Raw genomic sequence first — 57272 nt, 5'->3', positions numbered from 1 at the left:
GTGCAGCCGCTCGGCGTGGTCGGTGGTCATCGCGCGGGACTCCATCCACCCCTGGGGCACGACGGCGCGCTTGGGGCTGCCGGCCCGGCCGCGCGGGCCTTCCACGGCCTCTCCGGGGTAGGGGGAGTCCAGATCGAGCTCGGCGAGCTTCGCGTCGAGGTCGGCCAGCGACTCCATGGTGGCCAGGCGGTGGCGCATCTCGCCGCCGACGGGGTACCCCTTGAAGTACCAGGCCACGTGCTTGCGCAGGTCGCGCAGGGCGCGGCCTTCGTCCTCGAAGAACTCGACCAGCAGTTCCGCGTGCCGGCGCAGGATCCTCGCAATGTCCCCCATCGAGGGGCGGATGCGGTCGGGTCGACCGGCGAAGGCCGCGGCGAGGTCGGCGAACAGCCAGGGCCGTCCCTGGCAGCCGCGGCCGACGACGACGCCGTCGCAGCCGGTCTGCTCCATCATCGTCAGTGCGTCCTCGGCGGACCAGATGTCGCCGTTGCCGAGCACCGGGATGTCGGTCACCAGCTCCTTGAGATCGGAGATCGCGTCCCAGCGGGCGGTCCCGGAGTAATGCTGGACGACGGTGCGGCCGTGCAGGGCGATCGCGGCCGCCCCGACCTCCTGGGCGATGAGCCCGGCGTCGCGGTACGTGACGTGCTCGTCGTCGATGCCGATGCGGGTCTTCACGGTCACGGGCACGTCGGGCCCGGCGGCCTCGACGGCGCCGCGGACGATCTGGGTGAACAGCTCCGTCTTCCACGGCAGCACGCCTCCCCCGCCGCGCCGGGTCACCTTGGGCACCGGGCAGCCGAAGTTGAGGTCGATGTGGTCGACGAGGTCGCGCTCGCGCAGCATCTCGACCGCCCGGCGGACCGTGGCGGGGTCCACGCCGTACAGCTGCACCGAGCGCGGCGTCTCCCGCTCGCCCATGGTCACCAGGCGCCACGACTCCGGGTGATCCTCCACCAGGGCGCGGGTGGTGACCATCTCCGAGACGTACAGTCCCCCGTCGTGCTCGCTGTGCAGGGCCCCGAACTCGCGGCACAGCAGGCGGAAGGCCATGTTGGTGATCCCGGCCATCGGCGCGAGCACCACCGGGGTGTCGATCGTGTGCGGTCCGATCGTCAGGGCGCGGCGGGTCGGGCCATCGGCAGGCACGGTCGATGGCGTCGCAGCGGGCACGGTCACGGCATGCCCGCTCCCGGAATGCAAGGCGTCGAGGGTGGTCATCGGACTGATTGTCCCACCTGGCCGTGCCGGCGGGGAGGGTGGATGGGGGTGATGTGCATCGAACCGGGCTGGGGAGGGTCCGGGATGCGGGGGCGGCGAGGACAGTGGCGGAGGCCGACGGCAGGGGCCGCAGAGCTCTGGTTTCCGCTCTCAGCAGAGGACGCGGCGGCGAGGAGGAGTCCGGCGTAGCCTCGGGCCATGGACGGGCATCTGGAACCTCTGCTGCGCGAGCTGGTCGGCGCCGCGCTCCGCGAGGAGCGCACGCGTCAGGGCCGCACGCTCGCGCAGGTGGCCGATGCCGCCGGCATCAGCATGCAGCACCTGTCCGACGTGGAGCGGGGGCGCAAGGACCCCTCCTCCGAGATGCTCGCCGCGATCACCGGCGCCCTTGCCCTCACGGTTCCCGATCTGCTGCTGCGAGTGGCCGACGGCGCCGCGGTCACCGGCCTCGCCGCGGCGGAGCCGGTGCGGCTCGAGCTCTCCTCGCTCTCCGGTCCGGGGCGCCGGCAGATCCGGTTCGACGGCGACGGCCGGACCGCCGGCGCCGGCCTCACCGTGCTGTCGGCCGCCTGATCAGCACCTCGTCGGCCAGTCCGTAGGCGACGGTCGCCTCCGCGTCGAGCACCTGCTCTCGTTCCAGATCCCGGCGCACCTGGTCCAGGGAGCGTCCGGAATGCTCGGCGATCAGCGCCTCGAGCGCGCGGCGTATCCGTTCGACCTCCTCGGTCGCCAGGATCAGGTCCGGCACGGCGCCGCGCCCCTGCGCCTCCAGCGGGTGCAGCACGACCCGCGTGTGCGGCAGCACCCAGCGCAGCCCCGGCGTCCCGGCGGCCAGCAGCACCACCGGCGCCGCGACCACCTGGCCGACGCAGGTCACTGCCACCCGGCTGCGCACGTAGGTCAGGGTGTCGTAGATGGCCAGCACCGCCTGCGCCTCACCGCCGCTGGAGTTGAGATAGAGGTGGATCGGTGCGTCGGCCGAGTCGTTCTCCAGATGGAGAATCTGGGCGATGACCGTGTTGGCGACGCCGTCGTCGATGGGGGTGCCCACGTAGATGATCCGGTCCGAGAGCAGGCGCGAGTACACATCGGCGCTGCGCTCGACGCCGGCACCGGTGCGCTCGACGACGCTGGGGATGGTGTAGCTGCTCATCGCGCGCCTCCGTGGGCCGGACCCTGATACGTGGAGGGGACGGCGCTGGTCAGGCCGAGCGACGGGGCGGTGCGGGCCGGGACTCCCATCGGCAGCACGTCCTCGAGGGAGGTGACGATGCGGTCGCAGAACCCGTAGTCGACGGCGCCGGCGGCATCCCACATGCGGTCCCGCTCGGAGTCCGCCGCGATGGTCTCCTCGCTCTGTCCGGTGCGCTCCGCCGTGATGGCGATCAGCAGATCGCGGCCGCGCCGCAGATCCTCGGCCTGCAGTTCGATGTCCGCCGCGCTGCCGGCGAACCCGGCGGACCCCTGGTGCATGAGCACCCTGCCGTGGGGCAGGATCAGGCGTTTGCCGGGGGTGCCGTGGGTCAGGAGGTACTGCCCGGCGCTGTAGGCCATCCCCAGCGCGACGGTGCGCACGTCGCACGGGACGAGGTCGATGAGATCGCCGATGGCGAGCATGGCGGGGACCAGTCCGCCCGGGGAGTTGATGAGCAGGGTGATGTCGCGCTGCGGGTCCTCGGCGGCCAGCAGCAGCAGCTGTGCGCTGAGCCGGGCGCCGTTGTCCTGATCCAGCTCACGGTCCAGCAGCAGGATCCGGTGGTGGAGGAGGCGGGTCGCGGTGAGGTCGCCCAGCCCCTGGGGCGGGGCCGGATCGGGGGTGGTCTCGAGTCGTGGAGGGGCTGCGATGGGTGTCATGGGACCAGCCTGATCCCGCCGGCGGCGGCACGAGGATGGATCCGTCGTGCGCTGATCAGCGCACAGCAGAGGGTCCGCCGCTGACGAGAGAGCGTCGGGCAGCGTCGGCCTCAGCCGCCGACGAGGCGGCGCCGGGCGGCGGCGTCCACCAGCACGGTCACGTTGTCGCTGATCTGCTCGGCGGTGCCGACGCCGGCCGGCAGCGCCTGCACGGCCGGATCGGTGATCGTCTCCCCGAGCAGTTCGGGGATGCCGCGCACCCCGATATGCGGGCGCTCGAAGAACGCCTCGGTCGCCGGCTGCAGCGTCGGCAGCCCGATCTCGCCCTGGGCCGCTGCGAGCAGTTCGACGGCGTCGGCCAGGGCGCTCTGGCGTGTGCGCCAGTCCCGCGCCCTCAGCACCTCGTGCACGGCGATGCGGAGAGCTCCTCCACCCGGGAGCCCCGCGGCCGAGCGGGCGAGCCACTTCCCGTACGGCGGCCAGCGCCGGTGGAGCAGATGCGCGAGGTGGAGCATGGTGCGCACGTGGCGAGCGGCGATCACCGACGACCCGTCCTCGTCGCCCCGCAGGCCCGCGCGGCCGACGTCGGGGAACTCCTGGCCCAGACGCGACCAGTCGGCGGCCACGGCGTAGATCCAGAGATCGCGCGGATACCAGGCCAGGGTCTCGCGGATCCGGGAGATGGCGCCGGTGCCGTCGTGGAAGACGGGCCCGGCGGTGACCTCGAGGACGCACTGTCCGGTCAGCGAGAGCCAGTCGACGACGGTGAGTCCTCGCGCCGGGTCGAGACCGAGCCGGGAGCGCGCGAAGTCGGCGGCCGAGGCCACCTCGACCCGGTGACGGACCTGCGGGTCCCAGGTCGTCGCGAAACGGGTCGGATGTCCGCGCCAGGTCCTGGGCAGCTCGCGCTCGAGCAGGGCGTCGATCGGATCGGCCCGGTCGCCCTCGACCAGCAGTGTCAGACGAAGACCCCAGTCGTGGTCGCGGGACTGGGCATCATCGAAGCCCAGCACGTCGGAGCCCGAGCCGAGCCGGGCGGCGGCGTACCCCAGCTGAGGAGCATGACGGGTCAGCAGCGGTTGGACGAGATCCTCGAAGTACGCCTGCGAGAGCTCCGCACCGCCGCCGGCTGTCATGGGTCGCGGGGAACGCCGGGCGCCCTCAGGCGCCGATCAGCCGCGCGGCGAGGTAGGACTCCACCTGATCCAGCGCCACGCGCTCCTGGGACATGGAATCCCGCTCGCGGATCGTGACGGCCTGATCGGTGGCGGTCTCGAAGTCGACGGTGAGGCAGAACGGGGTGCCGATCTCGTCCTGGCGACGGTACCGGCGACCGATCGCCTGCGTGACGTCCATCTCGACGTTCCAGTGCTTGCGCAGCTGGTCGGCGAGCTGGGTGGCACGCGGGACGAGGTCCTCGCTCTTGGACAGGGGCAGCACGGCGGCCTTGATCGGAGCCAGGCGCGGGTCGAGCTTGAGCACGGTGCGCTTGTCGACACCGCCCTTGGAGTTCGGGGCCTCGTCCTCGGCGTAGGCGTCGGCGAGGAAGGCCATCATCGAGCGGGTCAGACCGAAGGAGGGCTCGATGACGTAGGGCGTGTAGCGCTCGTTCGACGCCTGGTCGAAGTACTGCAGCTTGGTGCCCGAGCCCTCGGTGTGGCTGGCGAGGTCGAAATCGGTGCGGTTGGCGATGCCCATGAGCTCGCCCCATTCGCTGCCGGAGAAGCCGAAGCGGTACTCGATGTCGATCGTGCCCGCGCTGTAATGGGCCCGCTCGTCCTCGGGGACGTCGAATCGGCGCAGGTTGTCCTCGGAGATCCCGAGGTCGGTGAACCAGTTCCAGCAGTCCTCGACCCAGGTCTCGAAATGCTGGTCGGCCTCCGCGGGCGGCGTGAAGAACTCGATCTCCATCTGCTCGAACTCGCGGGTGCGGAAGATGAAGTTGCCGGGGGTGATCTCGTTGCGGAATGCCTTGCCGACCTGCCCGATCCCGAAGGGCGGCTTCTGGCGGGTGGCGCCCACGACGTTGAGGAAGTTCACGAAGATGCCCTGGGCCGTCTCCGGCCGCAGGAAGTGCAGCCCGGCCTCGCTCTGGACGGGGCCGAGGTAGGTCTTGACCAGCCCGGAGAACTGCTGGGGCTCGGTGAACTCCCCGCGGGTGCCGCAGTTGGGGCAGGGCACCTCGGCGAGGCCGCCCTCGGGCGCCCGCCCCTTCTTCGCCTCGAAGGCCTCGAGCAGATGGTCCTCGCGGAACCGGTTGTGGCAGCTCTTGCACTCCACCAGCGGATCGGTGAACGTCTTGACGTGACCGGAGGCCTCCCACACGCGCTTGGGCAGGATGATCGAGGAGTCCAGGCCCACCATGTCCGCCCGCGACTGGACGAACGTGCGCCACCACTGGCGCTTGATGTTCTCCTTGATCTCCACGCCGAGCGGACCGTAGTCCCACGCGGAGCGGGTACCGCCGTAGATCTCTCCCGCCGGGAACACGAAGCCGCGCTTCTTCGCGAGTGCGATGACGTTGTCCAGCGTGCTGGCGGGGGCCTTGGCCACGGGGAGACTCCTGGTGACGGGTGAGATGGTCCGCCCCAGGATAGCCAGGTCGCGGCGTGGCCGCGCGCGGGAGGCCCTGGGGCGGCCTCGGCCGACCTGCACCGGGCCCGGTCCCGGTGTGATCGTGGGCACGAACGGGGCCGCAGGGCGTGGCGCGACTTGCCTCCCGCCCCGCCGCTGGTGAGAATGATTGTCATGTTGCACAGCTCCGCCCTGCGTCCGTCCCGCCGCTCCGTCCTCGCCCTCGCCGGCCTCGGTGCGGGCGCCGGGGCTCTCGCGGCCTGCGGGGCCGGCGGCGAAGGGTCCACGGCGCCGGTGGTGGTGGCCGGGTGCTACCCCATGGAGTACCTCCTCGACCGGATCGGCGGCGAAGAGATCGACATCGTCCAGCTGGCCAAGCCCGGGGCCGATGCACACGGCATCGAGCTCTCCCCCAAGCAGGTCATCGAGATCCAGGAGGCGGCCCTCGTCGTCCAGATCCCCGGGCTGCAGACCGCACTGGACGATGCGATCAGCTCCCATGGCGACGAGAACGTGCTGGACGTCTCCACGGTCGTCTCGATGCTCTCGGCCGACGAGGGCCACGAGCACGAGCACGAGCATGAGGGGAGCGAGCACGACGAGGCAGCGGGCTCGGGCTCGAGCGACGAGGGCGGCGCCGAGGCGGGCGGTGACGGCCATGACCACGGCATCGCCGGGGACGACCCCCACCTCTGGCACGACCCCGCACGGATGGCCGACATCGCGGACGCCCTCGCCCAGCGTCTCGGGCAGATCGTTCCGGAGGCCGCCGAGACGTTCACCGCCAACGCCGAGACGGTCCGCACCGAGCTCGAGGATCTCGATGCGGAGCTCGCGGAGAGCTTCGGTGCCGCCGACGGCGAACGCACCTTCGTGACCAGCCACACGGCCTTCTCCTATCTCGCCGATCGCTACGATCTCACCCAGGTGGGGATCACGGGTATCGATCCGGAGACCGAGCCCTCGCCGCAGCGGCTGCTGGAGCTCGAGGGGGTCATCGCCGAGGCCGGCGTGACCACGATCTTCTTCGAGACCACGGCGAGCCCGAAGGTCGCGCAGACCCTTGCCGACAACGTCGGCGTCGAGGCGGAGGAGCTCGACAACCTCGCCACGCAGCTCTCCGAGGACGCCGACTATCCTCAGGTCATGCGCGAGAACAGCCGCAAGCTCGTCGAGAGCTGGTCATGACGGCCGCCACGGACTCGCCGGCACCCGCCGGCGCTCTGGACCCGGTGGTCGAGGTCCGGGGCGCGCGGGTCGCTCTCGGCGGCAACCGCGTCCTCCACGACGTCGACCTCCGCCTCGACCGGGGTGAACTGGTCGCGCTGCTGGGTGCCAACGGCTCCGGGAAGTCGACGCTGCTGCGCGCCGTGCTCGGGGTGCTGCCGCTGGAGGCCGGCACCGTGCGCCTGTTCGGGCAGTCCGTGCGCAAGCGGGCCTCGCATGATCGTCTCGGGTACGTCCCGCAGGACAATCCGGCGGCCGGCTCCATCCCGGCCACGGCGCGCGAGACCGTCGCCACGGGCCTGCTCGGATCGCGCTCGTGGTTCCTCCGTCGCCGCGATCCGCGCATCGAGCGGGCGCTGGAGGCGGTCGGTCTGGTCGACCTCGTCGACCGGCCGATCACCCGCATGTCCGGCGGTCAGCGCCGCCGCGTGATGATCGCCCGCGCCCTGGTGCGCGACCCCGAGGTGCTGGTCCTGGACGAGCCCTTCGCCGGCATCGACGTCGGTACGCAGGATCTGATCGCGGGCCTGTTCCGGGAGCTCTCCGCCCGCGGCACCAGCATCCTGGTGGTCCTGCACGAGACCGGTGCCCTGGAGGACCAGCTGACCCGCGCCGTCGTGCTCGACCACGGGCGCGTGGTCCATGACGGGCCCGAGGCGCAGCGCCCCGAGCTGGACCCCGGTCACGACCACACCGGCCCGATCGACCGGATCGACGAGTGCCTCGGACAGGAGATCCACCCCGCATGATCTCTCCGCTCGACATCCTTACCTACGACGTGCTGCGGTACCCGCTGATCATCGCGGTGCTGATCGGTCTGACCGCCCCGGTGGTGGGTACCTTCCTGGTCCAGAAGCGTCTGTCGCTGCTGGGCGATGGCCTGGGCCATGTGGCTCTGACCGGTGTCGCCGTCGGCTGGCTGGTCGGCGCGTGGGTCGCCGCCACCCCCGCCGATCTGCTGGCGATCCCCGGCGCGCTGGCCGCCTCCGTGATCGGGGCGCTGGCCATCGAGTACGTGCGGGAGTTCGGCCACACCAGTCGCGACGTCGCCCTGGCGATCCTGTTCTACGGGGGCATCGCCGGCGGTGTGGTGATCATCCAGCTCGCCGGTGGCACGTCACAGAACCTCATGGGCTACCTGTTCGGGTCCCTGTCGACCGTGACCCTGCCCGACGTCACCATCGCCGTGGCGCTGGCCGTGGTGGTCCTGGCCATCGGGCTGGGTCTGAACGGTCTGCTCTCCGCGGTCACCAGCGACGAGGAGTTCGCCCGCGCATCCGGTCTGCCGGTGCGGCTGGTGAACATTCTGGTCGCGGTCATGGCCGCTCTCACCGTGACGCTGTCGATGCGCATCGTGGGCGCCCTGATGGTCTCGGCACTGATGATCGTGCCCGTCGCGGCGGCACAGAACCTGGTGGTGGGCTTTGCCCGCACCATGCGCACCGCCATGGTGATCGCCGTCGCGTGCGCTCTGGGCGGCCTGCTGATCACCGTGAACGTGGATCTCCCGCCGGGCGGGGTGATCGTGCTGCTGACCATCGCGGTCTACGCGGTCGGCCTCGTCATCGCCGGGGCCCGCGGTACCGCCCGCTCACGGCGGAATCGCGACCTCACCGCCGCGCCGCCGGAGCCCGAGGCGATGGACGCAGCGCGCGGATGAGTCCGTCCGATCACGTCGGGATGGAGGTCCCGAACCGGATCAGGGACAATGGAGGGATGCAACGGAACACCCGCCAGCGTGCCGCGATCCTCGAGACGCTCTCGCGACAGGATGACTTCCGCAGCGCCCAGCAGATCCACGAGCAGATGAAGGCCGACGGGGAGACCGTCGGCCTGGCGACCGTGTACCGCAATCTGCAGGCGCTGAGCAAGGCCGGCAGCCTCGACGTGCTCGTCGCCGATGACGGCGAGGCGCTGTACCGCCAGTGCGCCGACAGCGGCCACCATCACCATCTGGTGTGCCGCGAATGCGGGCGCACCGTCGAGTTCCTCGCTCCCGAGCTCGAGGCCGCCATGACCTCGATCGCCGGCAGGAACGGCTTCACCGACCTCGACCACACGCTGGAGGTCTTCGGGCTGTGCACCGAGCACGCTCCCGCGGACCGGGCCGTCTCCGGATGAGGGCGACCTGATGATGGCGCAGACCTCATGACGCAGCGGGCCCGATGACCCCGATGACGGAGCCGAGCAGATGATGGAGTGGATCGGATCGCTGCCGCTGCTGCCGGCGATCGCTCTGCTCTATCTGGTGATCCTTCTGCGCGCCGGCGGCACCTATGCCCTCGGCCGCGGTGCGAACCGGCTCGCGGACCGCGGTCGCGTCGCTGATCTGCTGCGCCGTCCGCGCGTGGTCCGCGCCATCGGCATCGTCAACCGCCGCGGCGCACCCGTCGTGGCGATCAGCTTCCTGACCGTCGGCTTCCAGACGGCCGCCAATGCCGCCGCCGGGCTCACCGGGATGCCGCTGCGTCGCTACCTGCCCGCACTGGCCATCGGCGGGCTCGCATGGGCGGTGGTCTACGCGACCGTCGGCCTCACCGCGCTGTTCCTGTGGGTCGAGCTGTTCCTGCGCAGCCCCGGGGTCGCCGCCGTGGTGCTGCTCGCGCTCGCGGCCGGCGTCCTCGTCCTGGTACGTCGCGCGCGCGGGCGCCGGGCAGCCGATCCCGCAGAGGTGGGCGCAGACCCCGACGAGGCGGCGGTCGATACGGGCGAGGGCTCCGACGGGATGCGCTGAGGGGACCGATGGGATGCGCTGAGCAGCGGGCGAAGTCAGGACCGAGCCGGCGCGGATCCCGTCGACGTGCCATCGCCCGCCGGGGGCTCGTCGGCCGCGAGCGCATCGATCGCTCCCCCGTAGCGGCGGTCGCGGCGCGCGTACTCCGTGATCGCCCGCCACAGGACCCGGCGGTCGATGTCGGGCCACAGCTCCGGGACGAACACGAGTTCCGCGTAGGCCGACTGCCACAGCAGGAAGTTCGAGGTGCGCTGCTCCCCGCTGGTGCGCAGGAACAGGTCCACGTCGGGCATCCCGGGGTCGATCAGATGCTTGGTGAGGGTCTTCTCGGTGATCCCGCGCCCGCTGAGCCGGCCGGCGCGTGCCTCTTCGGCGACGGCGCGCACGGCGTCGACGATCTCGGCGCGGCCCCCGTAGTTCACGCACATGTACAGCGTCATCCGGGTGTTCTCGCGCGTGAGCTGCTCGGCCTCCTGGAGTTCCCGGATCACGCTGCCCCACAGCCGCTGCGCGCGGCCGATCCACACGATCCGCACGCCCCAGGAGTTCAAGGTGTCCCGCTGGCGGCGCAGCACCGAGCGCGAGAAGCCCATCAGGAAGCGGACCTCGTCGGGGGACCGCTTCCAGTTCTCCGTGGAGAAGGCATAGGCGGACAGGTGCGTGACGCCGATCTGGAGAGCGCCGGCGACGACGTCCAGCAGTGCGGCCTCGCCGGCCTCGTGACCGGCGGTGCGCGGCAGTCCGCGCTGGTTGGCCCAGCGGCCGTTGCCATCCATCACCACTGCGACGTGGGCGGGGATGGTGGGTGCGGGCAGATCGGGGGGCTGCGCGCCGCTGGGGTGCTCGAACGGCTGCTCGCCTCCGCGCTCGGATGCGCCGGGCATAAGGTCTCCTCCAGGGTCTCTCGCGCGGACGCGCTCAGCGCTCGACGTAGCTCAGGGAGCGCACCGAACGCTCCAGGTGCCAGGTCACGGTGTCGCTGATCAGGCGACCGGCCTCGTGGGCCACCGTGTCCTCGGCCGGGACGACATTCTCCCAGTCCCCCGCCAGCAGGAAGATCATGTGCTCGATCGCCGACTGCCGCACCGCGATCGCCCCGGGACGGCGGCACCCGGTGCAGACCAGCCCGCCCGCGCGGACGTCCAGGGCGTGATGCGGGCCGGGAGCGCCGCAGGAGGCGCACATCCGCAGCTCGGGGGCCCACCCGGAGACGGCGAGGGTGCGCAGGAGGAAGGAGTCCAGCACCAGGGGCGGTGCGACCCGGCCCTCCCCCATCGCGCGCAGCGCGCCGACCAGCATCAGGAAACCGCGCTGGCTGGGATCGACGACCTCGTCGGTGAGCCGGTCGGTGGTCTCGAGCATGGCGCTGGCGGCGGTGAAGCGGCCGTAGTCCGCGCTGATCGCCACGGCGAACGGTTCGATGGTCACGACCTGGGTGACGGTGTGCAGATTCTTGCCCGCGTGCAGCTGGAGGTCGACGAGGCTGAACGGCTCCAGACGGGCACCGAAGCGGCTGCCGGTGCGGCGCACGCCCTTGGCGACCGCACGCACCTTGCCGTGGCGCCTGGTCAGCAGCGTGATGATGCGATCGGCCTCGCCCAAGGGGTGGGTGCGCAGGACGATCGCATCGTCTCGATAGAGCTTCTGCTGCATGGTGCCTCGAGCCTACGACCAGGGGCTCACGGACGGGCGCACCTGCGAGCGGTGTCGGCCAGGAGGTCCATCACGTCAGTGCTCAGGGCGACCCGCGCGATCGGTGGTCCCGGGCCATGGTGGGCGCCGAGGGCCCCGGCCCGCCGCACCGAATGGTCGGGACGTGTCGCCGTCAGCGCCCGACGACGGCATGATGGCCGCACGCGATGGGCGCCCGTCCGGGCAGCCGGAGACGAGACGAGGAGGGATTCGCCGTGGGCATCCTCGGAATGCTGCGCCGTGACCGCAGGACCACCAGCACGGCACGTCAGGCGCTGAAGGAGGCCCGCAGAGGTCCTCGCGCCGAGAGCGAGCCGGCCGCCGCGGACGCGAGCGGTGGAGCGCTCCAGCGCCTGGTCGAGACGTTCCGCGACATCGGACTGGACGGCAAGCTCAGCTACTCCTCGGCGCAGGACATCGCCCGGTGGGCGCAGCGCGGCCGGGGGCGGAAGCGCCCGGAGGTCGCGATCCGCCGCATCGTGCGTCGCCATCGCCGCGGCGTGACCGTGGCGGGCTTCCTCACCGGTCTCGGCGGCATCTTCACGCTCCCCATCCTGCTGCCGACCAACGTGGTCGAGTTCTACGTCCAGTCCACCCGCATGGTCGGCGCCATCGCCGTGGTGCGCGGGTACGACGTCGACGACGAGGACGTCCGGGTCCGCGTCCTGGCAGCGCTGATGGGCGAGGAATCCGGGGACGTGCTCAAGAACGTCGGGCTCGGTCCGGTCGCCGGAGTCGCCACGCGCACCGTCGCCAAGCGCCTGCCGACCAGTCCTCAGTCCGCCGTCGCCGGCGCCATCGGCGGGCGGATCCTGCGCAAGTTCGGCCTGCGCTCGGTGCGTCTGTTCGGCAAGGCGATCCCCGGCCTCGGCGGCGTGCTGGGGGCCATCGGGGACCGTGCTCAGCTGGCACGGATCGCGAAGGCGGCCAGGGAGAGCTTCCCGCCGGCCGCATGATGCGGGTCTTCGTCTCGATCCGGCCCTCACCGGATGCCCTGGACCATCTCGCCTCCGCACTGGACGAGGTGCGGTCGCGGACGGGACTCTCCTTGCGCTGGGGAGACGCCGCCCAGTGGCATCTGACTCTCGCCTTCCGTCCCGACCTGCCCGACGGGGCGGTCGATGAGGCCCTGGCCTCGCTCGCCGAGGTGGCCGCGCGGCACGAGCCGATGGATCTGCAGCTCTCCGGGGCGGGGACGTTCAGCAGCCGCACGCTGTGGATCGGGGTCGGCGGGGAGGTCGATCGTCTCGGCGCCCTTTTGAGCGAACAGCTGTTGGGCGAGGAGGATCGTGAGCGCCGGCGGGCCCACCTCACGGTCGCACGGGTCTCCGCCCGGGCACCGCGAGCGCGCCGCCGTCGTTCGCGCTGGGACCCGCCGCAGCCGGATCCGACGCAGGTGATGCTCGCCGACGCCGTCCATGCGCTCTCCGTCTACCGCGGGCCGATGTGGCGGACCGACGAGATCGAGCTGGTCACCTCCCGCCTCGGGCAGGGCCGTTCCGGTGGTCCGCTGCACGAGGTGCTGGGCGCCGTCCCGCTGGGAGGGTGAGGCCGGCCCACGGACGATGACCGGATCGGGACCGGAGTTCTCGCGATGCCGCGTGCAGAGTCGCCCTGGTGTTCTCGATGCCCTGTTCAGCTCGTCCGGATCGTGGAGCTCACCGTGACGTGGGGCTGCACGAGGGAGACGTCCTCCGCGGGCTCCGTCCAGCCACCGGCGAGAGACGGCTCGAAGATCGTCTCGCGCACCGTCAGCTCGGCGCCGGCGGCGAGCGAGAACTCGATGGTGATCGTCTGCCCCGCGCGCACCCCGACGATGCGGACCTCACCCAGGCCGCCGTCGGCACGGACGGGGGTCCCGTCGACCGTGACGTCGGTCAGCGTCCCCTCCTCCGGCACGAGCAGGAACTCGGAGGCGTCCCGTGGCGCGGTGATGGTCAGCTCCGCGTCCGTCCTCCCGTCGGCCGTGTCGGCCCGCAGGTCGTACGTCAGCGGCTCCAGCTCGGTGGTCGCGGTCGTCCCGTCCAGCTGCTCACCCCAGTCGGTGGTGCCGGTGGCCTCCCAGGTCGTCTGCCCGCTCGCCCCGTCCACATGTGCGGTGACGCGCTCCTGGATCGGCTCCGGGGAGGCGAGGGTGACGGCGGAGGCTCCGAGGGTCAGCCCGATCGCGAGCACCGCCGGGAGGACGGGGATCAGCACGCGGTGCGGGCGCCGAGCTCGGTGGCGCGCCCGCACCCGGCGACCCAGGAACAGTGGCGCGGCGGCCGCCACGGTCAGGATCGTGGTCCCGGCCAGCCCACCGGCCGAGGAGGCGATGCCGAACTCCATCAGCGCCGAGATCTGCGCGCCGAGCGTCCAGCCGACGACCACCAGCGCCACCGCCCGCACCACCAGTCCCACAGCGGGCGGGAGGAGCACCGCGGCCAGCGCCCCGATCGCGGCGACTGCGGCCGGCAGGATCATGGCCATCCCGAGACCGGGAAGGAGCAGGCCGAGAGAGGTCAGCAGAAGCAGCATCGTGATCGCCGCGCCATGGAGGAGTGCCTGGCGCGTGATGAGGATCCGTGCCAGCACCCACGCGCCCGCCACCACGGCCGCAGCGGCCATCAGCTCGGCGACGAAGAACAGCTCGGCGCGGACGGGCTCGCACGTCGTCTGCGAGAGCATCTCGGGGCTCGCTGCGGCGGCCGCCTCCCACAGCAGCGCCCCGGCTCCGGCGCCGAACATCACCGCCACCAGGCCCGCGAGCACGCCGCCCAGGACGCCGGGAAGGGTGAGCTCGCCGCGCCGGCGCCGCACCAGCACGGCCGCCAGCAGCGCCATGGGGGCGAGGACGCTGATGACGCCCACCGCGGCCGGTGGCAGGGCGATGATCCCCCACGGAGCGGTGGTCTGGACCGGTTGCTCCCCGGCCCGTTCCTCGAGCGCGCCGAGATCCCGCTGCGCCAGGTCCCGGGTCAGCGCCAGGGTCATGTCGCCGTAGTGTTGGAGGGTGCCCCGGTCCAGATGGGCGGCGTCGTCCTGGGGGCTGTGATACGCCCACGAGTCGTCCGTGATCGCCATGTCCATGCCCCACCAGCCCGCCTCGCGGTACACGGTGAAGTCGGTGTCGTTGGGGATGAACTCGAACAGGGCGCCGGTGAGGGACTCGAACTCGGGATGCGGCATGGCGCCGTACACCGGGTGCATGGGCCCGTTCGATCGCGTCACCGTGGGGCGACCGGAGACGCCGCGGGCTTCGTGGTTCAGGACCACGACAGGCTCGGTGAGGTCGCCGGCGTGCGCGTCGACGAAGGCCTGCGAGCCGAGCAGGCCGGGCTCCTCGCCGTCGACCAGGAGGATCACGAGGTCGTTGCGCTGCGCCTCGGGTCCCAGGGCGCGGACGGTCTCGAGGATCACGGCGAGCCCGACCCCGGCATCGGCCGCCCCCGGCGCATTGGGCACCGAATCGATGTGCGTTCCCAGCACGATGGTGCCCGTGGGATCGGTGCCGGGTCGGGTCGCGACCAGGTTGCGGGTGTAGCCCGCCGAGCCGAAGCCGGCGCCCGTGTCGGTATCGGCACCGGGGACCGTCCGGGCGCCGATCGACTCCTGCGTGGTGGTCTCGAAGCCGAGCTCGGCCAGACGGTCCGAGAGCAGGGCGTGGGCCTCGGCATCGGCATCGGAGCCGACGGGCCGAGGCTCCGCGACCGCGGGCGCGGCGGCCTCGCTCGCCCGCGCAGCGCTGAAGACGTCCGAACTCGCATCGGCGCCGACCGGGGTGCTCACGCCCCGGGAGGAGAATCCGATCGTGGCGGCGGCCAGGAGCACCACGAGCAGTGCGAGGCCCTGCCATCGGCCGAGCAGCGTGCCGCCTCCCTCGCCGTGCGCATGACCCGGTGCTCCGGCCTGAGTGTCGCCATGCTGAGGGTCGGTGTGAGCGCCGGGCTCGGGTGCGGAGCTCGTACTGTGCGGAAGCGGGGCCTCGTCCTCCGAGTGCGTCGTCATGGCACCTGTCTACCCGGACCCCCACGGCCCTGTCTGTCGTTCTCCCGAACGAGATGTGACCTGCGCGCCCGCGAAGTGGACCGGCCGGGCCCGGCCGGGCACAGTGGAGTCGTGAAGACACCTGGTTACTCCGCCGGCCCCGCACCGTCCGGACCCGCTCCGGCCGACGGCACATCGAGTGGCCGGGCGCAGGCCGGTCCGGCCCCGGCGGGCACCGCCGGCACTGCGGCGGACGGTACGGTCGCTGCGGGCCCGCCGGTGGTGCCCATCCTGTTCATCCTAGGCTCGTGCTTCTCGGTCCAGTTCGGGGCGGCCCTGGCGACCCATCTCTTCCCCGCGCTCGGCTCCTGGGGGACCACGGCGCTGCGTCTGGGCCTGGCGGCCGTGCTGCTGATGGTGATCGTCCGCCCGAAGTTCCACCGCTTCACCCGGCAGCAGTGGATCGCGGTGGCGGCCTTCGGAGTCATCGTCGGCGCCATGAACGGCAGCTTCTACAGCGCGATCGACCGCATCCCTCTGGGCACGGCGGTCGCGATCGAGTTCCTCGGACCGCTGACGGTCTCGGCGGTGCTCTCGACGCGTCGCACCGATCTGCTGTGGGTGGCGCTCGCCCTCGCCGGAGTCAGCCTGTTCGGTCTCGAATCCTTCACCGGCGCGGGGGCCCTGGACGGGATCGGGGTGCTGTTCGCTCTGTTCGCGGCCGCCTGCTGGGGCCTGTACGTGCTCGCCAGCGCCAGGGTGGGCAAGCTGGTGCCCGGCCAGGGTGGGCTCGCGGTCGCCATGGCGATCGGGGCGCTGGTGGTGCTGCCCCTCGGCGCCCCGGGAGCGCTGATCGGACTCATGGACCCGCAGCTCCTCGCTCTGGCCGCCGGCACCGCCGTGCTGGGGTCCGTGCTGCCCTACAGCCTCGAACTCGCTGCTCTCCGGCGCCTTCCCCGCCACGTGTTCGGGATCCTGCTCAGCCTCGGACCGGTGGTCGCGCTGATCGCGGGCGTGGTGATGATCGGGCAGGAGGCCACCTTGCTGCGGGTCGCCGCGGCGGTCTTCGTCGTCGGCGCGAGCATCGGCGTCACCGTGACCAGCCACCGGGCGGCGCACCAGGCACGCAGTGGCTCCGAGTCCGAGGCGCCGGGCGCGGCTGACGGCGATCCAGCGGCGGACTGGGAGCTGCCGGCGCCCACCCAGTCCACCCTCACCGGCGAGATGCCCGTGATTCCTGACCCGGACGCCCGGGTCGACGACACGCCGACGGCGACCCGAGCGCTGGGCGAGGACGGCCGCTCCGGCTCCGAGACGCTCTGAGCCTGCGGCGCGCTCAGCCCGGAAGGCGTTCAGAGCCGCGCGCGGTGCTCGCGGTTCAGGGCGGAGATGATCGCCTCGAGGGATGCCCGGGTGATGGATCCGTCGATGCCGACGCCCCAGAAGATCCGGTCCCCGATCTCGCACTCGATGTACGACGCCGCCAGGGAGTCGTCGCCCTCGGTCAGGGCGTGCTCGGCGTAGTCGAGGATCCGCACATCGATCTTGCGCTCGGCCAGGGCCTTGACGAAGGCGTCGAGCGGACCGTTGCCGATCCCGGTGATCTCGTGCTCCTGCCCGTCGATGACGAGCTGGACGGTGATGCGGTCGGCGCCCTCGCCGGTGGATTCCTGGGTCATGCTGCGCACGCTGAAGCGGCCCCACCGGCGGGCCTCCTCGTGGGAGGGCAGGTACTCGTCGGTGAACGCGTCCCAGAGCTGCTCGGCGGAGACCTCACCGCCGTCCGAGTCGGTCTTGTCCTGGACGATGCCGGAGAACTCGATCTGCAGGCGTCGCGGGAGGTCGAGGCCGTGCTCGGTGCGCAGGAGGTAGGCCATCCCGCCCTTGCCGGACTGCGAGTTCACGCGGATGACCGCTTCGTAGGAGCGTCCCAGGTCCTTGGGGTCGACCGGCAGGTACGGGACCCGCCAGACGGCGTCGGCGACGTCCTTCCCGGCAGCCTCAGCGTCGCTCTGCATCCGCTCCAGGCCCTTCTTGATGGCGTCCTGGTGGGAGCCGGAGAACGCCGTGAAGACGAGGTCGCCGCCGTAGGGGCTGCGCTCGGGCACCGGCATCTGGTTGCAGTGCTCGACCGTGCGGCGCACCTCGTCGAGATCGGAGAAGTCGATCTGCGGGTCGATCCCCTGGGTGAACAGGTTCAGGCCGAGGGTCACCAGATCGACGTTGCCGGTGCGCTCGCCGTTGCCGAACAGGCAGCCCTCGATGCGGTCGGCCCCGGCGAGGTAGCCCAGCTCGGCGGCGGCGACCCCGGTGCCGCGGTCGTTGTGGGGATGCAGGGACAGCACGAGGGAATCCCGGCGGTCGAGGTGGCGGTGCATCCACTCGATCGAATCGGCGTAGACGTTCGGGGTGGCCATCTCCACGGTCGCCGGCAGATTGATGATCATCTTGTCGCTCGGCGTCGGCTTCACGACGTCGATCACCGCATTGCACACGCGCAGGGCGTAGTCGAGCTCGGTGCCCGTGTAGGACTCCGGGGAGTACTGATAGGTGATCGCCGTCTCCGGGATCGTCTCGGCGTACTTGGTGCACAGCAGCGCGCCCTGGACGGCGATGTCCAGGACCGCGTCCTCGTCGGCCCGGAAGACGACGTCGCGCTGGACGACGGAGGTCGAGTTGTACAGGTGCACGACCGCCCGCTTCGCGCCCGCGATCGCCTGGTACGTGCGCTCGATGAGGTGCTCGCGGCACTGGGTGAGGACCTGGATGGACACATCTTCGGGGATCCGGTCCTCCTCGATGAGGGTGCGCACGAAGTCGAAGTCGGTGCGGGAGGCGGCCGGGAACCCGACCTCGATCTCCTTGTATCCCATCGCGACCAGGAGCTCGAACATGCGCAGCTTGCGCTCGGAGTTCATGGGGTCGATGAGGGCCTGGTTCCCGTCGCGCAGGTCGACGGCGCACCAGCGGGGGGCGCGGGTGACGCGCCGGGTCGGCCAGGTGCGGTCCGGCAGCTCGACGCGGATCTGCTCGTGGAAGGGCAGATACCGGTGGGTGGGCATGCCCGAGGGCTGCTGCGGTGTATCGCCCGTGGAGCCGAGGACGGGAGCCGACGGATCGCCGACGGCGGCGATCTCCGGCGCGGACGGCGCAGCGGACGAGGTGGCGGCGGACGAGGTGGTGGTCTCGTTCATGAGGGAATCCTTCTCGCTGGGGTACCGGTCGCCGGACAGCACGTCAGCCGCGGCGGGGTCCCGGCGTTCAGGTCCCGACGCGGCGGCTAAGCAGCAGAAGCGATCCACTCACGCTGGTCACGGTAGCACCGCGCGAGCGGGCGTCGATCGACGCTCGCGATCCGAGACAGCGCACGTCAGAAGCCCAGGCGACCAAGCTGCTTGGGATCGCGCTGCCAGTCCTTGGCGATCTTCACCCGCAGGTCCAGGTGCACCTTGCGCCCCAGCAGCTCGTTGATCTCCGTGCGGGCACGGGAGCCGACGTCCTTGAGCCGGGACCCGCCCCTGCCGATGATGATGCCCTTCTGGCTGTCGCGCTCGACGAACAGCGTCGCACGCACCACCAGGCGTCCCTCGCCCGGTGCGACCTCTGCGAAGGGGTCCCCGTCGGGGTCTGTCTCGACGACCTCCTCGACCACCACGGCGATCGAGTGCGGGAGCTCGTCGCGCACGCCCTCGAGCGCCGCCTCCCGGATCAGTTCGGAGATGCGGTCATCGCGGGTCTCCTCGGTGAGCTGGTCGTCGGGGTAGAGCTGCGGGCTCTCGGGTAGGTGCGTGGCGACCACGTCCAGGAGCACGTCGACCTGCTCGCCGGTGACGGCGGAGATCGGCACGATCTCGTCGAAGTCGATGAGCTGGTCCACGGCCATGAGGTGCTCGGCCAGCCGGTCGCGGGCCACAAGATCCGTCTTGGTCACGATCGCGATCAGGCGGGGGCCGCGCCGGCCGCTGCGCATCTCGGCAAGATCCTGGGCGATGAACCGGTCACCGGGACCGATCTTCTGGTCCGCGGGCAGGCAGAAGCCCACCACATCGACCTCGCTGAGGGTCTCGCGCACCAGGTCGTTCAGACGCTCCCCCAGCAGCGTGCGGGGCCGGTGCATACCGGGGGTGTCGACCAGGATGATCTGGGAGTCCGGCCCGGTGACGATGCCGCGGATCGCACGCCGGGTGGTCTGGGGCTTGGTGGAGGTGATCGCGACCTTCTCCCCCACCAGAGCGTTGGTCAGGGTGGACTTGCCGACGTTGGGCCGGCCCACCAGGGCGACGAAGCCCGCGCGATGGACGGGGGATTCCTGCTCGGTGTTCATGCTCGGGCTCTGTTCGTCATTGCTGTCCTGGTGATCAGTCATCCTCGTCCTCCTGGTCGGTCTCGGCCGCTGGGTCCTCGGGCGGCTGCGCCCGCGAGACGATCACGGTGGAGAGTCTGCGGCGTCGCCCTGCGGTCTGCTCCGCTTCCAGGGCGAGTCCGTAGGCCTCGGCGCGGGACCCGACGATGGGCACGTGGCCGGTCACCTTGCCCAGCAGCCCGCCGACGCTGTCGATGTCGTCGTCCTCGATCTCGCGGTCGAAGAGCTCGCCGACCTCCGAGAGCCCGGCCCGTGCGGGCACACGGTAGCGGCCGTCCCCGAGGTCCTCGATCTCGGGTTCGGCAGGGTCGTGCTCGTCGGCGATCTCGCCCACGATCTCCTCGAGGATGTCCTCGATGGTGACGATGCCGGAGACGCCGCCGTACTCGTCGACCACCACGGTGATGTGGACGTGGCTGGTCTGCATCTGCCGCAGCACCTCGTCGGCCGCGACGAACTCGGGCACGAACCGGGCGGGACGCATGATCTCCGCGACAGGACGGTCCGGGCTCGGATCCCACGGTGAATGGATCGCCTTGAGCACGTCTTTGACGTAGAGCATGCCGCGCAGATCGTCGGCGCTCTCGCCGATCACCGGGATGCGGGAGAAGCCCGAGCGCACGAACAGGCGGACAGCCTCCTGCGCCGGGGCGTCCTCGGCGATCGCCACCATGTCGGTCCGGGGGACCATCAGCTCCCGCACCATGGTGCCGCGCAGGTCGAAGACTCCCTGGATCATGTCCCGCTCGCCGTCGGCGACGTGCTCGTCCTCCAGGGCGCGGTCGACGGTGCGACGGGCGTTCTCGGCACCGTCCTCGCCGCCTTCCTGCCCACCGGACCACGCTGCGCGGTTCTGCCCGACCCGCGCCAGCGCGCCGGCGGGCAGCCACAGCAGCCCGCGGGCCGCGGCCACCAGCAGGCGGTTGGCGATGAGGACCGACTCGGGTCGGCGGCGGCCGATGGCTCGCGGGGAGATCGCGAGGACCGTCAGCAGCAGCGTCCCGGCGATCACCACGGTGACCAGGGCGGGCAGTGCCCATCCCGCTGCGCCGGGGACGTCCAGGGCGGTGTAGGCGATGCCCGCCACCGAGACGACGGCGAGGGTCTCTGCCAGCACGCGACCGAGCGCGACCGAGGCGAGGGTGCGTGCGGCATCGGCGTGCTGGGCCAGGACACGGTCCCGGACCGGGGCCGGCCGGTCCCCGACGGCCTTCTCCAGGGTCCCGCGGGAGACGACCAGATGCGCGGAGTCGACGGCGCCGAGCAGGGCAGCGATCACGAGTGCCGCCAGCGCCAGCGGGGTCAGGATGAGGAGGGCACCGGTCAGCATGTGCGTGATCCGTCCCGCGGGATGGGACGCGGCGCGGGGTCGGCGGTCACCTCTCGCGCCGGGACGCGAGGAACGTCAGCAGCAGCTTGCGCTGGAGGTCGAACATGACGCGGCGCTCGTCCTCCTCCATGTGGTCGTATCCCAGCAGGTGGAGGATGGAGTGACAGGTCAGCAGCATCATCTCCTCGACGGCGCTGTGGCCGGCCGCGGCGGCCTGCTTCGCCGCGACGCTGGGGCACAGGACGACGTCGCCGAGCAGACCCTCCGGCGCCGGATGCTCGGGAGTGCCCGGAGTCAGCTCGTCCATGGGGAAGCTCAGCACATCGGTGGGCCCGGGCTCGTCCATCCACTGCACGTGGAGCTTCTCCATCGCCTCCTCGTCGACGAAGAGGATCGACATCTCGGTGGCCGGATTCAGGTGCATCGTCTCGAACACGAAGCGGGCGAGTTCGACGAACTCGCGCTCGTCGACGCTGGTGGTGGTCTCGTTGCGGATCTCGATGGTCATGATCCATTGCCCTTCGTGGCGCGGCGTCGGGATTCGCGGTTGCCGCCGGGGCCGACCTCCCAGCGTCCGTAGGCCTCGACGATGTCGGTGACGAGCCGATGGCGGACCACGTCGCGCGGGGACAGCCGGCAGAACGAGATGTCGCCGACGCCGGAGAGGACCTGCTCGACCACTCGCAGTCCGCTCTTCTGGGAGCCGGGCAGGTCGACCTGGGTGACGTCGCCGGTGACGACCATGGTGGAGTTGAAGCCGAGGCGGGTCAGGAACATCTTCATCTGCTCGGGCGTGGTGTTCTGCGCTTCGTCGAGGATGACGAAGGCGTCGTTCAGGGTGCGCCCGCGCATGTAGGCCAGCGGTGCGACCTCGATGGTCCCGGCGGCCATCAGCCGCGGAATCGACTCGGGATCGAGCATGTCGTGCAGCGCGTCGTAGAGCGGCCGCAGGTAGGGATCGATCTTCTCGTTCAGCGAGCCCGGGAGGAATCCCAGCCGCTCCCCCGCCTCCACCGCGGGCCGCGTGAGGATGATCCGGTTGACCTCCTTGTTCAGCAGCTGCTGAACCGCCATGGCGACGGCGAGGTAGGTCTTGCCGGTGCCGGCGGGGCCGATGCCGAAGGTGATGGTCGAGGTTTCGATCGCCTCGATGTACTTCTGCTGTCCGAGGGTCTTGGGGCGGATGCTGCGCCCGCGGGAGGAGAGGATCGTGCGTGAGAGCACCTGTTCGAGCTGCTCGCCCTGGGCACGCTCGTCGCCGTACAGGTTCGCCGCGCGCTGGACGGCCTCGGCGGTGACGGCCTGACCGCTGCCGGCGAGTCCGATGAGACTGCGCATGATGTGCTCGCTGCGGCGCAGGGCGTCCTCGGTGCCGCGCAGGGTGACCTGGTGGCCGCGCACGTGGACATCGGTGTCGGGGACGGCGTCCTCGAGGGCGGCCAGGGCCTGATCGTTCTCGCCGAGCACCTGGAACGGGCTGAGGTGATCGGGGATCGCCAGCCTCCGTTCATGCACCTCGGGGGTGCGGCCCGGGGGCGGGTTCACAGCATCAGTCAAAGTCGGTCACATCTCTTCTTCTGCGAGCGATCCGCCCGCGAGGACGTGCGCGTGCACATGGAATACGGTCTGCCCGGCGCTGGCGCCGGTGTTGAAGATCAGACGGAAATCGCCATCGCCCAGGTCCGAGGCGACCTTCGAGGCGACGGAGGCGGTGCGGGCGAGCAGTTCGGGCTGTTCGGCCAGCTCCCGAACGTCGCGCCGGTGCCGGCGCGGGACCACGAGAACGTGCAGGGGCGCCTTCGGATGCAGATCCCGGAAGGCGATCACCTGATCGTCCTCGTACACGCGGTCCGAGGGGATCTCCTCGGCCACGATCTTGCAGAAGATGCAGTCGGGGTCGCGGTCGTCGGCGGCGGTGTTTCCCATGTCCGAAGTCTACGGGAGCGGTACCGGCCGGGAGCGAGTCATCGCACACGCGGCGCGTACCAGCTGGCCATACCCCGGCCGATGTATGAGAACGTTCAATCATCATGACAAAGCTCGGAATCATCATCGCCAGTGCCCGCCCCAACCGTGTCGGGGAGCACGTCGCCCAGTGGGTCGCCGAGACCGTCGGCGACCGCTTCGACGTGGACCTCATCGACCTGCGCGAGGTCGCACTCCCCGCCTTCGACGAGCCCGCCGCCCCTCGGGCCGGTGGGGACAAGACGACCGCTCACGGCCGCAGCTGGGCGCAGCGCATCGCCGCGCTGGATGCCACCGTCATTCTCACCCCGCAGTACAACGGCTCCTACCCCGGCGCCCTGAAGAACGCGATCGACTTCCTCTACGCCGAGTGGAACGACCTGCCCACCCTGCTGGTCGGTTACGGCTGGCGGGATGCGAACGAGGTGCTGCCGGTGCTGGAGGCGCTGATGACGCGCGTCGGCGCAGACGTGGTGGACACCATCGGGCTGGGCTTCGGCGAGGACCTCTCGGCCGGGGGCGAGCTGTCGGTCCGCGAGGAGAAGGTCGCTCAGCTGCACGAGGCCGCCGAGGCCCTGGCCGCCGAGGTTCCCGCGCACGCGGGCTGATCAAGGCTCCCGCGCGAGTTCTCGCGCACCCTGGCTGGTCGACTCCCGCCGCAGGGTCAGCCCCAGCGCCCCACCAGGCTGCTGAGAACCGCGAGTGCCGCGGGACCGGCGGTCGAGGAGCGCAGCACCTCGGGACCGAGCAGGACGGAGCGGGCGCCCGCCGCATGCAGGGCGTCCAGCTCCTCCGGGGAGATGCCGCCCTCGGGCCCGACCACCACCATGATCTCCTCGGTGCCGTCCTCGCTCGCCCGGCGCAGCTGATCGGCGAGGCCCATCAGGCCCACCGATTCCTGCTCATGCAGGACCAGCACCAGCGAGCCGCCCTCGGTGCGCGACCTGACGTCGGCGACGAGCTCCTTGGTCGTCACCGGCTCGTCGACTACGGGGATCCCCGCACGGCGGCACTGCTTCACGGCCGCTCGCACGGTCCCGGCCCAGCGCTGCCTCCCCTTGCGCAGCTTCTCCCCGCGCCAGACGGAGACGGAGCGCTGCGCGATCCACGGCACGATCCGATCCGCGCCCAGCTCGGTCGCGGACTCGATCGCCTGCTCATCGCGGCCACCGGTGGCCAGTGCCTGGACGAGGCTGAGCAGGGGAAGCCGCTGCACCGCAGGCGTCGGATCGGCCAGCAGCTCCAGCTCCAGGGCGTCCTTGTGCGCGACGGTCACCTCGGCGAGGACCTGCCGGCCGGGGGCGTCGGTGAGCAGCACCTGCTCGCCCACGCCGATGCGGGCCACCTTTGCCGCGTGCCGGCCCTCGTCGCCGTCGAGCGTGAGCGCCTCACCCGCGCGGGCGGCGGCGAGGGCATCATCGAGGATCAGGAAGCCGGGCGGGGTCGTCGGCATGGGCGCTCACCTCTCCCGTCGGCGCCGGCTCAGAACTCGCGCAGGCGGTCGCGGAGCTTGGCGAAGGGGCCGTGGCCGCGGCGGCGGGTGCTCTCGTCTCCCCGCATCGCGGCGAACTGCTCGAGCAGCTCCCTCTCCTCGTCGCTCAGCGAGGTCGGCACGGAGACGTCCAGGACGACGCGGATGTCCCCGCGGCGCTCACGGCGCAGCGGAGTCACCCCGAGGCCCTTGAGGGTGATCTCCTCGCCGGGCTGGGAGCCGGGCTTGACGTCGATCTCCTCGGTGCCGTCGAAGGTCTCCAGCGGGATCGTCGCACCCAGGGCGGCAGAAGTCATGGGCACGGACATGGTCACCACGAGGTCGTCGCCGTCGCGCTCGAACATCTCGTGCTCGTTGACCGCGAGCTCGACGAACAGGTCGCCGGCAGGACCGCCGGCCTCACCGGTCTCGCCCTCGCCGCGCAGCTGGATGCGGGTGCCGTTCTCGACGCCGGAGGGGATGCGCACGGTCACGCTGCGCTCAGCGGGCGTGCGTCCGTGGCCCGAGCAGGCGGTGCACGGGGATTCGATGACGTCGCCGTGGCCCTCGCAGGTCGGGCACGGTGCCATGGTCACCATCTGGCCCAGCAACGACTGGGCGACGCGCTGGACGTGGCCGCTGCCGTTGCAGGCGGTGCAGCGGGTGGGGCTGGTGCCGGGCTCGCAGCAGGAGCCGTCGCAGCGCTCACAGCGCACTGCGGTGCGGAAGGTGACCTCCTCCTCGGTGCCGAAGACGACGTCGCGCAGGTCGATCTTGACCCGGCGCAGGACATCGCCGCCGCGGCGCTGACGGGGCACCGGACCCTGGCCGCGGCCGCGCATGCCGGCGGCGCCGGCGAACATGTCGAAGATGTCGTTGAAGTCGAATCCGGCGCCACCGCCGCCGGGGAACCCGCCACCCATGCCCGGGCCGCCGCCCATGTCGTACTGGCGGCGCTTGTCGGGGTTCGAGAGCGTCTCGTAGGCCTGGGAGACCTTCTTGAACCGCTCGGAGGCCTCGGGATCGGGGTTCACGTCCGGGTGGAGGGTGCGGGCGAGCTTCCGGTACGCCTTCTTGATCTCCTCGGTGGAGGCGTCGCGGGAGACGCCGAGGAGCTCGTAGTAGTCATCGTTCACGGTGAAGGATCCTTACCGGGGAGTCGGGGCGTCCGGGGGCCGCGGCGTGCGGCGAGCGGGCGCGGGGCGGTGGGTGCTTGCGGTCGGGAACGCGGTGCGAGGCGTGCGCGCACGCGCGGGTCATTCGAGATAGCGGGAGACGTACCGGGCGATGGCCTGGACGGTGGAGATGCCGCTGACGTAGTCCATACGACTGGGGCCGAGGATCGCCAGGTGCGAGCCGGCACCGTACCCGGCGCCAACCACAGCCGCCTGCTGGAGGACCTGGTCCTCCAGCTCCGAGCCGATGCGCACCTCGACGGACCCCGGCGAGGCGTGCATCTCGGTGAACAGCCGCAGCAGCACCAGCTGCTCCTCGAGAACGTCCAGCAACGGCTCCACATCCCGCGCGAAGTCCTCGGCGGAGCGGGCGATGTTGGCGGTCCCGGCGAGCATGATGCGGTCCTCGGCGCGGGTGGCGGCGAGGGCCGACAGCGCCTCGGTCACCTCCGCGACGGAGGCCTTGTCCGCGTGCGGGGTGACCTCCAGCAGGTCTGCCACGGGCCGCTCGAGATCGGTGACCTCGCGGCCGGCGATATAGCGGTTCAGCTGGTCGCGCAGATCCACGTAGAACTCGGCAGGCCGGGCGGCCAGCACCGGGACCGTGCGCTGATCGACGCGGCCGGACTCGGTGATCAGCACGATCAGCAGCAGGGACTCGGCGACCTTGACCAGCTCGACATGACGGATCCGGGCCTGGCGGCGCGCCGGGTACTGGACCATCGCCACCTGCTGGGTGAGCTGAGCCATCAGCCGCACCGTGCGACCGAGCAGCTCCTCGACGTCGCCGGCGTCCTCGAGCAGGGTCTGGATGGCCCGGCGCTCAGGGGCCGAGAGCGGTTTGACCGTCGCCACGTGGTCGACGAAGGCGCGGTAGCCCTTGTCCGTGGGAACCCGGCCGGCCGAGGTGTGGGGCTGATGGATCAGCCCCTCCTCCTCCAGCACCGACATGTCGTTGCGCACGGTGGCGGCGGAGACCTCGAGCTCGTGCCGCTCCAGGAGGGACTTGGAGCCCACGGGCTCACGCGTGGAGACGTAGTCCTCGACGATCGCGCCGAGGATCTGCAGCTTCCGGGCGTCCGTGTCCCTCACCTCCTGCTCTGCGTACGGACATCTCGATCTCGATGTCGGCTTCCGGCCGGTGCTCGAGCCGCTCGCGGGCCGACGGGCTCCTGGACGCCGACGGACCACCGGGAGCGAGGCTGGCACCTACCGTTGCCGAGTGCCAATCCTACGCGTCCCCGGCGGGGCTCGCAGGGAGGTGTTCGCCACCGGTGTACGGTGTCGCGCGTGCCTGCAGCATCCGATCGCTTCCCTGACCGGTACGGCTCCGACGTGCTCTCCTCCGGTCCGCCCGCTCATCATCGCCGCCGCCCCGTGGCCCGTGAGGTCGCCGCGCAGCGCGACCTCGTCGTCGAGGAGGCCTCGACGGGCTTCACCGGGGCCATCACCCGCGTCGAGAAGATCGCCGGTGAGCTGATCGTCGAGCTGGAGGACGGCCGCGGCAAGCGCCGCACCTTCCCGCTGGGCCCCGGCTTCATGATCGACGGCAAGCCGGTCGTGCTCACCCGTCCCGCGCCGCGCAGCCAGGCCCCGGTGCGCAAGCGCTCCGCGAGCGGCTCGGTCTACGTCGAGGGGGCGAAGGCCCGCACCGCGCGCGCGTCGCGGATCTGGGTCGAGGGCACCCACGACGCCGAGCTGATCCAGAAGGTGTGGGGCCATGACCTGCGCATCGAGGGCATCGTCGTGGAGCAGCTCGAAGGCGCCGACAACCTCGTCGAGCGGGTCCAGGACTTCGGGCCGTCCGCCGGCCGCAGGCTCGGGATCCTCGTGGACCACCTGGTGCCCGGCTCCAAGGAATCGCGGATCGCCGCCGAGGTGATGAGGCTTCCCGGCGCCCAGGGCAACGTCTCCGTGCTCGGGCATCCCTACGTCGATGTGTGGCAGGCGGTGCGACCTGCTCGGGTGGGCCTGACGAGGTGGCCCCACATCCCCAAGGGCACCGACATCAAGGTCGGCACGCTCGCCGCGCTCGGCTGGCCCCACGCGGACAAGGCAGACATCGGCCAGGGCTGGCAGCGGATCCTGGCGACCGTGCGCTCGTACGCAGATGTCGAGCCCTCCCTGTCCGGACGCATCGAAGAGCTCATCGACTTCGTGACGGTCGACCCCAGCTGATCGACGTACTGCGAGGAACGAGCGGTAGGAGACCAGCACGTCCAGCACCGCTGATCGACGTACTGCGAGGAACGAGCGGCAGGAGACCAGCACGTCCAGCACCGCTGATCGACGTACTGCGAGGAACGAGCGGTAGGAGACCAGCAGTTCCCGCACAGCTGATTCAGCGGGGGAAATCCCCCACCGGACCCGGCGGTTCGCCCTGGAGACCTGGGCCACTGCGCTCGTTAGGCTGGTCGTGTCAGCCCGACGCCGGCCCGAGGGGCCGGCCCGTCCTCGAAGAGGGAATCATGAGCCAGACTCCGCATCCACACGATCCGTTCGGCACCGAGCCCGCCACTCCGGCACCCGGCTCCGATCCCGCTCCGGCCGACGGCAGCTCGCACGAGGAGACCGGTCAGTCCGTGCCCGGCGCGGGCCCTGCCGAGGCCTCGCAGTCCGCGGCCGCTGACGAGGCCGGCGCCGGGCAGACCGAGGCGTCGCCTCGCGGTCCCGCCGGCGACGAGGAAGTGGGCAGCCCCACCTCGGATCCGGCACTGCACCCGCACGACCCGTACGCGTACGACGCCGGCCCCCAGGCCGCGGCCACCTCGCCCGGAGGAACCGCCTCGATGCCGCCCGCCCAGGACCCTTCGGCCTCCGGACCGGCAGGCGCACAGGATCCGTACGGGGTTCCCGCTTCACCCGCTGCCCAGGATCCGTACGAGGTCCCGCCGTCGGCTGATGGCCAGCCCCACTACGCCGCGCCGGCTTCCGGTGCCGGCGCCGGAGCCGGGCAGGGTGGCTACCCCGGCGGTGCCCCCGGCCAGAGCGGCCCGCAGAACCTGTACGGCGCGCAGGGGCAGCCCGGCGGTCAGCACCAGTACGGTGCCCAGGGTCAGTACGGGCAGCAGAGCCACGGCGCTCAGGGCGGAGCGCCCGGAGCGGCCGACCTCAACACGCCGCCCCCGGGAATCAAGGGCGTGCACGACGGCCCGCTGGGCGGTCAGCCGATGCAGGATTCTGATGCCAGGACGTGGGCTCTCGTGGTCCACCTCGCCGCCCTGCTGCAGTTCGCGATCCCGTTCTTCGGCGGCCTTGTCGCGCAGATCGTCCTGTTCGTGATCTTCAAGGATCGGAACCGGTTCGTGCGCTACAACGGCGCCGAGGCGCTGAACGGCACGATCGCCGCCATGATCACGTCCTTCGTCCTGGGGATCGCCTTCGCGATCATCACGGTCATCACCCTGGGGATCGGGTCGTTCCTGTTCGGTCTGCTGTTCATCCCCCAGGTGGTCCAGGCGATCTTCGCCATCATCGGCGCGGTGAAGGCGTACCAGGGCGAATGGTGGAACTACCCGCTGAACCTGCGTCTGGTGAAGTGACGTCCCGGCCCGGTCCGCGGACCGGGCCGGCCGTGACCGTCAGCGGGACGTGGATCGCATCTGCCGCCCTATACACCGGGCACCCTCGATTCACGTCCCGTCGGTGGTCACCAGCTACGACGAACGCGGCGCACACAGCAGAACGAGCAGCATGACGTCACTCCAGGCGCCGGGATCACGGTGCTCGCGAAAGCGGCATCGCGTCGTTCCCGGCGCCGGCGCGCTGCAACCATCGGCTCAGGGCACGAGGTCGCGGATCACCGCGTCGGCGAGCAGACGACCCTGACGAGTCAGCACGGCACGTCCCTCGGTCAGCGCTTCGGGCTCGAGATGGCCCCGGTCGCGGTGGACGGCGAGCATCGCCCTGGTCTGCTCGGGAACGGCCCCCACGGCCAGCCCGTCGGCGATCCGCAGTTCGAGCATGATCCGCTCCACGGCGCGGTCCTCGTCGGGCACCTGCTCCGAGTCGGCGACCGGGAGGGAGCCCTCGGCCAGGGTGGCCGCGTACCGGCTGGGATGCTTGAGGTTCCAGGAGCGCAGCCCGTCGCGGTGCCGGTGCGCGCCGGGGCCGATCCCCCACCAGTCGCCGCCCCGCCAATAGGCGAGGTTGTGCCGCGAGCGCTGTTCGGGGGTGCGCGCCCAGTTCGAGACCTCGTACCACTCGAGCCCCGCCGCGACGGCGAGGTCGTCGACCAGCTCGTACTTGTCGGCCATGTCGTCGGGATCCGGGGCCTGGAGCTCGCCGCGGCGCAGCTGACGGGCCATCGCCGTATTGCCCTCGATGATCAGCGAGTACGCGGAGAGATGGTCGATGTCGCAGGCCAGGGCGGCCTTCACGGATGTCTCGACGTCGGCGAGGGTCTCCCCCGGCGTGCCGTAGATCAGATCCAGGCTGACGTCTAGCCCGGCTTCGCGGGCCCAGGCCACCGCCTGCGGAACACGCTCGGGGTCATGCGTGCGGTTCAGGGTGGCCAGCACCAAGCGCACGGCGGACTGCATCCCGAAGGAGACGCGGGTGATGCCGCCCTCGGCGAGTCGGGCCAGGGACTCCCGGGTCACGGAATCGGGGTTGGCCTCGGTGGTCACCTCGGCGTCCTCGGCCAGCGGGATGAGGCCGCGGAGGTGATCGAGCATCGCGACGAGATCGTCGGCCGGCAGCAGTGTCGGCGTGCCGCCGCCGAAGAACACCGTGGAGACCCTGTCGTAGGTGTACCCGGCGGCCGCGTCCTCGGCGAGGGTCAGATCCATCTCGGCCATGGCATTGGCGGGGTACTCCGCCTGCGAGCCGCCGCCGCCCAGCTCGGTCGCCGTGTACGTGTTGAAGTCACAGTAGCCGCAGCGGACGGCGCAGAACGGCACATGGATGTAGACCGACAGCTCGCGCCCGGGGCGCGGTGAGGAGGTGGCAGTGCGCGCCGGGGCGGTGCGGGCCCCGGCCGTGGCGGCGCCGGTGTCCAGGACTGTCATGCCGCGGCCGGTGCCAGACGTTCCACCCGCCGCTGCAGCTCACGGTGCAGCGCGATGCCGGAGCTGCGTGACCAGTCCGCCAGGCGACGGGCCTGGTCCCGGTCCCGCGCTCCGCGGTAGACGCCGGCGACCGTGATGCCGTGGCCCGGGGTCTCGTCGACGACCATCGCGTCGCCGGCCCTGATGGCGCCCGGCCTGAGCACCCGAAAATACACGCCCGTACGGCCGCGCTCGTGGTACATGGCGCGGAAATCATCCCGGCCGATCCACCGGGCGAACGTCGCGCACGGGGTGCGCGGCGCGGTCACCTCCAGCAGAGCGGTCCCGACCCGGACCCGCGCCCCGAGCTCGAGATCATCCACGGCAAGGCCGCCGACGTGCAGGTTCTCGCCGAGGGAACCGGCAGGGACCTCGCGGCCCAGCACCTCGGCCCAGTGCGCGGATTCCGCGGCGTCGAGAGCGTAGACGGCCTGGTCGGCGCCACCGTGGTGCTTGCGATCGGCCTGGACGTCGCCGTACATGCCCAGCTCCGCGACCGGCACCGGCCCGTCGACGGGGCGCTTGTCGATGCCCGTGGTGCCCACGCTGCCCGGATCGGGCCGTAGCTGGGAGACGACGCACACGGCCTCGATGGTCCCGGCGGAACCGGCCGGCAGAGTCGGGGACCCCGCGATATCGGTGACGAGGGAGATGGTGGCGAGGGAGGTCTCGGGAAGGGTCACTTCTTCTTGCCGTCCTTGGCCTTGCCGTCGCCGCCGCTGGCGCCGTCGGAGGACAGGGCCGCGATGAAGGCTTCCTGCGGAACCTCGACGGATCCGATGTTCTTCATGCGCTTCTTGCCCTCCTTCTGCTTCTCCAGCAGCTTGCGCTTGCGGGAGATATCACCGCCGTAGCATTTGGACAGCACGTCCTTGCGCATCGCGCGGATGTTCTCGCGGGCGATGATCCGGGCGCCGACGGCCGCCTGGATGGGCACCTCGAACTGCTGGCGCGGGATGAGGTTCTTCAGCTTCCCTGCCATCTCGACGCCGTAGCCGTAGGCCTGGTCCCGGTGCACGATGGCGCTGAACGCGTCCACGGGTTCGCCCTGGAGGAGCATGTCGACCTTGACGAGGTCGGCGGTCTGGGAACCGGCCACGTCGTAATCGAGGGAGGCGTAGCCGCGGGTGCGCGATTTCAGCTGGTCGAAGAAGTCGAAGACGATCTCCGCCAGAGGCAGGGTGTAGCGCAGCTCGACGCGATCCTCGCTGAGGTAGTCCATGCCGCCGAGGTTGCCGCGCTTGGACTGGCACAGCTCCATCACGGCCCCGATGAATTCGCTGGGCACGAGGATGGTGGCCTTGGTGATCGGTTCGCTGATCTCGCGGATCTTGCCGCTGGGGAAGTCCGAGGGGTTCATGACCTCGACCTCGGTGCCGTCCTCCATCACCACCTGGTACACGACCGACGGGGCGGTGGAGATGAGGTCGAGGTCGAACTCCCGCTCCAAGCGCTCACGGATGATCTCCAGGTGCAGCAGTCCCAGGAAGCCGACGCGGAAGCCGAAGCCCAGCGCCGTGGACGTCTCGGGTTCGTAGTTCAGGGCGGCGTCGTTCAGCTTCAGCTTGTCCAGGGCATCCCGCAGCACGGGGTAGTCCGAGCCGTCGATCGGGAACAGTCCGGAGTAGACCATCGGTTTGGGCTCGGAGTAGCCGGCCAGGGGGTCGGTCGCGCCGCGCACGGAGCTGGTGACGGTGTCACCGACCTTGGACTGGCGCACGTCCTTTACCCCGGTGATCAGGTACCCGACCTCTCCCGGGCCGATGCCCTGCGTGGGCTGGGGCTCCGGGGAGCTGACGCCGATCTCCAGCAGTTCGTGCTGCGCCCGGGTCGACATCATGGTGATGCGCTGGCGGGACGTCAGGGACCCGTCGAAGACGCGGATGTAGGTCACCACGCCGCGATAGGTGTCGTAGACGGAGTCGAAGATCATCGCGCGGCAGGGGCCGTCCGCGTCCCCCGTCGGCGGCGGAAGCGTCTTGACGAGATGATCCAGGAGGTCCTCGACCCCGAGCCCGGTCTTGCCGGAGACGCGCAGGACGTCCGCGGGATCGACGCCGACGAGCTGGCCGATCTCGGCCGCGTACCGCTCGGGGTCCGCGGAGGGGAGGTCGACCTTGTTCAGCACGGGGATGATGGTGAGGTCGTGCTCCATGGCGAGGTACAGGTTCGCCAGCGTCTGGGCCTCGATGCCCTGGGCGGCGTCCACCAGCAGGATCGCGCCCTCGCAGGCGGCCAGCGACCGGGAGACCTCGTAGGTGAAGTCGACGTGGCCGGGGGTGTCGATCATGTTCAGCGCATAGTTGACGCCGTCGACCTGCCACGGCATGCGCACGGCCTGGCTCTTCACGGTGATGCCGCGCTCGCGCTCGATGTCCATCCGGTCGAGGTACTGGGCGCGCATGGCACGCTCCTCGACCACGCCGGTCATCTGCAGCATGCGGTCGGCCAGCGTCGACTTCCCGTGGTCGATGTGCGCGATGATGCAGAAGTTGCGCAGGCGCTCCTGGGGTGTCGACGCGGGAAGGATGTCCCGGGCCTCGTCGGCCGCGATCCTCGGGGTCACCGGCTTACGTCCTCTCCTCGTTCGTGGTCCCCCGCACAGTCACGGGGCATCGGTTCATCGTCTCATGAAGGGCCGCGGCCTTCCCGCCCCATCCCCGGTCACAGGTGGACGTCACATGCCCGGGCAACGCCCGGGCGGCCCGTCATCCGGCGTCGACGACCTCGCCGTTCCGGGGTAGCCCCGCGGGGCAGACGGCCGGCGGGAAGCTGAAGGGAACGGGACCGGCGGCCGACGGGTCGGCGGCGTCCATCGCCTGGAGATGCAGGTGCGGTTCGGTGCTGTTGCCGGAGTTGCCGCACCGTCCGATCTGTTCACCGGCCGCCACCGTCTGCCCGGGGCGCACGGTGACGCTGCCGCGCCGCAGATGGCACAGCGCCACGAACACCGCGGGGCCGGGACGCTCTGCCCGCAGGATCACGTGGTTCCCGGCCAGTGCGGGCCATCCCTCTGCTGCTCGACGCGCCTGGGTCAGGGCGTATCCGATCGAGGGGATGCCGCGGTGTGCCGCATGGTCCTCCGCGGCGTCACGGATCGCGTGGACGGTCCCTGCCAGCGGTGCCAGCACCGGCCTGCCGAAGCCGGGGAACTCCGCCGGCGCCTGGGGCCGGAGCAAGGACATGACCGTCAGGGGAGCGGTCCGGTCGCGAGCACCGACCGGGACCAGGTCGATCGAGTGCGCGAGGGCGAACAGCTCGGTGCCGTGACTGGGCACCCGGTTCGCCGGGCTGTTCTGCGTGAGCCAGCGCCCCCGGACGGGCAGGGAGACCACGAGCCGTGCCGACGGTGGCGTCACGACGACTCGCTCAGTTGGCCGGATGGAAGTAGGTCGTCCCCAGCGCGCGGGTGACGGCACCGGTGACCATCTGCAGCTGCTCCATCTCGTCCTCGAAATCCGCCACGATGTCATCCAGCGACCGGAAGCGCAGGCTCGCCGCTGCGCGGCCGACGATGCGGCGGCCCGGTTCGGACGTGCCCATGCGGTCGAAGGAGTTCCCGTGCAGCTTGGCCAGGGTCTCGAGGGCTTCGTCCACCTCCAGCAGACAATGCGCCGCCGAGCGCGGGAAGATCGAATCCAGCAGCAGGAACTCGATGGCATGGGAGGCTCGCACCCGCCCGCGGTAGGAGCGGATGTAAGCCTCATGGGCGCTGCAGCTGCGCAGCAGCATCACCGTCGCGGCATCGGAGGAATCCTCCAGGTCATGGGCTTGAAGGATGCGCGCCGACATGTCCACGCGCTCCAGGAGCTGGCCGATGCGCAGGAACAGCCAGGCCTCGTCACGGGTCATCGAGGCATCCACCAGGCCGTTGACCACCGCGCAGCGGTCCTTGGCGAACTGGAAGGCGCCGTGCATGCGGGAGGGCCGGACCCCGCGAGGCATCCCCAGCGAGGTCGTGTTCAGCGATTCCCACACCTCCGTCGAGAGCACTTCGCGGGCGCCCCGGGCGTTCTCGCGCGCGGTCTGGAGGGCCCCGGCGACCGACGAGGGATTCTGCCGGTCGGTCACCAGACGGTCGAGCACGCGCTGGACCGTGAGATCGCTCTGCTCGATGTCCTGGACCCCGAAGATCTCGTAGACACGGTCGCAGGCGAGGGGGGCCTCGTGGGTCGCGTCCTCGGTGATCGACTGCAGCTTCACGTCGAGGATCCGGGCCGTCTGATCGGCGCGCTCGACGTAGCGGCCGATCCAGAACATCGAGTCAGCGATCCTGCTGAGCATCGTCGGCCCCCTTCTCGCTCTGGCGCTGGTCGGTGGCGGCGGACGGCTCCGCCCCGTCAGGATCACTGCCACCGGGCGGCTGCAGCCCGTCCGCCTCGCCGGGGCCCGCCGGCTGCGAGCCGTCTCCCGCGGGCTCGGTGGTGACGATGCCCGGAAGGTCCTCGGCAGCAATGCTCTGCCCCTGGACTCCGTCCGCTCCGGCGAGCTCCGACTCCGGGGCGTCCTCCGCATCGATGATGGGGATGGCCGACGTGACGGGGTCCGGTTCGCGCCGCTGCTCCTCGGAGGCTTCCTCCCGGGGCGGGTCGTCGAACTCCTCGTAGTTCTCATCCAGCGGATCCTCGATGGGCTCCTCCTCTCTCGCCAGGGCGCGGGCCTCCGGGGCGGCCGGGGAGGGCACGGGCCGCTCGGCGGCGAGCACCCAGGTGTCCTTCGAGCCGCCGCCGCGCGAGGAGTTCACGATCATCTCCCCGCGCGGAAGAGCCACGCGGGTCAGTCCTCCGGGCAGGACCCACACGTCGTCCCCGCCGTTGTTCAGGGCGAAGGGTCGCAGGTCGACGTGGCGCGAAGCGGGTCCCTCGTCCACCAGCGTGGGGATGGTGGACAGCTGGACCACGGGCTGGGCGATCCAGCCGCGCGGATCGGTCTGCAGCCGTTCGCGCAAGGTGTCCAGTTCCGTCCGGGACGCGGCGGGACCGATCACGATGCCCTTGCCGCCCGAGCCGTCGACAGGTTTGAGGACCAGTTCGTCCAGACGGTCGAGAACCTCGGCGCGGGAGTCAGGCTCCTCGAGGCGCCAGGTGTCGACGTTGGGGATGATCGGCTCCTCGCCCAGGTAGTAGCGGATCAGCGCCGGGACATAGGTGTAGGTGAGCTTGTCGTCGCCGATGCCGTTGCCGATCGCGTTGGCGACGACGACGTTGCCGGCGAGGATCGAGCGGACCAGTCCCGGCACGCCCAGCACGGAATCGGGACGGAACACCTCGGGATCCAGGAAGTCGTCGTCCGTGCGCTTGTAGATCACATCCACCCGGCGCAGGCCGGCGGTGGTGCGCATGTAGACCCGGTCGTTGCGCTCGACGAGATCGTCGGCCTCGACGAGGTCCACCCCCATCGTGCGCGCCAGCAGCGAGTGCTCGAAGTAGGCGCTGTTGTAGCGGCCCGGGGTGAGGACGACGACGGTGGGCTCCTCCCCCGCCGTATCCGGCGCCGCCGCCTGCAGCGCGCCGAGCAGGCGGCCCGGGTACTCGCCCACCCGGCGCACGGGACGGTGGGCGAAGAGTTCCGGGAAGGTCTGGGCCATGGCCCGACGGTTGGACAGGACGTAGCTGACGCCGCTGGGAGTGCGCACGTTGTCCTCCAGCACGCGGAACTCTCCGTCGCCGTCGCGGACCAGATCGATGCCCGAGATGTGAATGCGCACGCCGTTCGGCGGGCGATAGCCCCGCATCGGCTCGGCGATGTACGTCGAGGAGGACACCAGCTTCTCGGGGATCACCCCGTCGCTGATCGCCCGTCGATCCGTGTACAGGTCGTCCAGGAAACGCTCGAGGGCACGCACGCGCTGCGCGATGCCGCGAGAGACACGGGCCCATTCCTCGGCGGCGATGACCCGCGGGATCGCGTCGATCGGGAAGGGTCTCTCCTCCCCGGCGTAGTCGAAGGTGATGCCCTGGTCGAGGTAGCTGCGGGCCAGCGACTCCGAGCGCGCGCGGAACTCCTCCAGGCCCAGCCCGGCCAGAGCCGAGTGCAGCGCGCTGTACGTAGGGCGCACCGAGCCGTCGGACGCGAACATCTCGTCCCCGCCCGAACTGGTCTCGACATGCTGGAACAGAGAGGTGGCCGACATGCCTACCATCTAACACCGTCACCTCTTCCGACGCGGGCACCCCTCGCCCGGGAATCGAGAACCATGTCTTTGGCCTCCCGCTTGTCCTCGGTGCTGCGCATCGCCGCCCGCTCCCCCGCCGTCCGCCGCGGCGCACGCAACCTGGGGCGTTCTGCGATGCGCGCGCTCCAGGATCGCCGCGGAGGCTCCGCCGGTCCGTCGGCCTCGAGCGCCCCTGCGTCAGCGGGCGGCTCGCCCGCCTCCGCGCCCGGCGGTGAGGGCTCGCTCGCTCTCGCCGACCGGGACGCCTCCCAGCCGATGTCCTTCTCGTATGCGCCGCGCCCCGATGATCGCCCGGATCCCGGGGAGATCGTCTGGGCATGGGTGCCGTTCGAGGAGGACATCAGCCAGGGCAAGGATCGTCCGGTGCTGGTCCTCGCCCGGGAAGAGGCATCCGCGGGAGGACGTGACGGATCGGGTGAGGTGCTGATCGCGCTGATGCTCACCTCTCGCGATCGCGCCGCCTCCGGTGGCGTGAGCACCGACGAGTACGGCTCGACCTGGGTGGACATCGGCTCCGGGGACTGGGACAGCCAGGATCGCGATTCGGAGGTACGGGCCGATCGGCTGTTGCGCCTGGACCCGGATTCCGTGCGCCGCGACGGCGGGCGCCTGGATCGCTCCCGCTTCGAACGGGTCGCCGCCGCGGTGCGGGAGGTCCACGGCTGGCGCGGATGAGCCCGCAGGCTGGAGTGAGCACCACCGGGGACGGTGAGCATCACGAGTGCCAGCGCCGTCACCACGTGTTCGACGGCATGACCTGGAGCGACACGCAGGAGACACGGCGCACACCCGATTCGTGCAAAGGGGCGGCTCTGGTAAGGTCGTGACCCGTATGTGTGACATACCGTTCGGTGTGCGCACGCCGTCGTCTTCTCCGTGTCGGAGTTCGGCGGTTCGTGCGACCCGGGCGAGTACCCGGGGCAGCGACCCGGTACCGGCGTCTCCAGGCGAATCCCCACCGCCGTCCCCGCCGGTCCCGTTCCTCGGCCGCCCCGGATGATCCAGCACAAGAGCAGCACAAGAGAAGAGTCTTCGTGGCAAACATCAAGTCCCAGATCAAGCGGAACAAGACCAACGAGAAGGCGCGTCTGCGCAATCGGGCCGTGAAGTCCGAGCTGAAGACGTACACCCGCAAGGTGAAGAACGCCGTCTCCACCGGTGACGCGGATGCCGCCGGCGAGGCCCTCAAGACGGCCTCCCGCAGGCTCGACAAGGCCGTCTCCAAGGGCGTCATCCACCGCAACCAGGCCGCGAATCGCAAGTCCGGTCTCGCCAAGCTGGTCGCCGACGTCCAGAGCTGACGCCCCGCGATCAGCTGATCGAAGAGCCCCACATGCCTGGCATGTGGGGCTCTTCTGTGTCTACGAACTGCCGTCCACGAGGTGCTGGAACTCAGCGGGCGCGGCGGGCACGGCAGATCTCCATCACCATGCGCTGGACCGACCACCGCGGGTCGCGGCCTGCGCCCTTGACCTCGTGATCCGCGCGAGCGACGGCCTCGAGGGCACGCGCCAGTGAGCGATCCGTCCATGAGCGCGCCTCACGGGTGAGGTTGCGCAGCATCCAATCCGGCATACCGAGGGTGCGGGCGTTGGCACCGGGGGCGGTCACCTTTGCCAGCGAGCGCATCTTCGAGGCGATCGCGGCGACGATCGGAACGGGATCGGCGCCGGCGAGCTGTGCCTGCTGCAGCAGCTGCAGGGCCTCCTGCTCCCGCCCGGAGATGGCGGCGTCCGCGACGGCGAACGCGGTGGATTCGACCCTGCCGGCGGTCAGCGCGTGCACGTCCTGGACGCTCACTGCGGGAGCCGGAGCGCCCTCCTCCGGAGTGGTGTCCTCGACGAGCTGGCGGCTGATCGCGGCGAGTTCGGCGAGGTCCGTGCCGAAGGCGTCGACCAGGGCCCCGATCGCGTCGGACTGGATGCGTCGCTCGGCGCGTGCGAACTCGGCCGCGACGAAGGCCTGTTTGTCGCCGTAGCGCTTGACCGGGCTCGCATCGACCCGGGGCACCCCCGACTTCTTGAGAGCGTCCAGCAGCTTCTTGCCGCGGTTGCCCCCGCGGTGGACCAGCACCACGTTCACGTCGGGCTCGGGGCTCCTGACGTAGTCCAGGATCTCGGCCACCAGCGCGTCAGGGGCCGCCTGCACATCGGGCACGAGCACCAGCCGCGGCTCGCCGAACAGCGACGGGCTGGCGACCTGGGTGAGGGCCCCGGCGGTGGCGGCCTCTCCGGAGAGGTCGTGGACCGCGACCGAGGGATCGGCCTCCTTGGCCAGGCCGCGCAGGCGCTGCACGGCGCGGTCCGCGATCAGGGTCTCGGTGCCGTGGACGAGCACCACCGGGGCGAGGGCGACACTGTGCCACTCGACATCGCTCACGGGAGCTCCTCACTGCTCGGGGACCTGGTCGATCCTAACGGGCCGGGCCGACGGACCGCGGCGCGGCCGGGTCCTCGGTGGGCAGGATGACGGTGCCGTCCTCGTCCGTGCGGACCACGCGGGTGTCGGAGGCTGCCAGCAGATCCAGCAGGGTCGGGGTGGGGTGGCCGAAGGTGTTCTCGGCACCCACGGTGATCAGGGCGAGATCCGCGTCGAGATGCTCGTACAGCTGCGGGGACTGACGGCGCGAGCCGTGGTGGGCGACCTTCACGATGTCCGCCGGGCCCGGGTCGAGGCCGGCGAGCTCCTGCTGGGCGGCCGGCTCGAGGTCGCCGAGGGACACCAGGCGGGTGCCGCCGGCCCAGGTGGCCGAGAGGGCGATCGAGCAGTCGTTGGCGTTGTCTCCCTCGCCCGCCCCGGACTCGCGGGCGGAGGCGGAGATCGCACCGTCGGCGGAGACGGGCCACAGCACCTCGAGGACGAGCCCGTGCTGCTGCCACGTGTCCCCGGTGGTGGCCACGCCGGTGGGCACATCGGGAACCACGTCGTCGGTCGCCTCCGGGATGGGACATATCCATTGCCCGGCCGGCGCCCGGGCACCGGTGAGGGCGCCGAGGCCTCCCGTGTGATCCGCATGGGGGTGGGTCAGGACGAGCAGATCGATGCGGGTGATCTCCAGCCGGTCCAGGCAGCGGCGCAGCGGGGCGGGCTCGGGGCCGGTGTCGATGAGCACGGTGGCGGTCCCGGACGGCGTGTGCGAGCGCAGCACGACGGCGTCGCCCTGGCCGACGGCGCACACGGCGACGAGCCAGGGCGGCGACGATCCGATCGGCGCGATGCGCCCGATGCTCGGGGCGAGGGCGACGACGAGCAGCGCGGCCGAGATCCATCTCACCGCGGGCGAGCGCCGAGCGGCTATCGCCGCCGCCACCCCGGCCACCACTGCGAGAGCGAGCACAGCCCCCGTCGCTCCCTCGGGCACGGCGATGCGTGACCCGGGCAGGGAATCGGCTGCCCGGGCGATCAGCAGCACCAGGTGGGCGCCGCCTGCCGCCGCCGTGTTCAGCGCGACGGCGGCGGCGGGCCAGATCGTGCCGATCACGAGCGCCATCAGTCCGAGCACGGTGGTGGGGGCGACGAGCGGACCCACGAGGATGTTCACCGGGACGGCCCACAGTGAGATCTCCGGGGTCAGCAGCACCAGCAGGGGTGTGCAGATCAGCTGCGCCACCAGCGGGACGGCGACCACCAGCGCGAGGGGACGGCCGAGGCGGCCGCCGCTGGCATCGGTGATCACCGTGGCCAGCGGCGGGGCGGCCACCAGTATCGCTGCGGTGGCCAGCGCCGAGAGCAGGAACCCCACGGACGCGGCGGTGACCGGATCGAGCACCGACCACAGGGCCACGGTCAGTGCCAGGGACGCCACCGCTGAGGCGCGGACCCCGGCGAAACGAGCCACCAGCAGCGGGGTCGCCATGGTCGCGGCCCGCTGCACGCTGGGTTCGTCGCCCACCAGCCAGACGTATCCGGCCAGGACGGCGGCGGCGAGCAGCAGACGCGGTCGGCGTCTCACTCCGCACAGCAGCAGCACCCCCAGGACAGCGGCGAGTACGAGGGCGATGTTGGCACCGGAGACGGCGACCAGATGCGAGATCCCGGCCCGCCGCATGGTCTCCTCGGTCGCCTCCCCCATCCCGGTGGTGTCCCCACTGGTCATGCCGCGCACCAGCGCGGCCTCGTCGGCCGGGAGGTGAGAGGTGGCCGCTCGGGCCTGGTGCCGCAGCTGCTGGCGAGCGGCCTGCATGGCCCCGGAGACTCCGGCGGTGGCCACCGGAACGGCTTCGCTCGCGCTGAGGACGGTCAGGTTCCCGCTGCCGCTCAACACACCCCGGACCCGGATCGTGTCGCCGTCGCGCGCCTGGGAGAGTCCGTCTGCGGCGCGGGGTGCGGCGCGGAGCAGTACGGGAAGGGACGCGGGCAGCTGGACGTCGTGCCGGCCCAGAGTCGCAGGACCCCGAACGGTGCGGGTCATCACCTGCATCCCGCTGCGTGACCAGGCGGGGCCGGAAGCCGGTGGGGCGGGATCGGCCCCGGCCACGACGTTCAGCTCCACCACCAGAGCGTCCTCCGCGGCCTCCGCCAGCAGGTGGTCCGTCTGCCCATGGCGCTGCAGCGCAGGGAACAGCAGTGCCCCGGCCAGGACGAGAATGCCGAGGTGGGCGAAGAGGACGTGGACGGCACGGGAGCCGCCGGCGAGCATGATCGCGCTCAGCGCGAGCGCGACGATCACCGCGCCCGCGGCGACAGCTGCCGCGGTACTGACCAGCACGCCCAGCACCGCGAGGATCCAGATGCAGGCGGCGGCGGGTATCAGTCGCAGGTCGGCGTGCTTCACGGGGTGCCGGTCGGGTCGGCGCCGAGGTGGTCATACGCTCGCGTGCTCACGGATCTTCTCCAGGGTGGCGGGCCCGATCCCGGAGACCTCGAGCAGCTCGTCGACGGACTCGAAGGGCCCGTTCTTGTCCCGGTGCTCGATGATCCGCTGACTGATCGCCGGGCCGACTCCGGGCAGCTGCTCGAGGTCAGCGGCGTCGGCTGTGTTCAGATCCACGGGCGCGGTGGAACCCGACCCGGAGCCGCTTCCGCCGGATCCCTCGGTGTCTGCGGAACCGGAGCCGGCGGCCGAGGGAGCGGGTACGGAAGGGGGATCTTCTCCAGGCCGTGGGACATGGATCTGTTCGCCGTCGGCGACAGGGCGGGCGAGGTTCACGGCGGAGAGGTCGGCCTCCGAGGTCGCTCCTCCGGCGGCCTGGAGTGCATCGTCGACCCGCGAGCCCTCCGGGAGGGTCACCACACCGGGAGATTCGACCGCGCCGGCGACGTGGACGACCAGGCCGCCGGACGGGTCGGTGCCCTCGCCGCTCCGGTCGCCGTCGGCCCCGGTGCTGCGGTCCCCGGGTTCCGTCGTCTCCGAGCCGCCAGCGTTCCCGGCGTCCCCGGCATCGGAGGAGTCCGACGGACCGCTCGGGGGCTCTCCCGGCCCCTCACTCCCGCCGTCGGCATCGGAGGCGGGCTCGTCATCCCCTCCGTCGAGTCCGCTGTCCTCCCCACCCGGACTCGGATCACCGGCGGCCGCCGGCTTCTCGTCCTCCAGCGGCACGGCGGAGCCGGCGCTGGAGAGGTGGATGACGCCGATCCCGATCAGGACCAGCACGGCGATGCCGACGAGGGCCGAGGGCGCCGGGGACGGCAGGGAGAAGCGGCGCTCGGGACGCGCGTCGCGGTGATCCCGGCGTTCGATGAGCGCCTGACCGCTGCGCCGGTGCCTTCCCGCGCGGCCGCGCCCCGTCGTCCCGGATCGTCCGTGTGCTCCCATGGCCGCGACCCTAGGGAGGCGGGAGAGCCCCGGTCAGCGCCGGGTGCTGAATTGGGGACGCAGATGCTCTGGGGAGGAACCTCAGCCCAGGCCGAGCATCATCAGCCACTGACGGTGGAACGCTGCCAGGATCACGAGGACGACCAGCACGTACCAGGCGATGGTCAGCACCACCCAGCGGCGCAGCACGCCCGCCAGCGGTCCGGGCACTCGCAGCTGCCCGCTCTCGACGGTGTGCGCGAGAGTGGAGAAGAACATGGGCGCGGTGACGGTCCAGATGACCATGCACCACGGGCACAGCGCCTTGATGACGAAGATTGTCGAGATCGCCAGGAAGTGGATGTAGCCGAAGGCGAAGGTCATGCCTCCCAGGCGAGCCCAGCGGAACCACGCGGGCAGGGCGCCGCCGCTGAGCATGAGCGATCCGACAACGCCCATGATGGCGAAGCCCGCCAGCCCGATCGCCTGGTTGGGGATGCCCAGTGCTGAGGCCTGCCAGGTCATCATCACATTGCCGCAGGAGATGAACGGGTTGATGTCGCAGGCCAACGAGGCGCCTGGGTTCGCGAGCAGGTACTCCTTGTCGATGGTGAGCATCAGCGCGGCGATCCAGCCGATGAGGCCGCCGAGCAGCAGTACAGCACCGGTCAGCCGGGAACCCGCGCGGGACCTGGCGGTGCGCTCGGCCGCCAGCTCCGCGTCGATCTCGGCCAGCAGCTCCTCATCGCTCGCCTCGGCGCCGGCGGTCCGGTCGGGGCCTGCAGACCGTGCGGCGGAGTCGTTCTCACTCATGTCGGCGCTTCCTCCGTGCGATCGAGTCCCGGGCATCAGGCCGTCACCGGATGCTCGGCGAACCAGGCGGCGAGGTGTGCGTTGCCCTCGTCCATGCTGACGCGTGGTCTCCACTGCAGCCGCGTGCGGGTGCGGCGCTGGTCGAACCAGTGCGCCGTCGACATCTGCTCCGCGAGGAACTCCGTCATCGGCGGTTCGTCGTGGCCGGGACGGATCTCCCAGACCCGTTCGACGACGCGGCCGGCGAGGCGGCCCACGCTGCCGGGGATCGTGATCCTGGGGCGGGGGACGCCGGCCGCATCGCACCAGCCGGCGAAGACGTCGCGCACCGTGCGGGGTTCACCGTTGGTGATCACGAAGCTCTCACCATGGACGTCCTCGATGCGGTCGTGGGCGGCGACGATCGCGTCGGCCGCATTGGTGACGTAAGTGGTGTCGATGAGCGCCATTCCCTGGTCCAGCAGCGGCAGCCGTCCCCGCCGGGCGCGGTCGACGATGCGCCCCACCAGCTGCGTGTCCCCGGGTCCCCAGACGATGTGGGGGCGCACGGAGGTCACGAGCATGCCGTCGCGGCCGTCGGCGTCCATCGCCAGCAGTTCGGCGGCGGCCTTGGTGCGGGAGTAGGGACCGCGCGCGCGGCCGGGGTCGGCGGGGGTGGCGTCCAGGCCCTCGATGGCGCGGCCCAGATGGGCGACCGACGGGGAGGAGACGTTCACAAGCTTTCCGCCGCCGCCGGACCGCATCGCGGCGAGGATGTTCTCGGTGCCGCCGATGTTGATGGCACGGTACTCGTGCTCGGGACCGGAGATCGAGACCTTCGCGGCGAGATGGATGACCGCGTCGGCGCCATCCACCGCGCGGCGCACGTCCTCGGCGTCGGTCAGTGAGCCGGTGACGTCCTCGACCCCCGGGATGCCGGCGGGCCGTCGCTGGAAGGCGCGGACCCGTGCGCCCCGGTCGCGCAGCGTGGCGGCCACGGCTCCGCCGAGCATGCCGGAGGCTCCGGTGACCAGGATCGTCGAGGTGCTCACAGCGGGTCGGGCCTCTCTCCCCGGAGGGTCTGACCGGACCATCGCGCCAGGGCCGCCCGGTCGATCTTGGAGTTGTGGCGGATGTCGGTGGGCAGAGTGCGTGTGGTGAACACCGCCGTGACGTCCGCTCCGGTGCGCTCGCGGACGGCGCGGCGCACGGCTTCCTGGAGGGAGGTCTCCGCGGGACGCGGCCGGGCAGGCTTCCCGGGGCGGTAGCCCTGCTCGGTCTCGAGGACGACGACGATCTGCTGGGTCCCGCGGGGTCCGATGGCGGCGGCGCCCGCGCGGCGCACCGTCGGCACGCTCTCGGCGGCCTCCTCGACCTGGACCGGCGTGAACGGTCCCTCGGCCGTGGCGAGGACGTGGTCGGCACGACCTTCGACCCAGAGGCGACCGGCCTCGTCGAGGTGGCCGACGTCGCCCGTGGCGTGCCACCCCTCGAAGCGCATCGAGGTGCGGGTGGTGCGCCAGAGCATGAGGTACCGGTCGCGCACGTGCGGGGCGCGCACGAGGATCTCACCGGTCGCGCCGGGCTCCTGCGTGATCTCGCCGGAGGTGCGGCCCTCGGCGTCCATGACGGCGATGGCGATCTCGGCCCGCGGGACCGGGGTGCCGACGCAGACGCCGGACCCTTCGCCGGCCCGGTCGATGCCCTCGAGGTCGATGGCGGCCACTGCCAGGCATTCCGTCATGCCGTACGGGGTCAGGGCCTTCGCCCGCGGCATCAGTGCGCGCAGCTCGCGCAGCAGGTGGGCCGGGATCGGGGCGCCGGCGGAGAAGAAGCTCGCCGCACCGGCGAAGGCCGCCCGCCCGCGCTCGTCGAGGCCGGAGGCGGTCTCCAGGATGTTGCGCAGCGCCGCCGGTGCTGTGAACACGGCAGGCCGGCCGAGGGCGGCGATCGCGTCGGCGAGGGCGGGTGCGGTCAGCTCGCCGGGGCGGGTGATGTCCATGTCGGGCACCACCGAGGGTGCGCCGAGGGCCGGTCCCAGCAACGCGAAGGGGGCGAAGCCGGCGACCAGGCCCCGCTCGGGGTCGAGCTGGAGGGTGTCGCCGACCGCCGTGAACATCGCGCTGAGCTGGCGGTGGGTGTAGACGGCGCCCTTGGCCGGCCCGGTCGAGCCGGAGGTGAACAGGATCGCGGCGTCGGCGTCCTGGTCGGGCCAGGCGGCATCCAGGGGAGCTCCGAGCTCGCGCATCATGGAGCCGGAGGTGGCCAGCTGGGCGATGGAGGTCTCCACGCCGAGCGCCGCCCGATCCAGCGTGGGCAGCTGGTCGACGCTGATGCGCCGGCCCGGCCAGCCCATCGCACGGGCGCCGACGAGCGCCTTGTTGATGCCGATCAGCCAGTCCGGGTGGGAGCCGATGACCGCGCGGGTCAGGCCCGCCGTGCCGAGCCCGGCGTCGGCGATCACCGCGACGGCGCCGATGCGCAGGCACGCGTAGAGCACGGCGGTGAGATCGGCGCCCGGGGTGATCAGGATGCTGACGCGGTCCCCGGGGCGGATCCCATGGCCCAGCATGCCGGCGGCGATGTCGTCGATGCGCCGATTCAGCAGCGACCAGGAGATCTCGCGGCCGGGGCTGCCCTTGCCGGGCATCTCGACGACTGCGGGCAGGTGGGCGTGGGTGCGGTCGGCGGCCAGGCGGGCGATCGGCTCGCCGATGTGCCGCTGCGGCGCGGGCTCCGCGAAGGAGGAGACGGGCCGCCACGTGACCGGCCGGGCGTCGGCCTCGATCCCGGCCCCCGATGCGACCCGGTCGCGGAGCCAGTCGGCGACGGTCCCGGCGACGTCGGCGTCCTCCCACACCAGGTGGGAGGCGTTCTCGAAGCGGTGCACGTCGGCGTGAGGAACCCGCTCGAGGAGGTCGCGCAGGTAGCGGTCGGAGAAGGTGATGTCCCGGACGCCCCAGGCGAACAGGGTCGGCACCTCCAGGTGACGGATCCCCTCGGCGAGCCGCTCGAGGGCCGGGCGGGACGGGTGGTGCGCGTCGGCCGGGATGTCTGCGACGAAGTCCTCGATGCCCTTGCGGCGGGCGCGGGAGCGGTACGGCGCGAGGTAGGCGTCCTGGACGTCCTGCGGCAGCGGCGGCTTGGACAGCGACAGCGTGGTGCGCAGGAAGGCATCGGTCAGTGAGGTGGACGCGGGCAGGAACGCCGGCGCGGTCGCCAGTTGAAGCGCCTTGGGCAGCGACTCCCCCAGCTCCTGGTGGATCCCGGTGTTGGTCAGCACCATCCCGGCGAGGTCGTGGCGGTTGTCCAGGGCCCAGCCGACCGAGACGATGCCGCCCCAGTCATGCCCGACGGTGACCACCGGCCCGCGGACCGAGAGCGCGTCGGTCAGCAGCGAGAGGTCGGTGATGCGGTCCTGCAGGCGGCGGGTGATGCCCGTGCGCTCGGACCAGCCCATCTCGAGCTGGTCGACCGCGATGACGCGCCACGGGATGTCCTCGCGCACCAGGGAGCGGAAGAGGAAGGAGTAGGTCGGGTTGCCGTGGACGGCGAGGATCGTGCCCTGCGGGGCGATGCCGCACTCGGTCAGCAGCGGGCCGGAGTCCAGCAGGTGCCAGCGGCGCGGCTCGCCCGTGTGATCCCGTACCTCCAGGGTGCGGCTGATGCGCGGGTCGACACCCGGCAAGCTCTGCTCGAGCGGGATCTCGGGGAGCGCGGCCCGGCGACGACCCGTGGCGGCGGCGTTCACCACTGCACCTCCAGCATCGCGGTGTTCAGGCCGGAGCCGACGCCCATCAGCAGGACGCGCTCACCCCGGGAGATCTTGTCCTGATGGTCGGCCAGGGTCATCGGGACGGCCTCCGCGGCGATATTGCCCCAGTCCGGGAAGCTGACAGGGATCCGTTCCATCCCCACGCCGGTGATCTTGGAGAAGTTGCGGGTGTAGACCATCGAGACCTGATGGGGGATCACGTGCTCGATGCTCTTGAAGTCAAGGCCGGCCTCGTTGGCACCCTTCCAGGTGTCCAGGATCAGGCTGATCCCGTTCTCCAGCAGGCCGGCGGAGTCCGTGCGCATGTCCTGCATGTCCGCCACGCACAGCTCGTGGTGCTCCGTGCCGGCGCGGGCCTGGGTGAGCTTGAGCGGGTGGCCCTCGGGGTGCTCGTCCGCCGGCCCGATCACGGCGGCGGCAGCTCCGGAGCCCAGGGTCAGGGACGCGAACTGGTTGTTGAAGTCCTCCCGGGTGGAGGTCTTGGAGTTCAGGCGGTCGATGGTGCCGCGCTGGACCTCCTCGACATCCTCCGCGCCGACGATGAGGGCGTACTTGATCTGACCGGCGTCGATCAGCCCCGCCGCCATGGACATGGCATTGACGAACCCCAGGCACGCATTGGTGATGTCGAAGTTCATGCAGCTCGGCGGCATCCCGAGCGAGTGGTGGATGCCGGTGGAGACCGCCGGTTCCAGGTGCTGGCGGGACACGGAGGCGTTGATCATCAGCCCGACCTGGTCGCGCATGATGCCGGCCTTGGCCATGGCACGCTCGGCCGCGAGCACCACGCCCTGCTTCCAGCCGTCGCGGGGATCGCGCCACCACCGGCGCTCGTAGACGCCGGCCACGCGCTGGAGGACCCCCTTCGGCAGCCGCAGTCGTTTGCGGGCCGGGGCCAGCATCTCGTCGATCTCATCCGAGGTGACGGTGACCTGCGGAAGGGACATCTCGACCGAGAGCAGGGTCGCGTTCCTGTGGACGAAGCCTGTGTTGCCGTTCCCCATCTGCGTGCGCTACCTCGTTCGTCTCGTGCAAATCATGTGGCATGGCCGCGGGACGGACGCCGGCACCGACGGGCCGGCGCCGGGGCGCTCGGCCGCGACAGAGTCGGGCTCATGCACCGCACATTCTCCCACCGGGAGCTGAGGGCTGCCTCAGGGGGTGTCGGATTCCACGTCGGCCCCGTTGCTCCCGTCGGCCCCCTTGGTCCCCTCGTCCAGATGGTGGCCCAGGTGGTGGCGGGCGAAGGCCAGGCACTGGCGGAGGATCTGCTCGCGGCCGTCGGCGTTCCCGCTGGTGCTGACCTCGAGCAGCACGGAGCCGTGCCAGCCGCGGTTGGCCAGGCGCCGCAGCACCTCGGCGCAGGGCTGGTTCCCCTCCCCCGGCGGCAGGTGCTCATCCTTGGTGGTGCGGCCGGACCCGTCGGCGAGGTGCAGATGGCTCAGCCGGTCGCCGAGGCGGTCGATCATCTCCAGCGCATCGTCGCCCGCCGTGGCGGCGTGGGAGAGGTCGACGGTGACGTGGGCGTAGTCCTCGTCGGTGGGGTCGTGGTCAGGAAGGTAGGTCATCAGTTCACGCACGCCGAGGCGCCACGGGTACATGTTCTCCACCGCGATGTCCACGCCGTACGTCGCCTCCAGCTCGGCGACACCCTCGACGAACTCGCGGGCGTAGCGGCGCTGCCACCGGAACGGCGGGTGCGCGACGACCGTGTCGACCCCCAGCTCCTGCGCGATCTGGACGGTGCGCTCGACCTTGACCCAGGCGTCGCGGCCCCACAGGCCCTGCAGGAAGAACAGGGTGGGTGCGTGCAGGGACAGGATCGGCAGGCCGTAGCGCTCGGAGTACTCCCGCAGGAGGTCGGGATCCTGACTGTCCTTGGGGTAGGAGACCATCACCTCGATGCCGTCGTACCCGATATCGGCGGCCAGCCGGAAGCACTCCTCGACCCCGGCCGGGAACACGGACGAGGTCGACAGCCCCACCGGGATCCGACGCTGGGGGTCCTGCTCGCTGCGAGGGTCGCCGGCGGACAGCCGCTTGTACAGAGCGTCCCGACTCGCCTGCCCGGCGCGATTGGGCCGCGTATACGGTTTGCGTGCGCCATTGCGCGGCGCGCTCCTCGCGCGGCGATCACGGCGTGGGCTCACGGTTGCTCCTCAACGGTCGGCGGCCGGCGGCCGCAGACAGTATGCAACAGGCCCCGCCTAGACTCGTCGCCATGCGCCTTCGAGATCTCACGGCCGACGACTACGTCGCCTATCGGACCATGACCGCCGGAGCCTTCTCGGGCCGGTTCACCGACATCGAACCGCAGCCGTTCGATCCCGGCGAGACGGCGGTCGGCATCGACTCCGAGGAGCTGCCGGGCGGAGTCCAGGGCGTGCTGGCCGCCGGCGCCCGCATCCGCCACGACCGCATCACGCTGGGCGGGGGCGTCGCCCGTTGCGGGGGGATCGGCGGCCTCGCGGTCCACCCGGCCCACCGCGGCGGCGGTGTCTTCCGGGAGCTGCTGACCGGGGTCATCGCCCGATGCGCCGGGGAGGGGATGGCGCTGTCGATGCTGTACCCCTCGAACCCCTCGATCTACCGCCGGTTCGGCTACCAGGTGGTCGCCTCCATGCAGAAGCTGATCGTGCCGCTGGTGGACCTCCAGAGGCTGCCTGCCGTCCCCGATCGGCGGCTGGTGCCCGTGACCGAGGAGACCATGCCGCGTCTGCGCGCCGTGTACCGCGAGCTCAGCGCCGGGGACAACGCGATGCTGCTGCGGGAGCCGCCGCTGTTCCCCGAGACCCTGCCCGGCGATGGCTGGTCCGCGCTGCTGCTCGAGGACGCCGAGGGCACCGACCACGGCTACATCTCCTGGACCCGCAGGGGCGGCGAGCACGACGGGGTCGGTCTCGACGTCCACGAGATCTTCGGCCGTACTCGCGGGGACCGCATCGCGCTGCTGCGCTCTCTGGGTTCGTGGTCGACGGTGACCGAGCTGGCGCGGCTGCGGGTGCGCACCGAGGACCCGGTGCTCGATGCCCTGCCGGGCGGACGCCTGCGCCCCGACCCCGGAGTGCTGCCGCTGGTGATGATGCGGGTGATCGACACCGCAGCGACTCTCGAGTCCCGACGCGCCCCGGCGGGTCTGGGCGGCGCGGTGCGCCTCACGGTCGAGGACGACACGGTCCCGGCGGGGACCTGCCGGTCTGCGGGGAGCTGGATCGTCTCGGCGGCCGACGGGAACATCACGGCCGTCTCTGCGGGATCGACCGACTCTGCGGGAGCGACCGCCGCGCCCTCGGATTCCGAGGTGCTGGGTGAGGTGCGGCTGGACATCCATGCCGCCTCGCTGCTGCTCGTGGGCGGCCGCACCGTGGCCGACGCCCGGCGGCTGGGACTGTGTCTCAGCGCCGATGCGCCCGCGGAGCGGTTCCTCGACGCTCTCCTGGCCGGGCCGCGCCCGAGCGTCATGGACGCCTTCTGAGCAGCGTCATCCGCGCCTTCTGAGCAGAGATGCCCGATCCGGCGCCGGTCGCGGCAGAGGGCATCGCGCCCGTACTCTGACGGCTCCGCCCGCCGCGCCGGCCCGCCCCTCGCCGGTCACTGTCCCCGCCCTCACCTCGGAGCTCTCTCGCATGGCCAAGCTGCACTTCAAGTACGGAGCGATGAACTCCGGCAAGTCCGACACTCTCATCAAGACCGCCTACAACTACGACGAGCGCGGTCTGGCCACGATCACCGTCAAGCCGGTCCTCGACACCAAGGGCGAGGACTGGGTGGTGGCCCGAGGCGGCGCCCAGCGTCGGGTGGACGTGCTGGCGCATCCCGGGCAGGATCTGCGCGAGCGTGTGCACGCCGTGGCCGATCAGCGGGGACTGCGGCCGCTGCACTGCGTGCTGGTCGATGAGGGGCAGTTCCTCGACCCGGTCCAGATCGATCACCTGTTCCGCATCGCCAAGCAGGACGGCATCTCGGTGATCTGCTACGGCCTGCGCACCGACTTCCGCACCCACATGTTCCCCGGCGCGGCGCGCCTGTTCGAGCTCGCGGACAACGTCGAGAAGCTGCCGACCATGTGCCGCTGCGGCTCACAGGCCGAGTTCAACTGCCGTGTGGTCGATGGCCGGCACGTCTTCGAAGGTGACCAGGTGGCGATCGATGATCTCGCGACCGGCTCGGTGACCTATGTGTCGTTGTGCGGGCCGTGCTTCATGCAGGAGCAACAGACTGCGGGCGTCTCCGTGCTCGGCGGCTGACGCCGGGGCCGCACTGACCGCGGCGCACCGGAGAACGGTCCGCCGCCCGGGCGTGCCGGGCAGCGGACCGGGTCGTCCGGGACGGACTCAGGAGCTGAGCGGGCGGCCTTCGCCGACCTCGCCGTCTCCGCCGACGTCCGCGGGCTCCTCACCGGACGCCGAGCCCGTCGAGGAGGCGTCCGTGGCGTCCGCGGCGTGGGAGCCGGAGTCCTTGCCCAGGCGCTGCTTCGCCGAGGTGGCGGTCCCCTCCGCCTTCTCCTTCGTCGCCGACGCCGTCTCCTGGGCCTTGCCCTTCACGTTCTCGGCGACCTCGGGGGCCTTGCTCTTGACCGTCTCGGCGGTGTCATGGGCGACCCGCTCCGCGGTCTCCTTGGCCTGCGCGGTCCGGCGCTGGACTTCCGGATCCTCCGCGACCTGCCGCGCGGTGCGCTCTAGGGACTCGTAGGGGCCGCGCCCCGCGCGGGAGCCCACCACGAACCCGATCGCGAGTCCGGCCAGGAAAATGAACTTCTTCATCACTGCCTCCAGGGATCCTCGGGGTTGTGCTCCGCATGGTGTCACAGGCGACCCAGGGGCTCGCCATGCCTTGACCGAGCGGTTCAGCGCGCGCTGCCCCGTCCCCGATCCGTCCCATCCTGGTCACAGGACCTCCACCGCGCCGGCCCCCTGCGCGTGCGCACGCCCCACATGGAAGCCCTACGATCGTGTCCGAGGGCGATGGCGCCCTCTGCCGAGATCTCACCGTCCCCACGTCCACCGTTCCTGGCACGGTGACAGAGGAGAGGACCACGTTGTCCCCGTCATCCCCGCCGCACGCCCCGCGCTCCGAGCGCCGCTCCACCACGCTGACCATCGAGGACGTCGCCGCTCAGGTCCGCACCTGGCTCGAGGCGGCTCGCGAGCGCCCCGTCCCGGGCCCCGCCAGGCTGCTGTCCGACCTGCTGCGCGACCCGCAGGGCCTGGACTTCACGCTGTCGTTCGTGGATCGCGTGATCCGCACCGAGGACCCTCGCGCCGCCGCGGTCGAGCTGCGCCGTCTGGCCCAGGATCCACCGGCGTTCCTGCCGCCGGCATTGCGTCGCGTCGTGGCCCTGGGAGGTACCGGCTCGCGGGTGGCACCGTCGGTCGTGGTGCCGACCGCGCGGGCCGCGATGCGCGCGATGGTCTCCCACCTGATCCTCGACGCCCGCAGCGGCCCGCTGTCCCGCTCGATCGCCCGTCTCACGGCCGACGGGACGAAGCTGAACATCAACCTGCTCGGCGAGGCCGTGCTCGGGGCGCAGGAAGCGGCGCGCCGGCTCGAGGGTGTGCGCGAGCTCGTCGCTCGAGACGACGTCGGCTACGTGTCCATCAAGGTCTCCTCGATCGTGGACCACCTGCCCCTGTGGGCCGCCTCCCAGACCGTCGACCACATCGTGGAGACGCTGCTGCCGCTGTACTTGGACGCCGCCCACGAGGACGAGCCGACCTTCATCAACATGGACATGGAGGAGTACCACGACCTGGAGCTGACGCTTCAGGTCTTCGAGAAGCTCCTGGACCGTCCCGAGCTGGCGCATCTGCGCGCCGGCATCGTGCTGCAGGCGTACCTGCCCGATGCTCCCAGCGCGATGGCCCGTGTGCGCGCCTTCGCCGAGCGCCGCGTCGCGGCCGGCGGCGCGCCCGTCAAGGTGCGGCTGGTCAAGGGTGCGAACCTGGCGCTGGAGAAGGTGGACGCCTCGATCCACGGGTGGACGCAGGCTCCGCTGCTGACCAAGGAGGAGACCGACGCCCAGTACAAGCGGATGCTGATGGAGGCGCTGGACCCGCAGCGGCTGGAGGCCGTGAACCTGGGCGTGGCCGGCCACAACCTCTTCGATGTGGCCTTCGCCCACCTGCTGATGCGCGAACGGGGCATCCCGGCCGGTCCCGGCAGCGGCGTCGAGTTCGAGATGCTCGCCGGCATGGCACCGGGCCAGCAGGCCGTCGTGCGTGAGGCGACCGGCACCATGCGGCTGTACGTGCCCGTGGTCCACCCCCGTCACTTCGATGTGGCCGTCTCCTACCTGGTGCGTCGGCTCGAGGAGAACGCCTCCTCGGAGAACTTCCTCTCGGCCGCCTTCGAGCTCGACACCTCACCGGAGCTGTTCGACCGCGAGGAGCTGCGCTTCGCGCGCGCCCTGGACCGGGCTCTGCGGACGACGTCCGTGCCCACTAATCGCGACCAGGACCGGGGCGCCGAGAGCGACGCCGGTCCGGCCCAGCTCGGGTCCCCGGCACTGCCCGCGGTCCCCGGGGCTTTCCGCAACACCCCGGACACCGACATGTCCACCGCGCCCAATCAGGCGTGGGCCGAGCGGATCACTCATCGCGTACGCGCCTCCACGCTCGGTGAGGACGAGGTGCGCGCGGCGCGCGTGGAGAGCGTCGAGGGAGTCGGCGAGGTCATCGGCCGCGCCCTGGACGCCCAGCAGGGGTGGGCGGCGCTCGGTGTCGAGAAGCGTGCGATGGTGCTCCGTCGCGTCGCGGGCACCCTTGCCGCTCACCGCGCGGAGCTGCTCGAGGTGATGGCCTCGGAGACCGGCAAGACGCTCGATCAGGGCGACCCCGAGGTCAGCGAGGCCATCGACTTCGCCCTGTACTACGCGGAGCAGGCCGAGCGACTGGACGCCCTGAGTGACGTGCGCTTCTCACCGCGTGCACTGACTCTGGTCACGCCGCCCTGGAACTTCCCGGTCGCGATCCCCACCGGCGGCACACTGGCGGCGCTGGTCACCGGCAGCGCCGTGATCATGAAGCCCGCTCCGCAGGCACGCCGCTGCGGAGCACTCATCGGCCGGCTCCTGCTCGAGGCCGGTGTCCCCGAGGGCGTGTTCACCCTCGTCGACGTGCCCGAGAACGAGGTGGGCCGGGCGCTGGTCACCGATCCCCGGATCTCCCAGCTCATCCTGACCGGCGCCGCCGACACGGCCGCGATGTTCGCCTCGTGGCGGCCCGGGCTGCGGATCCTCGCCGAGACCAGCGGGAAGAACGCGATCGTGGTGACCCCGCATGCCGACCTCGACCTCGCGGCCCGCGACGTCGCCGCCAGCGCCTTCGGTCACGCCGGGCAGAAGTGCTCGGCCGCCTCACTGGTGATCGCCGTCGGCTCCGTCTCCCACTCGCGCAGGTTCTCCGCCCAGCTCGCCGACGCGGTGCTGAGCCTGCACGTCGGCGAGCCGAACGACGGCACCGTGCAGATGGGGCCCGTCATCGAGCAGCCCGGCGAGAAGCTCGCCTCCGGGCTGACCGAGCTCGGGGACGGGGAGACCTGGCTCGCCAGGCCACGTCAGCTCGACGACGAGGGGCGTCTGTTCACCCCGGGTGTCCGCACCGGCGTCGAGGAGGGCTCCGCCTTCCATCTCACCGAGTACTTCGGACCGATCCTCGGTGTCATGCATGCCGACACCCTCGAGGACGCGGTGCGTCTCCAGAACGGCACCGACTTCGGCCTCACCGCGGGGCTCCAGTCGCTGGACCCCGACGAGATCGCCTGGTGGAGCCAGCATGTCGAGGCGGGCAACCTGTACGTGAACCGGGGTATCACCGGAGCCGTCGTCCAGCGTCAGCCGTTCGGCGGCTGGAAGCGTTCCTCGATCGGGCAGACCGCGAAGGCCGGCGGCCCCAACTACCTCGTCCATCTCATGGACGCCTCCGATCCCGAGGACGTCGCGGCCCGCGACGAGGCGGCATGGCTGGAGGATGCACGCCACTCGGATCGCCAGTACTGGGCCGGCACGTTCGCCCCGCGCGACGTGCAGGATCTGCACGGCGAGATCAATGTGCTGCGCCACCTGCCGATCCCCACACTGGTGCGGGCCGCCGCGGGCACCCGTCCCGTCGACCTGCAGCGGGTGCTGCACGCCGCCGCGACCGTCGGCGCCGAGATCGAGGTGTCCGTCGCGGATCCGGAACTGGTGCAGGTGGCCCTGGCGGCCGGCGTCGCGGAGTCCCGGGTTCGGCTCGAGGACTCCGGCGCCTTCGCGGAGCGGATCCCCGCGGTCCCGCAGCCGCGCATCCGTCTCATCGGGCACGCCGACGAGGCGCTCCGCACCGCGATGGCCGCACACACCGAGATCGCCCTGTTCACCGGAGCGGTCGTCGCCAGCGGCCGGGTCGAGCTGCTCTCGTTCCTGCGCGAACAGGCCATCAGCGCCACCGATCATCGCTACGGCAACCCACTGCCCCACCGGCTGGACCTCACCGGTGGTGCGGGCTGGTCGCGCGGTCCGGCCCCGACCGGCTGAGCCGCGGGAGCCGGGCGCAGGACCCGGTACCGGACATCTCGGGCGTTCAGGAACGTTCCCGGGGAAGCTGGTGCGCTGCGTCACAGAAGGCTGTAGCGTGGATCGGCCCCCTCCCCCGAACGCACACAGAGGTGCTTCTCCATGACTGACCAGGGTTTCTCCGCCGCACACCGTCGCTCGGCCCGACATACTCCCGGCAGCTCCGGCCCCTCGCGACGCGGCATGCTCGCCGCCGGCGCGGTCACGGGCACCGCCGCCCTCGCCGCGGCCCCGTCGGCCCTCGCGGCGCCGACGCCGCCCGCAGTGACCGTGCCGGCCGAGCAGCCGGCCCCGGACGGCCGGCCGGTGCCGCCGAAGGAGGCGGCCGCTCGGGCGGTCGCGGCGACCGACGCCCTGCTGACATACTTCGCCGCCGAGAACGATCCGGACATGCTCCTGGAGCAGTACCCGCGCCAGGAGGGCGATCCGGAGTTCAGCTATGTCTGGCCACTGTCCCAGGCCCGCGCCGCCGCGACCGAGCTGATCGCCGCGTTCGCCAAGGGCGGCCCCAAGGTCGATACCGGCGACCTGGACCTCGACGCGGCCGACGCCTCCCTCATCCGCGCCCAGGAGCACTACTGGTACCCGCAGGGCGGGACCACCGGGCTGCCCGGGTACCCCGCGGCCACGGACTCGGAGCAGGGCGCCCACGGCGACTTCTTCTACGACGACAACGACTGGATCGCGCTGATCGAGATCGAGCAGCATCTGCTCAGCAGCGGCGAGAAGGGCGACCTCGACCGTGCCCGCCAGCTGCTGGACCTGTTCCGCTCCGGGGAGTCCACCGACCCGAGCCTGGCCTCCCCCGGTGGCATCGAATGGACCCAGGGTGACTGGAACCAGGATCGCAACACGGTCTCCACCTTCCCCTCCGCCAAGGTCGCCCTGCGCCTCCACCAGATCACCGGTGAACAGCAGGCCCTCGAGGACGCTCTGCGCTGGATGGACTGGGGACGCTCGACCCTTCTGGCTCCCGAAGGTCTGTACTGGGACAACATCAAGCCCGACGGGGAGATCGACCGCACCTTCTGGGCGTACAACCAGGGCGTGCCGCTGGGCACCGAGGCTCTGGCGTACCAGATCACCGGCGACCGGGAGCATCTGGACAACGCTCTGAGCCTGGTGGAGGCGATCATCGCCCACTTCCAGCCCTTCGAGGAGGGCGGCGAGCTCGATGCACAGCCCATCCAGTTCTCCGCCATCATGCTCTCGAACCTGCTGATGGCCGAGTCGATCCTCGGTGGCGAGGTCCAGGGTCGCGCGATCACCCAGGCCTACGCACAGCGACTGTGGGAGAACCGCCGCGATCCCGAGACCGGTCTGGTGACCGATTCGCGCGAGAGCGAGTCCGGAGTGCACCTCCTGGACCAGGCCGGCTTCGCCCGCAGCCTCGCCCTCGCGGTCATGCCACGTCCGCTCTGGCAGCACCTGAGCTGACCCGCGGCACGACGAGACAGGCACGCGGGGTCCTGGCCGATGCTGAGCGGCCAGGACCCCGCGCCGCGGTCAGGCGTTGCTGATGGAGCCGACGCGGGCGCCCTCGGGCACCTCGCCGCCCTCTTCACCGAGCACGGCGTCACCGATCACGGAGACGTCTGCCCCGAAGGTCCAGTCCCCCTGGACAT

50 protein-coding genes (1 of these 50 running past the window's edge) are annotated in these 57272 nt (G+C 71.3%); 18 read left to right on the top strand and 32 right to left on the bottom strand.

Annotation, left to right across the window (positions count from 1 at the left end; translation table 11 throughout):
- Nucleotides 1-1221 carry the 5' portion of a tRNA dihydrouridine synthase DusB gene (dusB, locus tag AC5020_RS03010; protein ID WP_464987168.1) on the bottom strand. 30 nt of this gene lie to the left of the window's left edge, so 1221 of the gene's 1251 nt are visible here — the first part of the coding sequence; the start codon lies at nucleotides 1219-1221; its stop codon lies beyond the left edge, outside the window.
- A gap of 198 nt (nucleotides 1222-1419) precedes the next feature.
- Between dusB and AC5020_RS03005 the strand changes: the two genes are divergently transcribed.
- Nucleotides 1420-1794, top strand: a complete 375-nt coding sequence (locus AC5020_RS03005; protein WP_464987167.1) for a helix-turn-helix domain-containing protein — start codon at nucleotides 1420-1422, stop codon at nucleotides 1792-1794.
- On the opposite strand, the gene AC5020_RS03000 is transcribed toward AC5020_RS03005, so the two are convergent.
- The 4 genes from AC5020_RS03000 to AC5020_RS02985 form a co-directional block, all read right to left on the bottom strand.
- A complete protein-coding gene (locus AC5020_RS03000; protein ID WP_377803534.1) occupies nucleotides 1772-2374 on the bottom strand; it encodes a ClpP family protease in 603 nt (200 codons plus the stop codon). The genes AC5020_RS03005 and AC5020_RS03000 overlap by 23 nt on opposite strands.
- Nucleotides 2371-3075 carry a ClpP family protease gene (locus tag AC5020_RS02995; protein WP_464987166.1) on the bottom strand — a complete coding sequence of 235 codons (705 nt, stop codon included), beginning with the start codon at nucleotides 3073-3075 and terminating at the stop codon, nucleotides 2371-2373. Before AC5020_RS02995 ends, AC5020_RS03000 begins: the two co-directional genes overlap by 4 nt.
- A 110-nt stretch (nucleotides 3076-3185) precedes the next feature.
- The gene (locus tag AC5020_RS02990) at nucleotides 3186-4211 is read right to left on the bottom strand and encodes a DUF4037 domain-containing protein (RefSeq protein ID WP_464987165.1); all 1026 of its coding nucleotides are present in this window, start codon (nucleotides 4209-4211) and stop codon (nucleotides 3186-3188) included.
- 25 nt (nucleotides 4212-4236) lie between these two features.
- Complete coding sequence (locus tag AC5020_RS02985; RefSeq protein ID WP_464987164.1) at nucleotides 4237-5628, bottom strand: glycine--tRNA ligase; 1392 nt, start codon at nucleotides 5626-5628, stop codon at nucleotides 4237-4239.
- Nucleotides 5629-5823: 195 nt separating this feature from the next.
- Here AC5020_RS02985 and AC5020_RS02980 point away from each other — a divergent pair, with 195 nt between their 5' ends.
- The 5 genes from AC5020_RS02980 (at nucleotide 5824) to AC5020_RS02960 (ending at nucleotide 9610) form a co-directional block, all read left to right on the top strand.
- A complete protein-coding gene (locus tag AC5020_RS02980; RefSeq protein WP_377016845.1) occupies nucleotides 5824-6837 on the top strand; it encodes a metal ABC transporter substrate-binding protein in 1014 nt (337 codons plus the stop codon).
- On the top strand, nucleotides 6834-7625 hold the full coding sequence (locus AC5020_RS02975; RefSeq protein ID WP_464987163.1) for a metal ABC transporter ATP-binding protein: 792 nt from the start codon (nucleotides 6834-6836) through the stop codon (nucleotides 7623-7625). Before AC5020_RS02980 ends, AC5020_RS02975 begins: the two co-directional genes overlap by 4 nt.
- Nucleotides 7622-8536 (top strand): metal ABC transporter permease, encoded by a 915-nt coding sequence (locus tag AC5020_RS02970; RefSeq protein ID WP_464987162.1) that lies wholly within the window; start codon nucleotides 7622-7624, stop codon nucleotides 8534-8536. Before AC5020_RS02975 ends, AC5020_RS02970 begins: the two co-directional genes overlap by 4 nt.
- 56 nt (nucleotides 8537-8592) lie before the next feature.
- The gene (locus AC5020_RS02965) at nucleotides 8593-8997 is read left to right on the top strand and encodes a Fur family transcriptional regulator (RefSeq protein ID WP_377016839.1); all 405 of its coding nucleotides are present in this window, start codon (nucleotides 8593-8595) and stop codon (nucleotides 8995-8997) included.
- 70 nt (nucleotides 8998-9067) lie between these two features.
- The gene (locus AC5020_RS02960; protein WP_377793982.1) at nucleotides 9068-9610 is read left to right on the top strand and encodes a DedA family protein; all 543 of its coding nucleotides are present in this window, start codon (nucleotides 9068-9070) and stop codon (nucleotides 9608-9610) included.
- A gap of 35 nt (nucleotides 9611-9645) precedes the next feature.
- Here AC5020_RS02960 and AC5020_RS02955 read toward each other — a convergent pair whose 3' ends face one another.
- A complete protein-coding gene (locus AC5020_RS02955) occupies nucleotides 9646-10494 on the bottom strand; it encodes an isoprenyl transferase (protein WP_464987161.1) in 849 nt (282 codons plus the stop codon).
- Between the two features lie 34 nt (nucleotides 10495-10528).
- Nucleotides 10529-11263: a DNA repair protein RecO gene (gene recO / locus AC5020_RS02950; protein ID WP_377803541.1), complete on the bottom strand. Its 735-nt coding sequence runs from the start codon at nucleotides 11261-11263 to the stop codon at nucleotides 10529-10531.
- Between the two features lie 254 nt (nucleotides 11264-11517).
- Here recO and AC5020_RS02945 point away from each other — a divergent pair, with 254 nt between their 5' ends.
- Together AC5020_RS02945 and thpR are read left to right on the top strand one after the other, a co-directional pair.
- Complete coding sequence (locus AC5020_RS02945) at nucleotides 11518-12258, top strand: EcsC family protein (RefSeq protein WP_377016830.1); 741 nt, start codon at nucleotides 11518-11520, stop codon at nucleotides 12256-12258.
- On the top strand, nucleotides 12255-12851 hold the full coding sequence (gene thpR / locus AC5020_RS02940; protein ID WP_464987160.1) for an RNA 2',3'-cyclic phosphodiesterase: 597 nt from the start codon (nucleotides 12255-12257) through the stop codon (nucleotides 12849-12851). The genes AC5020_RS02945 and thpR overlap by 4 nt, the downstream gene beginning before the upstream one ends.
- Nucleotides 12852-12937: 86 nt before the next feature.
- Here the strand turns inward: thpR and AC5020_RS02935 are convergent, their stop codons facing one another.
- Entirely contained in the window at nucleotides 12938-15289 is a 2352-nt protein-coding gene (locus tag AC5020_RS02935; RefSeq protein ID WP_464987159.1) for a M28 family peptidase, read from the bottom strand.
- A gap of 111 nt (nucleotides 15290-15400) precedes the next feature.
- Between AC5020_RS02935 and AC5020_RS02930 the strand changes: the two genes are divergently transcribed.
- Nucleotides 15401-16591 carry an EamA family transporter gene (locus AC5020_RS02930; RefSeq protein ID WP_464987158.1) on the top strand — a complete coding sequence of 397 codons (1191 nt, stop codon included), beginning with the start codon at nucleotides 15401-15403 and terminating at the stop codon, nucleotides 16589-16591.
- A 29-nt stretch (nucleotides 16592-16620) separates the two neighbouring features.
- Here AC5020_RS02930 and leuA read toward each other — a convergent pair whose 3' ends face one another.
- The 6 genes from leuA to AC5020_RS02900 form a co-directional block, all read right to left on the bottom strand.
- On the bottom strand, nucleotides 16621-18330 hold the full coding sequence (leuA, locus tag AC5020_RS02925; protein ID WP_464987248.1) for a 2-isopropylmalate synthase: 1710 nt from the start codon (nucleotides 18328-18330) through the stop codon (nucleotides 16621-16623).
- A gap of 308 nt (nucleotides 18331-18638) precedes the next feature.
- Nucleotides 18639-19592: a GTPase Era gene (gene era / locus AC5020_RS02920; RefSeq protein WP_377794177.1), complete on the bottom strand. Its 954-nt coding sequence runs from the start codon at nucleotides 19590-19592 to the stop codon at nucleotides 18639-18641.
- 34 nt (nucleotides 19593-19626) lie between these two features.
- Entirely contained in the window at nucleotides 19627-20961 is a 1335-nt protein-coding gene (locus AC5020_RS02915) for a hemolysin family protein (RefSeq protein ID WP_464987156.1), read from the bottom strand.
- A gap of 46 nt (nucleotides 20962-21007) precedes the next feature.
- Nucleotides 21008-21469 carry an rRNA maturation RNase YbeY gene (gene ybeY, locus AC5020_RS02910; RefSeq protein ID WP_464987155.1) on the bottom strand — a complete coding sequence of 154 codons (462 nt, stop codon included), beginning with the start codon at nucleotides 21467-21469 and terminating at the stop codon, nucleotides 21008-21010.
- Nucleotides 21466-22518 (bottom strand): PhoH family protein, encoded by a 1053-nt coding sequence (locus tag AC5020_RS02905; RefSeq protein ID WP_377016817.1) that lies wholly within the window; start codon nucleotides 22516-22518, stop codon nucleotides 21466-21468. Before AC5020_RS02905 ends, ybeY begins: the two co-directional genes overlap by 4 nt.
- 6 nt (nucleotides 22519-22524) lie before the next feature.
- Nucleotides 22525-22887 carry a histidine triad nucleotide-binding protein gene (locus tag AC5020_RS02900; RefSeq protein WP_377016815.1) on the bottom strand — a complete coding sequence of 121 codons (363 nt, stop codon included), beginning with the start codon at nucleotides 22885-22887 and terminating at the stop codon, nucleotides 22525-22527.
- A 104-nt stretch (nucleotides 22888-22991) separates the two neighbouring features.
- On the opposite strand from AC5020_RS02900, the gene AC5020_RS02895 reads away from it, so the two are divergent.
- Nucleotides 22992-23534: an NADPH-dependent FMN reductase gene (locus tag AC5020_RS02895; protein ID WP_464987153.1), complete on the top strand. Its 543-nt coding sequence runs from the start codon at nucleotides 22992-22994 to the stop codon at nucleotides 23532-23534.
- A gap of 56 nt (nucleotides 23535-23590) precedes the next feature.
- On the opposite strand, the gene AC5020_RS02890 is transcribed toward AC5020_RS02895, so the two are convergent.
- The 3 genes from AC5020_RS02890 to hrcA all read right to left on the bottom strand — a co-directional run bounded on the left by AC5020_RS02890 (nucleotide 23591) and on the right by hrcA (nucleotide 26664).
- Nucleotides 23591-24379, bottom strand: a complete 789-nt coding sequence (locus AC5020_RS02890) for a 16S rRNA (uracil(1498)-N(3))-methyltransferase (protein ID WP_464987152.1) — start codon at nucleotides 24377-24379, stop codon at nucleotides 23591-23593.
- 29 nt (nucleotides 24380-24408) lie between these two features.
- Nucleotides 24409-25533 carry a molecular chaperone DnaJ gene (gene dnaJ / locus AC5020_RS02885; protein ID WP_377016809.1) on the bottom strand — a complete coding sequence of 375 codons (1125 nt, stop codon included), beginning with the start codon at nucleotides 25531-25533 and terminating at the stop codon, nucleotides 24409-24411.
- Between the two features lie 120 nt (nucleotides 25534-25653).
- The gene (hrcA, locus tag AC5020_RS02880; RefSeq protein ID WP_377016807.1) at nucleotides 25654-26664 is read right to left on the bottom strand and encodes a heat-inducible transcriptional repressor HrcA; all 1011 of its coding nucleotides are present in this window, start codon (nucleotides 26662-26664) and stop codon (nucleotides 25654-25656) included.
- Between the two features lie 189 nt (nucleotides 26665-26853).
- Between hrcA and AC5020_RS02875 the strand changes: the two genes are divergently transcribed.
- Nucleotides 26854-27750, top strand: coding sequence for a DUF3097 domain-containing protein (locus AC5020_RS02875; protein ID WP_494564385.1), 897 nt, complete (start codon nucleotides 26854-26856; stop codon nucleotides 27748-27750).
- 290 nt (nucleotides 27751-28040) lie between these two features.
- Nucleotides 28041-29114, top strand: coding sequence for a DUF4870 domain-containing protein (locus tag AC5020_RS02870; protein ID WP_464987150.1), 1074 nt, complete (start codon nucleotides 28041-28043; stop codon nucleotides 29112-29114).
- Between the two features lie 237 nt (nucleotides 29115-29351).
- On the opposite strand, the gene hemW is transcribed toward AC5020_RS02870, so the two are convergent.
- The 6 genes from hemW to AC5020_RS02840 all read right to left on the bottom strand — a co-directional run bounded on the left by hemW (nucleotide 29352) and on the right by AC5020_RS02840 (nucleotide 36753).
- Nucleotides 29352-30581 carry a radical SAM family heme chaperone HemW gene (gene hemW / locus AC5020_RS02865; protein WP_464987149.1) on the bottom strand — a complete coding sequence of 410 codons (1230 nt, stop codon included), beginning with the start codon at nucleotides 30579-30581 and terminating at the stop codon, nucleotides 29352-29354.
- A complete protein-coding gene (locus AC5020_RS02860) occupies nucleotides 30578-31303 on the bottom strand; it encodes an MOSC domain-containing protein (protein ID WP_464987148.1) in 726 nt (241 codons plus the stop codon). Before AC5020_RS02860 ends, hemW begins: the two co-directional genes overlap by 4 nt.
- Nucleotides 31300-33186 (bottom strand): translation elongation factor 4, encoded by a 1887-nt coding sequence (gene lepA, locus AC5020_RS02855; RefSeq protein WP_377016797.1) that lies wholly within the window; start codon nucleotides 33184-33186, stop codon nucleotides 31300-31302. Before lepA ends, AC5020_RS02860 begins: the two co-directional genes overlap by 4 nt.
- A 142-nt stretch (nucleotides 33187-33328) precedes the next feature.
- Nucleotides 33329-33979, bottom strand: a complete 651-nt coding sequence (locus tag AC5020_RS02850; protein ID WP_464987147.1) for a M23 family metallopeptidase — start codon at nucleotides 33977-33979, stop codon at nucleotides 33329-33331.
- 10 nt (nucleotides 33980-33989) lie between these two features.
- Nucleotides 33990-34904 (bottom strand): alpha-E domain-containing protein, encoded by a 915-nt coding sequence (locus tag AC5020_RS02845; RefSeq protein ID WP_377016793.1) that lies wholly within the window; start codon nucleotides 34902-34904, stop codon nucleotides 33990-33992.
- Complete coding sequence (locus AC5020_RS02840) at nucleotides 34885-36753, bottom strand: circularly permuted type 2 ATP-grasp protein (RefSeq protein ID WP_377793999.1); 1869 nt, start codon at nucleotides 36751-36753, stop codon at nucleotides 34885-34887. Before AC5020_RS02840 ends, AC5020_RS02845 begins: the two co-directional genes overlap by 20 nt.
- Nucleotides 36754-36816: 63 nt before the next feature.
- Here AC5020_RS02840 and AC5020_RS02835 point away from each other — a divergent pair, with 63 nt between their 5' ends.
- A complete protein-coding gene (locus AC5020_RS02835; RefSeq protein WP_464987146.1) occupies nucleotides 36817-37470 on the top strand; it encodes a type II toxin-antitoxin system PemK/MazF family toxin in 654 nt (217 codons plus the stop codon).
- A 359-nt stretch (nucleotides 37471-37829) separates the two neighbouring features.
- Nucleotides 37830-38096 carry a 30S ribosomal protein S20 gene (gene rpsT / locus AC5020_RS02830; RefSeq protein ID WP_464987145.1) on the top strand — a complete coding sequence of 89 codons (267 nt, stop codon included), beginning with the start codon at nucleotides 37830-37832 and terminating at the stop codon, nucleotides 38094-38096.
- A gap of 91 nt (nucleotides 38097-38187) precedes the next feature.
- Here the strand turns inward: rpsT and holA are convergent, their stop codons facing one another.
- From holA to AC5020_RS02790, 8 genes are all read right to left on the bottom strand, one after another.
- The gene (gene holA, locus AC5020_RS02825) at nucleotides 38188-39174 is read right to left on the bottom strand and encodes a DNA polymerase III subunit delta (protein WP_464987144.1); all 987 of its coding nucleotides are present in this window, start codon (nucleotides 39172-39174) and stop codon (nucleotides 38188-38190) included.
- Between the two features lie 34 nt (nucleotides 39175-39208).
- Nucleotides 39209-41569, bottom strand: coding sequence for a ComEC/Rec2 family competence protein (locus AC5020_RS02820; protein WP_464987143.1), 2361 nt, complete (start codon nucleotides 41567-41569; stop codon nucleotides 39209-39211).
- A 30-nt stretch (nucleotides 41570-41599) separates the two neighbouring features.
- Entirely contained in the window at nucleotides 41600-42550 is a 951-nt protein-coding gene (locus AC5020_RS02815) for a ComEA family DNA-binding protein (RefSeq protein WP_377794004.1), read from the bottom strand.
- Between the two features lie 81 nt (nucleotides 42551-42631).
- On the bottom strand, nucleotides 42632-43342 hold the full coding sequence (locus AC5020_RS02810) for a vitamin K epoxide reductase family protein (RefSeq protein ID WP_377794005.1): 711 nt from the start codon (nucleotides 43340-43342) through the stop codon (nucleotides 42632-42634).
- A gap of 35 nt (nucleotides 43343-43377) precedes the next feature.
- Nucleotides 43378-44373, bottom strand: a complete 996-nt coding sequence (locus tag AC5020_RS02805; RefSeq protein ID WP_377016775.1) for an NAD-dependent epimerase/dehydratase family protein — start codon at nucleotides 44371-44373, stop codon at nucleotides 43378-43380.
- A complete protein-coding gene (locus AC5020_RS02800; protein ID WP_464987142.1) occupies nucleotides 44370-47072 on the bottom strand; it encodes an alpha/beta fold hydrolase in 2703 nt (900 codons plus the stop codon). Before AC5020_RS02800 ends, AC5020_RS02805 begins: the two co-directional genes overlap by 4 nt.
- Nucleotides 47069-48100, bottom strand: a complete 1032-nt coding sequence (locus AC5020_RS02795; protein WP_377016771.1) for a 3-oxoacyl-ACP synthase III — start codon at nucleotides 48098-48100, stop codon at nucleotides 47069-47071. The genes AC5020_RS02800 and AC5020_RS02795 overlap by 4 nt, the downstream gene beginning before the upstream one ends.
- Before the next feature lie 150 nt (nucleotides 48101-48250).
- Nucleotides 48251-49246 (bottom strand): sugar phosphate isomerase/epimerase family protein, encoded by a 996-nt coding sequence (locus tag AC5020_RS02790; protein ID WP_464987141.1) that lies wholly within the window; start codon nucleotides 49244-49246, stop codon nucleotides 48251-48253.
- 71 nt (nucleotides 49247-49317) lie between these two features.
- On the opposite strand from AC5020_RS02790, the gene AC5020_RS02785 reads away from it, so the two are divergent.
- The gene (locus tag AC5020_RS02785; RefSeq protein WP_464987140.1) at nucleotides 49318-50571 is read left to right on the top strand and encodes a GNAT family N-acetyltransferase; all 1254 of its coding nucleotides are present in this window, start codon (nucleotides 49318-49320) and stop codon (nucleotides 50569-50571) included.
- A gap of 151 nt (nucleotides 50572-50722) precedes the next feature.
- Nucleotides 50723-51343, top strand: coding sequence for a thymidine kinase (locus tag AC5020_RS02780; RefSeq protein WP_377016765.1), 621 nt, complete (start codon nucleotides 50723-50725; stop codon nucleotides 51341-51343).
- A gap of 87 nt (nucleotides 51344-51430) precedes the next feature.
- On the opposite strand, the gene AC5020_RS02775 is transcribed toward AC5020_RS02780, so the two are convergent.
- Nucleotides 51431-51859, bottom strand: a complete 429-nt coding sequence (locus AC5020_RS02775) for a hypothetical protein (RefSeq protein WP_377016763.1) — start codon at nucleotides 51857-51859, stop codon at nucleotides 51431-51433.
- A gap of 275 nt (nucleotides 51860-52134) precedes the next feature.
- On the opposite strand from AC5020_RS02775, the gene AC5020_RS02770 reads away from it, so the two are divergent.
- Nucleotides 52135-55608, top strand: coding sequence for a bifunctional proline dehydrogenase/L-glutamate gamma-semialdehyde dehydrogenase (locus AC5020_RS02770; protein WP_464987139.1), 3474 nt, complete (start codon nucleotides 52135-52137; stop codon nucleotides 55606-55608).
- 141 nt (nucleotides 55609-55749) lie between these two features.
- Nucleotides 55750-57084 (top strand): glycoside hydrolase family 76 protein, encoded by a 1335-nt coding sequence (locus tag AC5020_RS02765; RefSeq protein WP_464987138.1) that lies wholly within the window; start codon nucleotides 55750-55752, stop codon nucleotides 57082-57084.
- The last annotated feature ends 188 nt before the right edge of the window (nucleotides 57085-57272 follow it).

The organism is Brachybacterium sp. SYSU DS0246 (assembly GCF_059391765.1).
The sequence above is the reverse complement of the archived record's forward strand: the minus strand, read 5'-3'. Positions and strand labels throughout refer to the sequence as shown.

Excerpts from the sequence above, each read along its gene's own strand:
- AC5020_RS02900 (WP_377016815.1), bottom strand. The coding sequence starts at position 22,887 with ATGGGAAACACCGCCGCCGACGACCGCGACCCCGACTGCATCTTCTGC.
- AC5020_RS02980 (WP_377016845.1), top strand. The coding sequence starts at position 5,824 with ATGTTGCACAGCTCCGCCCTGCGTCCGTCCCGCCGCTCCGTCCTCGCC.
- AC5020_RS02935 (WP_464987159.1), bottom strand. The coding sequence starts at position 15,289 with ATGACGACGCACTCGGAGGACGAGGCCCCGCTTCCGCACAGTACGAGC.
- era (WP_377794177.1), bottom strand. The coding sequence starts at position 19,592 with ATGAACACCGAGCAGGAATCCCCCGTCCATCGCGCGGGCTTCGTCGCC.
- AC5020_RS02960 (WP_377793982.1), top strand. The coding sequence starts at position 9,068 with ATGATGGAGTGGATCGGATCGCTGCCGCTGCTGCCGGCGATCGCTCTG.
- AC5020_RS02815 (WP_377794004.1), bottom strand. The coding sequence starts at position 42,550 with ATGGGAGCACACGGACGATCCGGGACGACGGGGCGCGGCCGCGCGGGA.
- AC5020_RS02890 (WP_464987152.1), bottom strand. The coding sequence starts at position 24,379 with ATGCCGACGACCCCGCCCGGCTTCCTGATCCTCGATGATGCCCTCGCC.
- AC5020_RS02965 (WP_377016839.1), top strand. The coding sequence starts at position 8,593 with ATGCAACGGAACACCCGCCAGCGTGCCGCGATCCTCGAGACGCTCTCG.
- recO (WP_377803541.1), bottom strand. The coding sequence starts at position 11,263 with ATGCAGCAGAAGCTCTATCGAGACGATGCGATCGTCCTGCGCACCCAC.
- AC5020_RS02785 (WP_464987140.1), top strand. The coding sequence starts at position 49,318 with ATGCGCCTTCGAGATCTCACGGCCGACGACTACGTCGCCTATCGGACC.
- AC5020_RS02795 (WP_377016771.1), bottom strand. The coding sequence starts at position 48,100 with ATGGGGAACGGCAACACAGGCTTCGTCCACAGGAACGCGACCCTGCTC.
- AC5020_RS02810 (WP_377794005.1), bottom strand. The coding sequence starts at position 43,342 with ATGAGTGAGAACGACTCCGCCGCACGGTCTGCAGGCCCCGACCGGACC.
- hemW (WP_464987149.1), bottom strand. The coding sequence starts at position 30,581 with ATGACAGTCCTGGACACCGGCGCCGCCACGGCCGGGGCCCGCACCGCC.
- AC5020_RS03005 (WP_464987167.1), top strand. The coding sequence starts at position 1,420 with ATGGACGGGCATCTGGAACCTCTGCTGCGCGAGCTGGTCGGCGCCGCG.
- AC5020_RS02995 (WP_464987166.1), bottom strand. The coding sequence starts at position 3,075 with ATGACACCCATCGCAGCCCCTCCACGACTCGAGACCACCCCCGATCCG.
- AC5020_RS02765 (WP_464987138.1), top strand. The coding sequence starts at position 55,750 with ATGACTGACCAGGGTTTCTCCGCCGCACACCGTCGCTCGGCCCGACAT.
- AC5020_RS03000 (WP_377803534.1), bottom strand. The coding sequence starts at position 2,374 with ATGAGCAGCTACACCATCCCCAGCGTCGTCGAGCGCACCGGTGCCGGC.
- AC5020_RS02845 (WP_377016793.1), bottom strand. The coding sequence starts at position 34,904 with ATGCTCAGCAGGATCGCTGACTCGATGTTCTGGATCGGCCGCTACGTC.
- AC5020_RS02775 (WP_377016763.1), bottom strand. The coding sequence starts at position 51,859 with ATGAAGAAGTTCATTTTCCTGGCCGGACTCGCGATCGGGTTCGTGGTG.
- thpR (WP_464987160.1), top strand. The coding sequence starts at position 12,255 with ATGATGCGGGTCTTCGTCTCGATCCGGCCCTCACCGGATGCCCTGGAC.
- AC5020_RS02955 (WP_464987161.1), bottom strand. The coding sequence starts at position 10,494 with ATGCCCGGCGCATCCGAGCGCGGAGGCGAGCAGCCGTTCGAGCACCCC.
- AC5020_RS02970 (WP_464987162.1), top strand. The coding sequence starts at position 7,622 with ATGATCTCTCCGCTCGACATCCTTACCTACGACGTGCTGCGGTACCCG.
- AC5020_RS02975 (WP_464987163.1), top strand. The coding sequence starts at position 6,834 with ATGACGGCCGCCACGGACTCGCCGGCACCCGCCGGCGCTCTGGACCCG.
- ybeY (WP_464987155.1), bottom strand. The coding sequence starts at position 21,469 with ATGACCATCGAGATCCGCAACGAGACCACCACCAGCGTCGACGAGCGC.
- AC5020_RS02780 (WP_377016765.1), top strand. The coding sequence starts at position 50,723 with ATGGCCAAGCTGCACTTCAAGTACGGAGCGATGAACTCCGGCAAGTCC.
- AC5020_RS02895 (WP_464987153.1), top strand. The coding sequence starts at position 22,992 with ATGACAAAGCTCGGAATCATCATCGCCAGTGCCCGCCCCAACCGTGTC.
- AC5020_RS02915 (WP_464987156.1), bottom strand. The coding sequence starts at position 20,961 with ATGCTGACCGGTGCCCTCCTCATCCTGACCCCGCTGGCGCTGGCGGCA.
- AC5020_RS02870 (WP_464987150.1), top strand. The coding sequence starts at position 28,041 with ATGAGCCAGACTCCGCATCCACACGATCCGTTCGGCACCGAGCCCGCC.
- AC5020_RS02835 (WP_464987146.1), top strand. The coding sequence starts at position 36,817 with ATGTCTTTGGCCTCCCGCTTGTCCTCGGTGCTGCGCATCGCCGCCCGC.
- AC5020_RS02840 (WP_377793999.1), bottom strand. The coding sequence starts at position 36,753 with ATGTCGGCCACCTCTCTGTTCCAGCATGTCGAGACCAGTTCGGGCGGG.
- AC5020_RS02990 (WP_464987165.1), bottom strand. The coding sequence starts at position 4,211 with ATGACAGCCGGCGGCGGTGCGGAGCTCTCGCAGGCGTACTTCGAGGAT.
- leuA (WP_464987248.1), bottom strand. The coding sequence starts at position 18,330 with ATGCCCACCCACCGGTATCTGCCCTTCCACGAGCAGATCCGCGTCGAG.